The following is a 57671-nucleotide window of genomic DNA, read 5'->3' as shown; positions in this document are numbered from 1 at the left end:
CTGGGCATCCCGGAGGCCGAGAAGCAGCGCCTGGTCGCCGGTGTCGCCGCACAGTACGAGTCCGAGGTCGTGTACCACCAGATCCGCGAGGACCTCGAGGCGCAGGGCGTCATCTTCCTGGACACCGACTCGGGCCTGCGCGAGCACCCGGACCTGTTCAAGCAGTACTTCGGCACCGTGATCCCGGCCGGTGACAACAAGTTCTCCGCGCTGAACTCGGCCGTGTGGTCGGGTGGCTCGTTCATCTACGTGCCGCCGGGCGTGCACGTCGACATCCCGCTGCAGGCCTACTTCCGCATCAACACCGAGAACATGGGCCAGTTCGAGCGGACGCTGATCATCGCCGACGAAGGCTCCTACGTGCACTACGTGGAGGGTTGTACCGCGCCGATCTACAAGTCGGACTCGCTGCACTCGGCCGTCGTCGAGATCGTGGTGAAACCCGGTGCGCGCGTTCGGTACACGACCATCCAGAACTGGTCGAACAACGTCTACAACCTGGTCACCAAGCGGGCCCGCGCCGAGGCCGGCGCGACCATGGAGTGGATCGACGGCAACATCGGTTCCAAGGTCACCATGAAGTACCCGGCGGTCTGGATGACCGGCGAGCACGCCAAGGGCGAGGTGCTCTCGGTGGCGTTCGCGGGCGAAGGCCAGCACCAGGACACCGGCGCCAAGATGGTGCACCTGGCGCCGAACACGTCGAGCAACATCGTGTCCAAGTCGGTGGCCCGCGGTGGCGGCCGCTCGTCGTACCGTGGCCTGATCCAGGTCAACAAGGGCGCGCACGGCTCCAAGTCGAGCGTGAAATGCGATGCGCTGCTTGTCGACAACGTGAGCCGCTCGGACACCTACCCGTACGTCGACATCCGTGAGGACGACGTCACGATGGGTCACGAGGCCACGGTCTCGAAGGTCAGCGAGGACCAGATGTTCTATCTGATGAGCCGCGGCCTGACCGAGGACGAGGCCATGGCGATGGTGGTGCGCGGCTTCGTCGAGCCCATCGCCAAGGAACTGCCAATGGAATACGCGCTCGAGCTCAACCGGCTGATCGAGCTGCAGATGGAAGGTGCTGTCGGCTAGTGAGTTCGAATCTGACTGAGGCGACGGAAGGCATCGTCGCCAACAAGGGTGAGCTGTTCACGTCCTACGACGTCAACGCTTTCGAGGTCCCGGGCGGCCGTGACGAGCTGTGGCGGTTCACGCCGCTGAAGCGTCTGCACGGCCTGCACGACGGCTCCGCTGTCGCCACCGGCGCTGCGCGCGTCGAGGTTTCGGAGCGCGACGGTGTCACCGTCGAGACCGTCGGCCGCGACGACGAGCGCCTGGGCCAGGGCGGCGTGCCCGCGGACCGCGTTGCCGCGCAGGCATATTCGTCGTTCACCGAGGCGACCATCGTGTCGGTCGGTCGCGACGTCCAGGTCGCCGAGCCCATCGAGATCGCCATCGCCGGCCCCGGTGAGGGCAAGACCGCGTACGGCCACCTGCAGCTGCGGGTCGCCGAGCTCGGCGAGGCCGTCGTGGTCATCGACCAGAGCGGCAGCGGAACCTACGCCGACAACATCGAATTCGTCGTCGGTGACGCGGCGCGGCTGACCGTCGTGTCGATCGCCGACTGGGCCGACGACGCGGTGAACGTCAGCACCCACCACGCCACGCTGGGCAAGGACGCCGTGCTGCGGCACGTCGCCGTCACGCTCGGCGGTGACGTCGTGCGGCTGACCTCGCGGACCCGTTACCTGGGCCCCGGCGGTGACGCCGAGATGCTCGGCCTGTACTTCGCCGACGAGGGTCAGCACTTCGAGTCGCGCCTGCTGGTCGACCACGCGGTGCCCAACTGCCGCTCGAACGTGCTGTACAAGGGTGCGCTGCAAGGGGATCCGGACTCGAAGAAGGCCGACGCCCACACCGTGTGGATCGGCGACGTGCTGATCCGGGCCGCGGCCACCGGCACCGACACCTTCGAGGTGAACCGCAACCTGGTGCTCACCGACGGTGCCCGCGCCGACTCGGTGCCCAACCTCGAGATCGAGACCGGCGAGATCGTCGGCGCCGGACACGCCAGTGCCACCGGACGTTTCGACGACGAGCAGCTGTTCTACCTGCAGGCCCGCGGCATTCCCGAGGACCAGGCCCGCCGCCTGGTGGTCCGGGGCTTCTTCGGCGAGATCATCCAGAAGATCGCCGTGCCGGAAGTCCGCGAACGCCTCACCGCCGCCATCGAACACGAACTTGAACTGACTGAAGGACGCAACAACTCATGACCACACTGGAAATCAAGGACCTGCACGTCTCGGTCACCACGCCGGACGGCGCCGATGTGCCGATCCTCAAGGGCGTCAACCTGACGGTGAAGTCGGGCGAGACCCACGCGGTCATGGGCCCCAACGGTTCTGGCAAGTCGACGCTGTCGTACGCCATCGCCGGCCACCCCAAGTACACCGTCACCTCGGGCTCCATCACCCTGGACGGCGAGGACGTGCTGGAGATGAGCGTCGACGAGCGTGCGCGCGCCGGCCTCTTCCTGGCCATGCAGTACCCCGTCGAGGTGCCCGGCGTCTCGATGTCGAACTTCCTGCGCACCGCGGCGACCGCGGTCCGTGGCGAGGCCCCCAAGCTGCGCCACTGGGTCAAAGAGGTCAAGACCGCCATGTCGGAGCTGGACATCGACCCGGCGTTCGGCGAGCGCAGCGTCAACGAGGGCTTCTCCGGTGGTGAGAAGAAGCGCCACGAAATCCTGCAGCTGGGCCTGCTGAAGCCGAAGATCGCCATCCTCGACGAGACCGACTCGGGCCTGGACGTCGACGCACTGCGCGTCGTGTCCGAGGGCGTCAACCGGTACGCCGAGGCCGAGCACGGCGGCGTCCTGCTGATCACGCACTACACCCGCATCCTGCGCTACATCCGTCCGCAGTTCGTGCACGTCTTCTTCGACGGCCGCATCATCACCTCCGGTGGTCCGGAGCTGGCCGACGAGCTCGAAGAGAACGGCTACGAGCGCTACACGCAGGCCGCGGCCGCCGGAGCCTGATTCCCATGACAGCGTCAGTCGACCTCGACCTGACCAGGATCAGGGCCGACTTCCCGATCCTGAGTCGGGTGATGCGCGGCGGAAACACGTTGGCGTACCTGGATTCCGGGGCCACGTCGCAGAAGCCGCTGCAGGTGCTCGATGCCGAGCGGGAGTTCCTGACCACCTCCAACGGCGCGGTGCACCGCGGTGCGCACCAGCTGATGGAGGAGTCGACCGACGCCTACGAACAGGGCCGTGCCGACATCGCGGCGTTCGTCGGTGCCGACGACGACGAGCTCGTCTTCACCAAGAACGCCACCGAGGCCCTGAACCTGGTGTCGTATGCGGTGGGGGACAACCGGTTCGACCGCGTGGTCGGGCCGGGGGACGTCATCGTCACCACGGAGCTGGAGCACCACGCCAACCTGATCCCGTGGCAGGAGCTGGCCCGCCGGACCGGCGCGGAACTGCGCTGGTATTCGGTGACCGATGACGGCCGCATCGACCTCGATTCGCTGCAGCTCGATGACCGGGTGAAAGTGGTTGCCTTCACCCATCATTCGAACGTCACGGGTGCCGTCGCGCCGGTCGCGGAGATCGTGCGTCGGGCCAAGGCTGTCGGTGCGCTGACGGTGCTGGACGCCTGCCAGTCGGTGCCGCACCAGCCCGTCGACTTCCACGCGCTCGACGTCGACTTCGCGGCCTTCTCTGGTCACAAGATGTTGGGGCCCACCGGGATCGGTGTGCTGTACGGGCGCCGTGCGCTGCTCAACGCGCTGCCGCCGTTCCTCACGGGCGGATCCATGATCGAGACCGTCACGATGGAGTCGGCGACCTATGCGGCCGCGCCGCAGCGCTTCGAGGCCGGTACGCCGATGACGTCGCAGGTGGTCGGATTGGCCGCTGCCGCACGGTATCTCGATGCCATCGGGATGGCCGCTGTCGAGGCGCACGAAGCCGAGCTGGTGGCCGCCACGTTGGATGGGCTGACCCAGATTCCGCAGGTGCGGATCATCGGGCCGACCACCACCGAGCATCGCGGGTCTCCGGTGAGCTTCGTGCTCGACGGTGTACATGCCCACGACGTCGGCCAGATTCTGGATGACGAGGGCATCGCGGTCCGGGTTGGGCATCACTGCGCGGCGCCACTGCACCGGCGGTTCGGTATCGCCGCGACGGCCCGGGCGTCGTTCGCCGTCTACAACACGCTCGACGAGGTGGACCGGCTGGTCGCGGGCGTCAAACGCGCTGTGGAGTTCTTTGCATGAGAATGGAACAGATGTACCAGGAAGTGATCCTGGACCACTACAAGCACCCGCATCACCGCGGGCTGCGTGAGCCGTTCGGCGCGCAGGTGCACCACGTCAACCCGACGTGTGGTGACGAGGTGACGCTGCGGGTGACACTGTCCGACGACGGCGAGACCATCGCCGACATCTCGTACGACGGCCAGGGCTGCTCGATCAGCCAGGCGTCGACGTCGGTGCTCACCGATCAGGTGATCGGCCAGACCGTGGACGAAGCGCTCAAGACCGTCGGCGCGTTCACCGAGATGATTTCCTCCCGCGGCAACGTCGAGGGGGACGAAGATGTGTTGGGTGACGGCATCGCGTTCGCCGGTGTCGCCAAGTACCCGGCACGCGTGAAATGCGCGCTGCTGGGCTGGACCGCGTTCAAAGCCGCGCTCGCCGAGGCGAGCGCCAAAGACACGGCGCTGGCATCCGCCGGCGCAATTGCGGAGGACAAGCGATGACTGAAGGCACACCCGAAGCCGCCACCGCGGCCAACGTGGTCGACGACCCCGAACTGCTCGACGCCGTCGAGGAGGCCATGCGCGACGTCGTCGACCCTGAGCTCGGCATCAACGTCGTCGACCTCGGGCTCGTCTACGGCATGACCCTCGAAGAGGGCGACGAAGGCACCGTCGTGAAGCTGGACATGACGCTGACGTCGGCCGCCTGTCCGTTGACCGACGTGATCGAGGACCAGTCCCGGACCGCCCTGGTCGGCGCCGGCCTGGTCAGCGACCTCAAGCTGAACTGGGTGTGGAACCCGCCGTGGGGCCCGGACAAGATCACCGACGACGGTCGCGAACAGCTCCGGGCTCTGGGCTTCACCGTCTGATTCCGCGGCGCGCACTCACTGCCGCAGTTCGATGACGTTGGCGGACAACGTGCCGCCGAACGCCTCCAACGTGCCGGTGTTGCAGCCACCCTTGATGCCGGTGGCGCTGACACTCAGCTCGTGGCCACCGGCCGTCTTGGTGTAGGCCGGCGGAGCGGTGACCGTGCTGCCGGGCCGCGCGATGGCCGGGGCAGCGATCTGGCGACCATCGAGATAGAAGCGCACGACGATGTCCGAACAGCCGTTGGCGTCGTTGTTGAACGATGCCAGCACCTTCTCGGCGATGTGGGCGTCGAAATGGATCGACGGCCGGGCATTGCAGTCCTGACCGTTCGGCGGCGAACAGTAGCCCCTCACGTACTCCTCGACCACGTCGGCGGCGGCAGGTGGCGCCCACGCGACGCCCGCCGTGCCGAAGGCGCCGATCAACGTGAATGCCATGCTGCCGCAACGCCGGATGAATACACCGTCGAACATGTCGGCCCCTTCCAGTCGGCTCATGACATCGACGCTAGGGCCGCGAGACTGCCGGGCAAATAAGGGGATTCCCTACATATCCACGCTTGGGAAGTCGTCGGCCCTGTGGATAACTCCCGATTCCGACACCTGCACGCGGCGTTCTTGTCGGAGCCCTTCTCTAGCTTCCAGCGCAACAGGACCACACCGGTCCGTTGCGACAGGAGGCAACACGATGAACGCTGACATCGAACGACTGCGGGCCGCGTGCGAACGCGATCTCGGGGACCCGGCCGGCTGGCCGACGCCCGTCGGCTATCCGAATTCATTGGCGCTCTGCATCATTGACGCGATCTATGCACCGGGCGCCCGGCACCTCACCGTCGACACCATCGTCGAGCGGTACCGCAGTTACCGGGCCGGGCAAGGCGGTGACGCCGACACCGACGGCGCAGCCGAACTGCTCGCCAATGTCGAGGCACTGGGTGGTCCGGAGCAGTGGGCCGCCCAGATCGGTAACCGGCGGCCGACGTCCACGAGGAAAGACGCACCGCTGCGATCGGTGGCGCTGACACAAGTGGCGCAGGCCTTCGTCGCACTGGGGATCGGCACCACCGAGGACCTACGGGTCGTCGCCGCGGACCCGGAGCGGGCGAAGGCGGCCAAGCGGGCGTGGTGCGCGGTGCCCGGGCAACGGTCGGGCTTCACCTGGCGCTTCCTGCTGATGCTGGCGGAACTGCCGGGCACCGATCCGACGGTCGCGGGATACGTCGCGCGCGAGGTTGCTGATGGCGGCCCGGTCGACACGGCAGGGCTCCTCGCCGCAGTCGCGGACGCGGCCGGCTGGCACGCCGACGCGCTGCACCAGGCGATCTGGCGGTTCGAAGCCCGCCGCGCACAGGACTTGCCGTCGTCGGCCTGACGGCCGATGAGTGACCGCCAGCCGGGCGCCGCCGGAATCGGTTGAGCCGGCGCGGTGTTGCATAGGCTCATGACCGTCGATGCATCTGGACTCTTCGCCCCACTGGCCCTGCGGAACCTGACCGTGCCCAACCGGTTCGCGATGGCACCCATGACCAGGCAGGCGTCGCCCGGAGGTGTCCCGGGGCCCGACGTGGCGGAGTACTACGCGCGTCGGGCCGCCGGCGGCGTGGGCCTGATCATCACCGAAGGCGTGCGGGTGGGTGACCCGTCGGCAGCCGGCTCGCCGGACATCCCGACGCTCGTGGGCGCCGAGGCGCTCGACGGCTGGCGCAACGTCACGAGCGCGGTGCACCGCCACGGCGCGACCATCGCCGCCCAGCTGTGGCACCAGGGCGCCGAGCGTGGCGACCGCGACGGGGTGGCACCGGTCAGTCCGTCGGGCGTCAACGGCCACGGCGAGCAGATCGGGCGCGCGCTGGATGCCGACGAGCTCCCCGCCGTCGCGCAGTGGTTCGCCGAGGCGGCCCGCAACGCCAAGGAGGTCGGCTTCGACGCCGTCGAGCTGCATGGTGCCCACGGCTACCTGCTCGACCAATTCCTGTGGACCAGAACGAATCTGCGCACCGACGAGTACGGCGGTTCGGTCCAGAACCGCACGCGGTTCCCCGCCGAGGTGGTTGCCGCGGTGCGGGCCGCAGTCGGCCCGGACTACCCGATCATCTACCGCTTCTCGCAGTGGAAGGGCACCGACTACAACGCGACGCTCGTCGACGACCCGATTCAGTTGCAGGAACTGCTGGCGCCGTTGGTCGATGCCGGTGTCGATGCGCTGCATCCGTCGACGCGCCGCCACTATGTGCCGGCCTTCCCCGACGCCGACCCCGCGCTGACGCTGGCCGGCTGGACCAAGAAGGTCACCGGGACGCCCGTCATCACGGTCGGTTCGGTCGGCCTGCAGACCGCATTCCGGTCCGAGAAGCCGGGCCAGGTCATCGAGCCGGGGCCGGTGGATCAGCTGGTGGAGCAGTTCGACGCGGGTGAGTTCGACATGGTCGCGATCGGCCGGGCCCTGCTGGCCGACCCCGGTTGGGTCAACCGCCTGCGCAGCGGAACCCTGGACGGGTTCAATGGCTACGACGCGGCCACTGCGCTGGCGCGATTGAGCTGACCAGACCAGGATTGAGCCGACCAGATACCGGGAACAAGCAGGTACACCGCAATGTTGGGAGAAGCGTGAGCACCAAGGACATCACCGCCGCCGAATTCAACGGCATCATCAGCGACAACGACATCGTGCTGGTGGACTTCTGGGCGTCATGGTGCGGGCCGTGCCGGGCGTTCGCCCCGACGTTCACCGCATCGTCGGACAAGCACCCCGACGTCTTCCACGCCAAGGTCGACACCGAGGCCGAGCAGGCGCTGGCCTCCGCCGCCGAGATCCAGGCCATCCCGACCCTGATGGCGTTCAAGAAGGGCCAGCTCGTGTTCCGGCACTCGGGCATGCTGGCGGCCAACCAGCTCGACGAGGTCATCAGCCAGATCAAGGAATTCGACATCGACGCCGCGATGGCGGAAAAGGGTGACGCCACCGACGCCTAGCACTGCCGGCGGGTGTGACATTGCGCACCCGCTAGCGTGCAGGACGTGAGCGAACAGAACCCACTGGTAGTCGTCGACCGTCCGCGCCCCGGCGTCGCACTGGTCACCCTCAACCGCCCCGAGCGGATGAACTCCATGGCCTTCGACGTCATGGTCCCGCTCAAGGCGGCGCTCGACGAGATCACCAACGACAACGACGTGCGCGCTGTCGTCCTGACCGGGGCCGGCCGTGGGTTCTCCTCCGGCGCCGACCACAAGTCGGCGGGCGCGGTGCCGCACGTCGCGGGGCTGACCCGGCCGACGTTCGCGTTGCGCTCCATGGAAGTGCTCGACGACGTCATCCTCGCCCTGCGTAAGCTGCATCAACCCGTCATCGCGGCCGTCAACGGGGCAGCGATCGGCGGCGGCCTGTGCCTGGCGCTGGCGTGCGACATCCGTGTCGCCGGCGAAGGTGCCTACTTCCGGGCCGCGGGCATCAACAACGGTCTGACGGCCAGCGAACTGGGCCTGTCCTATCTGCTGCCGCGGGCCATCGGCACGTCGCGGGCGTTCGAGGTGATGCTCACCGGCCGGGATATCGACTCGGCGGAGGCCGAGCGGATCGGTCTGGTGTCGCGGACCGTCGCCGACGATCAGCTCCTGCAAACCTGCTTCGACATGGCCGAGCGCATCGGTTCGTTCTCCCGCCCGGGAATTGAATTGACCAAGCGGACTCTCTGGAGTGGACTGGACGCCGGTAGTCTGGAGAGCCATATGCAGGCCGAAGGCCTGGGTCAGCTCTTCATCCGACTGCTCACCGCCAACTTCGAAGAGGCGGTTGCCGCGCGCGCCGAGAAACGACCCGCGGTCTTCACAGACGACAAATAAGCCGGCCCGGAGCGCCCGGCACACCTAAGGAGGCAGCAGCGTGATCACCGCAACGGACCTGGAGGTCCGCGCCGGAGCGCGCACGCTGCTGTCCTTCGAAGGTTCCGTGCTGCGCATCCAGCCGGGCGACCGCATCGGTCTGGTCGGCCGCAACGGTGCCGGCAAGACCACGACGCTGCGCATCCTGGCCGGCGAAGGCCAGCCCTACGCGGGAACGGTCGAGCGGATCGGTGAAATCGGTTACCTGCCGCAAGATCCGAAGGAAGGCGATCTGGACGTCCTGGCCCGCGACCGGGTGCTCTCGGCCCGCGGCCTGGACACGCTGCTGGCCGACCTGGAGAAGCAGCAGGCCATCATGGCCGAGGTCGTCGACGACGCTGCCCGCGACAAGGCGGTGCGTCGCTACGGTGTTCTGGAGGAACGGTTTTCGGCCCTCGGTGGGTACGCCGCCGAGAGTGACGCCGGCCGCATCTGCGCCAGCCTGGGCCTGCCCGACCGGGTGCTGACGCAGCCGCTGCGCACCCTGTCCGGTGGACAGCGCCGCCGTATCGAACTGGCCCGCATCCTGTTCGCGGCGTCCGAGGGCTCCGGCTCCAACACCACGCTCCTGCTCGACGAGCCGACCAACCACCTCGACGCCGACTCCATCGGCTGGCTGCGCACGTTCCTGCAGAGCCACACCGGGGGCCTCGTGGTGATCAGCCACGACGTCGAACTGCTCGCCGACGTGGTGAACCGGGTGTGGTTCCTCGACGCCGTGCGCGGCGAGGCCGACGTCTACAACATGGGCTGGCAGAAGTACCTCGATGCCCGCGCGACCGACGAGCAGCGCCGCCGCCGCGAGCGCGCGAACGCCGAGAAGAAGGCCAGCGCGTTGCGCGCGCAGGCCGCCAAGATGGGCGCGAAGGCCACGAAAGCTGTTGCGGCACAGAACATGTTGCGCCGTGCCGAGCGCATGATCGCCGAGCTCGACGCCGAGCGGGTGGCCGACAAGGTCGCCAAGATCAAGTTCCCGACGCCGGCGCCGTGCGGCAAGACCCCGCTGATCGTCAAGGGCCTGACCAAGACCTACGGCTCGCTGGAGATCTTCACCGGCGTCGACCTCGCGATCGACCGGGGTTCGCGCGTCGTCGTCCTGGGCCTCAACGGTGCCGGTAAGACGACGCTGCTGCGCCTGCTGGCCGGTGTCGAGAAGCCCGACGCCGGCGGTATCGAACCCGGCTACGGCCTCAAGATCGGTTATTTCGCGCAGGAGCACGACACCCTCGACAACGCGGCGACGGTGTGGGAGAACATCCGGCACGCCGCCCCGGACACCGGCGAGCAGGATCTGCGTGGCCTGTTGGGCGCGTTCATGTTCACCGGCCCGCAGCTGGATCAGCCGGCCGGGACGCTGTCCGGCGGTGAGAAGACCCGACTGGCCCTGGCCGGTCTGGTCGCCTCGACCGCCAACGTGCTGCTGCTCGACGAGCCGACCAACAACCTCGACCCGGCGTCGCGCGAGCAGGTGCTCGACGCGCTGCGCAGTTACGCCGGTTCGGTGGTGCTCGTGACGCACGACCCGGGCGCGGCCGAGGCGCTCAACCCGCAGCGCGTGCTGCTGCTGCCGGACGCCACCGAGGACTTCTGGTCGGACACCTACCGCGATCTCATCGAATTGGCCTGACCTGATTCACCGAATCGCCCGCGCCGAGCGACTGCGGTTCTTACGCTGATTCCCGTCAGCCCGGTATACCGCCGGGGGAGAGTCAGGGGACCGGCGATGAGGCAATCCAAGGCATCTCGCGACCAGATGATGACCCAGCTGCGTAACGCCTACGAGAGCGGCGCCAGTATCAGGTCATTGGTGGCCACGTCCGGAAAATCCTATGGGTCGGTGCACAGCATGCTGGTGCAGTCCGGCGCGGTCATGCGCAGCCGCGGCGGCCCGAATCACCGCAGCCGCAAGATCGCCTGAACCCCGCTGCGGCCCAGCCGCTTTCGCAGCGCCCTAGATTTCGTCGGTCAGCCGGACCGGGGCGATCATGTCGAAGACGTCGCCCGGGCCGGGGTTCGTCGGCGACGTCGACCCGCCGAACTGGTCCATCACGGCCCACACCGCGTTGAGCGCCGTGGTGATCGCGCCTTCCGCCCAGCCCGCGGTCCACGAGATGTCGTCGCCCGCCAGGTAGATGCCGCGATGCCGCGGGTCGAGATCACGCTGCATGAAGTGCGTGTACAGCAGCTCCTGGTAGCGGTAGTGGCCCGGCAGGTTCGCCTTGAACGCACCCATGAAGTTGCGCTCGGTTTCCCATGACACGGTCTTGGGCGTCTCGATGATGTGGCTGCGGATGTCGACGTCGGGGTAGATGGCCTGTAGCGACTTGAGCATCAGGTCCATGCGCTCGGTTGCGCTCAGCGGCACGATCTTCCGGGAGTCGTCCTCCCACGTGTACGACAGGCAGATGACGCCGGGCTTCTCGTTGCCGTCGGCGTCGAGTCCCTGATCGAGCAGATAGGTGCCGCGGCTCATCCGGTCGGTCAGTGTCATCGACATGACGTCGCGGCCCTGGGCGTCCTTGTCCTTCCAGAACGGGCGGTCGACCAACACGAACACCTTCGACGAACCCATGTAGTGCGTCTGCTCGATGGCCGACCACACGTTGGACGGGAACAGGTCGTCGTCGCAGCGAATGTTGTTGAGCAGCATCCACGATTGGGCGGTGACGATGACGGCGTCGTAGGTGCGGGTCTCCCCGTCGGCGTCGGTGATGGTGTAGCGGTTGGGATACGTCCGCCGGATGTCGGTGACGGCGCCTCGGGTCCGGCCGCCGTGCAGCGATTCGAGCGTGGTGCCGGCCGGCCAGTGGGCGAGGCGCTGCGGGGAGCGCTTCCACAACCGCAGGGGCAGCTGCTGCGAACCGCCGACCACGCCGCGGTGGTTGTCGTCGGCCTCGGTGAGCACCACACGCAGGATTTCGAGCATCGAGCTCGGGTAGTCGGTGTCCCAGCCGCCCGTGCCGAAGCCGACCTTGCCGAAGATCTCGCGCAACTCGAACGACTTGAAGTGGTGTGACTTGGTCAGGAAGCCCCAGAACGTCTCGTCGTCGAGTTCGCGAACGAGCTTGCCCCACGCCGACTTCAGGGCCTGTGTGTCGCGCTCGCGGATGGCGTTCTGGATCGCGTGCAGGTCGGCGCCGTCCTCGAGCGTCTGGCGCCAGGCGTCGGCGACGTCGGTGAAGGCCTGCGGCAGGTCGGCGAGTTGCTCGGCGTAGTACGTCTTGCCCTTGAGGTCGACGACGGTGCTGGGCGCCGCCGCCGACAGCGGGTTGGGGAACTCGAACGTTTCGATGCCGACCTTGTCGAAGTACTGGTACAGCGTCGTGGACGTGGGTGGGAACCGCATCGATCCCATTTCGGCCACCGCGTCCGGGGCCTGCTCGAAGGGGATGGACCGCATGCGGCCGCCGATCTGATCCGCCTCGTAGACAACGGGTTTCAGGCCCATCTTCATGAGCTCGTAGGCGGCGGTGATGCCGGCGCAGCCGGCGCCGACGATCGCGACCTCGGTGCCGTGCCGGTCGGCCGGGATCTCACCGAGGCCGTCGGCGGAGGACACGTAGTCGTCGTAGGCGAACGGGAAGTCGGGACCGAACATGGTGATCGGCTTGTCGGACGACCGTGGTCCGGTCTCCGACAGCTGCGTCTCTTCGATGGGCTGGGGGACGGTCATCGGGTCTGGTTCTCCTGGTAGAGATCTCGGCGGCGATCGCCGAGATGGGTGTTGACGGCGCGGGACACGGCCACCGCGGCGGGATCGATGTGGGTGACGAGGAGTTCCTCGGTGCGGCCACCGCGACTCAGTTCGGTCGTGTCGGGCGCGATGGTGCAGCTCAGTCCGCAGTACTCGAGGCCGTTCTCGAACCCCGTGCGGTTGACGTACGACAGGAACAGCTGGCTCTCGTAGGCGCGGGCCGGAACGATGTGTGTCGCAACGAAACTCCACGGCTCCATGAGTCCGGTGGGCACGACGAGCCACTGGGTGCCGGCGTCGGCGTGGGCGCGCGCGTTCTCGGGGAATTCGATGTCGTAGCAGATCAGCAGTCCGCAGGTGACGCCGTCGAGTTCGAACTGTGTGACCCACTGCGAACCCGGGGTGAAGTGGTCGCGGTCGAAGCCGTACAGGTGCGTCTTGCGGTAGTTGGCGAGGGCTGCACCGTCCGGGCCGACGACCTGGACGCTGTTGTACGGCTTCTCCGGTCCCGCCTCGGGATACCCGTAGACGACGGCGATTCCGTTGTCGCGCGCGATCTTCCGGACTGCCTGGAAGATCGGGCCATCGGCGGGTTCGGCGCGGGCGGCGATCTCGGCGCCGATGTTGTAGCCGGTGGCCGACATCTCCGGTGTGACGATGATCTGGCAGCCGGCGGCGGCCTGCTGTGCCGCCGCCGCGATGGCGGCGAGGTTCTCGGCGACGGTCCCGGATTCCTGCGGACCTTGGAACATGCCGACGGTGATCATCTACGCAGCGTCCACTCGCAGCTTGGACCTGCGGATGCTGTAGCCGAAGTAGACCGCCAGGCCGAGGGCACCCCAGATGCCGAACGCGATCCACGTCGCGATGGGCAGCGCCCACATCAGGTAACAGCAGAACAGGAATCCCAGTACCGGTGCGACGGGGAAGAGCCGCAGCCGGAACGTGCGGTGCAGATCGGGGCGTGTGCGCCGCAGGATGATGACGGCGACGTTGACCAGCGCGAAGGCGAAGAGGCAGCCGATCGAGGTGGCGTTGGCCAGCTCACCCAGCGACACGAAACCGGCCAGCAGCGACACGACGACACCGCAGATGACGATGTTCCAGGTCGGCACGAAGGTCCGCGGGTTGATCTTGGCGAACAGCGCGGGCACGAGGCCGTCGACGGCCATGGTGTAGAGGATGCGGGTCTGCCCGTACTGGACGGCGAGGACGACGCTGGCGATCGCGATGACGGCACCGATCGACAGGATGATGGCCGGCACGTTGCTGGTGGTGATGCCGCTGAGTGCAACGGCCAGGGTGGCGCCTTCGTCGGCGCTGAACTTGGTCCAGCTCATCGCGCCGAGAGCGGCGAGCGCGACGGCGAGGTACAGCACCGTGACGATCAACAGTGAGGCCATGATGGCGCGCGGCAGGTCCCGCTTCGGATCCTTGGCCTCGTTGCCCGCGGTGGATGCCGCATCGAAGCCGATGTAGGAGAAGAAGACCTGCGAGGCGGCGGCGGAGACGCCGAGGAAACCCAGGGGCATGAACGGGGTGAGGTTGCCGGCCTTGAACGCGGTGAAGGCGACGGCGCAGAAGAACACCAGCACGACGCACTTGAGGACCACCATCGCGGTGTTGACGGCGGCCGACTCGGACGCGCCCTTGAGCAGCAGGATCGACGCGAGGACCACGATCGTGATGGCGGGCAGGTTGATGACACCGCCTTCGCCCGGCGCGCCGGTGATGGTGGCGGGAAGCTCGATGCCGAACAACTGGTGGAGCAGGGTGTTGATGTAGCCGCCCCAGCCGACGGCCACGGCAGCGACCGAGACGCCGTACTCGAGCATGAGACACCAGCCGCACACCCAGGCCCAGAATTCGCCGAGGGTGGCGTAGGCGTAGGAGTAGGAGCTGCCGGAGACGGGGATGGTGCCTGCCAGTTCGGCGTACGACAGCGCCGAGAACAGTGCGGTGACGGCGGCGAGGATGAACGAGATCAGGACGGCCGGGCCGGCTTTCGGGACGGCGGCGCCGAGAATGACGAAGATTCCGGTGCCGAGCGTCGCGCCGATGGACAGGGCGGTCAGATGGATGAAACCCATCGAGCGCTTGAGGTGCGGGCCGTCGGGTGTTTCGTTGGCGGCGACGATGTCGTCGACGGATTTTTGTGCGCTCATGGCGCGCAGAATGCCTGGCCGTGGGGCCTCGGTGATGGCCAAGGGGAGCTCCGTGGAGAGGAGTGCGCGCCACGAGATTTGTGACTCGCGTAACAGAGTGCGGTACGTCACTCCCATCTGTCAACATGTGGAGTGAGCTAGGAAACAATTGTTGCCTTTGGCGGTCGGAAATGCCTACCCTAGGGCCAGTGATCTGAGCCACATCAAAGGGGATGCCATGGCAGGCGCAATCGAGACCCGGTCCATCGACTGGATTCCGACCGGCGAACGCAGGGGCAAGGTGCACCACCAGGCGCCGTTCTGGTTCACCGGGAACTTCGTGTTGACCACGATGGTGACGGGCTTCCTCGGGCCGGCCAACGGCCTGTCCGCCGGGTGGTCGGTGCTCGCGGCGGTCGCAGGCGCCTGCTTCGGGACGCTCTTCATGTGCTTCCACGCCAACCAGGGCCCCACGATGGGCCTGCCGCAGATGATCCAGTCGCGCGCGCAGTTCGGCTCGCGGGGCGCGCTCGTCCCGTTCGTCGCCGTCGTCTTCGTGTACATCGGCTTCAACGTCTTCAACACGATCCTCGCCACGTCGGGCTTCAAGACGGTCTTCGCGGGCCCGAACTGGCTCTGGTATCTCGGGCTGATGGTCGCGGCGATCGTCATCGCCGTCGTCGGCTTCGACCTGATGATGGTCGTGCAGCGGTGGCTGACGTACCTGCTGATCGTGGTGTTCGGTGTCCTCACCGTCTACGCGTTGTCGACCCTGCACCTGAACGCCGCGGTTCCCGACGGCGGCAAGTTCTCGCTGACGGTGTTCCTGATGCAGTTCGCCGCCGCGGCCGGATATCAGATCTCGTATGCGGTGTACGTGTCCGACTACTCGCGGTACCTGCCGGAGAACACCTCGGCCAAGCACGTCATCTGGTGGACCTATCTGGGTGCCGCGGGTTCGTCGGTGTGGCTGATGTCGCTCGGCGCGGTGCTGGCATCGGCGCTGCCGACGCCGGACGCGATCGTCTCGATCCAGACCGTCGGCAACCAATTACTGCCCGGCTTCGGCACTTTCACCGTGGTGGTGGCGTCGATCGCCCTGGTGACCATCATGTCGGTCAACGCCTACGGCGCCAGCCTGACGAGCATGAGCGCCCTGGACGCCTTCCGGCCCATCACGCCGACCGTGCGCCTGCGGGTGATCGGCATCGCGCTCACGTCGTTCGTCGCGTTCATCGTCGCGCTGTCGCTGCCCGAGGGTTATCTCGAGTCGTTCAACACCTTCGTGCTGCTGATGCTGTACTTCCTGATCCCGTGGACGGCCGTCAACCTCGTCGACTTCTATTTCGTTCGGCGCGGGCACTATTCGATCGTCGACATCTTCCGGCCCGACGGCATCTACGGCCGGTGGTCATGGCGCGGACTGGCGGCGTACCTCGTCGGCATGGTGTCGATGGTGCCGTTCATCTCACTGCACTTCTATGAGGGGCCCGTCGCCAAGATGCTTGGGGGAGTGGATATCTCGTTCCTCGTCGGGCTGGCGGTGTCCGGCGTGGCGTACTACGTCCTGACCCGTGGTGTGGACCTGGCGCCCGAGCATGCCGCCGTCGAGCGCAGCCGCCAGGAGCTGACGACCGCGTAAGCGGCTTACTCGGTGGCCTCGGCCAGGCGCCGGTGCGCCAGGGCCGGCGTCAGCACCCACAACACCTTCGCGCCGGACTGTGCGTCGGCGTGGAAGGCGTGCGGGCGGTCGGCCTCGAACGTCAGAGCATCGCCGCGGTCGAGGGTGATGCGGCTGCCGTTGCCCTCGACGAAGTCGATGTGCAGCCGGCCCTCGATCACCATGGCGAACTCGACCTCGGCCGGCAGGGAGTAGGTGTCGGTTCCGCTGCCGCCGCCGGGCGCGATGTCGCTCATCAGGACCTGGAACCGTCGCTCGCCCGTCGGCGTGAGCTGGAATTCGGTCATGTGGGTGCCGCCGAACTCGATGCGCGGGTACTCGCCGGCGCGGACCACCTCGCCGACGGGCGTCTCGTCGAACAGGGATCCGACCTGGAGTTCGAGCGCTTCACAGATGCGGATGAGCGCGGCGACGGACGCGTTGGACTGGCCGCGTTCGACCTTCGAGAGGTAGCCCTTGGTCACGCCGCTGGCTGCGGCGAGCTCGTCGAGGGTCATGCGCTTGGCGCTGCGGGCGGCCTTCAGCCGTGCGGCGATCGTGAGTTGCGTTGCCGGCGAACCGCCCACGTTTTCCTCCTAGGAAACAAAGGTTGACAATAATTCTACTGCCGGAAACAATGAGACCCAAGCCACACGCCACGACTTTGGAGAACTGATGAGCTTCGACCGGTACATCACGACCACCGCGCCCGACGGCCGCGAGATCATCGGCCAGGTCGACGCCAGCCGGTTCCCGCGCTACGCCGAACCCGCCACCTTCGCCCGGGTACCGCGTCTGGACCAGGTCTCGTCGCCCGACGTCACGATCCTCGGCGTCCCGTTCGACTCCGGGGTGTCCTACCGCCCGGGCGCACGGTTCGGCCCCGGGCACATCCGTGCCGCGTCCAAGCTGCTGCGGCCGTACAACCAGGCCCTCGACGTGTCGCCGTTCGCCAATCAGCAGGTCGCCGACGCCGGTGACATCGGCGTCAACCCGTTCAACATCAACGAGGCCATCGAGACCATCGACACCGAGGTGACGGCGCTGCGCAAGGACGGCAGCGCCGTGCTCACGCTCGGCGGCGACCACACCATCGCGCTGCCGATCCTGCGGTCGCTGCACCGTGACCACGGCCCCATCGCCGTGCTGCATTTCGACGCCCACCTGGACACCTGGGACACCTACTTCGGCGCCGCCTACACGCACGGCACCCCGTTCCGGCGGGCCAGCGAAGAGGGCCTCATCGACATGGAGCGTTCACTGCACATGGGTATCCGCGGTCCGCTGTACAGCAAGAAGGACCTCGAGGACGACGCGATCCTCGGCTTCCAGGTGATCCGCTCCGACGATTACCAGGTCGACGGTCTGGCCAGCGTGCGCGAGCGCATGGTCAAGCGGCTGGCCGGTGGTCCGGTCTACGTGTCGGTCGACATCGACGTGCTCGACCCGGCGCACGCGCCCGGGACCGGCACCCCGGAGGCCGGCGGACTGACGTCGCGTGAACTGCTGCATTCGCTGCGCTCGCTGACCGGGCTGAACGTCGTCGGCGCCGACATCGTCGAGGTGTCACCGGCCTACGACCATGCCGAGCTGACGGGCATCGCCGCCGCGCACGTCGGTTACGAGCTGCTGTCGGTGATGAGCGCGAACCGCTAGCTAGGGCTTGCGCCGCACGGACGCCTCGACGATGTCGAGCACGGCGCTCAGATCCTCGCCGGTCTGACCCGACGCGAGCCGCGCGATGAGGCCGTCGAGCACCAGGTCGAGATAGATGTGCAGTACTTCGGTGGGCACGTCGTCACGCAGGGTGCCGGCGGCCTTCTTGCGTTCCAGGCGCGCGATGGTGGCCTGGTTGAGTTCCTCGTAGCGCTGCTGCCACTCGGCGCGGAACTCGGCGTCGGTGCGCAGCCGCCGGGCGATCTCCAGCCGGGTGCCCAGCCACTGGTAGTTCTCCGGCTTGGCCAGCATGTTCCGCATGACCTGCACGAGGCCGTCCTTCTCGACGGTCTCGGCCATCCGCTCGCCGTCCTCCTCGGCGAGCGCGAAGAACAGCGCGTCCTTGTCGCGGAAGTGATGGAAGATCGCGCCGCGCGACATCGCGGTGGCTTCTTCGAGAAGCCGGACGGTCGCACCTTCGTACCCGAACTCGGAAAAACAGCGTCGGGCACCGTCGAGGATCTGCGCTCGACGGGCGGCGAGATGGTCGTCGCTAACTTTGGGCACCAGGACTCCTACTGGCGTTCGGTTGGGCAGCGCCCTCGTATGTCCAGGGGCTGCCCAACCGAATCAGCCAGCTATCAGGCCTCGCTACCCGACCGCAGCATGTTGCGCAGCACGTACTGCAGGATGCCGCCGTTGCGGTAGTAGTCGGCCTCACCGGGGGTGTCGATGCGGACCACGGCCTCGAACTCGACCTTGGTGCCGTCCTCCTTGGTGGCGGTCACGTGCACCGTCTTCGGCGTCTTGCCGGCGTTGAGCTCCTCGATACTGGTGATGTCGAAGGTCTCGGTGCCGTCCAGGCCCAGCGACTTGGCGCTCTCGCCCGCCGGGAACTGCAGCGGGATGACGCCCATGCCGATCAGGTTGGAGCGGTGGATGCGCTCGAACGACTCGGTGATGACGGCCTTGACGCCCAGCAGCGTGGTGCCCTTGGCGGCCCAGTCACGCGAGCTGCCCGAGCCGTATTCCTTGCCGCCCAGCACGACCAGCGGGATACCGGCCTTCTGGTAGTTCATGCACGCGTTGTAGATGAACTCCTTCGGGCCACCGTCCTGGGTGAAGTCGCGGGTGTAGCCACCCTGCGTGCCCTCCAGGCCGATGGTGTCGAGGATGCGGTTCTGCAGGCGGATGTTGGCGAAGGTGCCGCGGACCATGACCTCGTGGTTGCCACGACGGCTGCCCAGCGAGTTGTAGTCCTTGCGGGCCACACCGTGCGCGTCCAGGTAGTCGGCGGCCGGGGTACCCGGCTTGATCGGACCGGCCGGGCTGATGTGGTCGGTGGTCACCGAGTCACCCAGCAGCGCCATGACGCGGGCGCCCTTGATGTCCGAGACCGGTGCCGGCTCGAGCTCCATACCGTCGAAGTACGGCGCCTTGCGGACGTAGGTCGAGGCGTCGTCCCACGCGAAGGTGTCGCCGTCCGGGGTCGGCAGGTTGCGCCAGTTGTCGTCGCCCTTGAACACGTCGGCGTAGGACTTGCGGAACATGTCCTGGCTGATCGCGCTCTTGATGGTGTCGTCGATCTCCTGGGCCGACGGCCAGATGTCGCGCAGGAAGACGTCGTTGCCTTCGGTGTCCTTGCCGAGGGAGTCCGTCTCGAAGTCGAAGTCCATGGTGCCGGCGAGGGCGTAGGCGATGACCAGCGGCGGCGAGGCCAGGTAGTTCATCTTGACGTCGGGGGAGATGCGGCCCTCGAAGTTGCGGTTACCGGAAAGCACCGCGGTGACGGTCAGGTCCTCTTCGTTGACGGCCTTGGAGATCTCCTCCGGCAGCGGGCCGGTGTTACCGATGCACGTGGTGCAGCCGTAGCCACCCAGGTAGAAGCCCAGCTTCTCCAGGTACGGCCACAGGCCGGCCTTCTCGTAGTAGTCGGTGACGACCTGGCTGCCCGGGGCCATGTTGGTCTTGACCCACGGCTTGCTGGACAGGCCCTTCTCGACGGCGTTGCGGGCCAGCAGGGCGGCACCGATCATGACCGACGGGTTGGAGGTGTTGGTGCAGGAGGTGATACCCGCGACCGCGACGGCGCCGTGGTCGAGGATGAACTCGCCGCGCTCGCCCTTGACGCGCACCGGCTTGCTCGGGCGGCCCTCGGCGCCGTTGGCGGCGGACTGGACGTTGACGGCACCGTCGTCGGCGAACGACAGGGCGGCCGGGTCGGAGGCCGGGAACGACTCCGCGACGGCCTCGTCGAGCTTGGTCTCGGGCGCCGGGTGCTGCTCCTCGACGTAGTTGTGGATGTCCTTGCGGAACGCGATCTTGCTCTCCGACAACAGGATTCGGTCCTGCGGGCGCTTCGGGCCGGCGATCGACGGCACGACCGTCGACAGGTCCAGCTCGAGGTACTCCGAGAAGGCCGGCTCGCGGTCGGCGTCGTGCCACATGCCCTGGGTCTTGGCGTAGGCCTCGACCAGCGCCAGCTGCTCGTCGGTGCGGCCGGTCAGGCGCAGGTAGTTGATGGTCTCTTCGTCGATCGGGAAGATCGCACAGGTCGAGCCGAACTCGGGGCTCATGTTGCCCAGGGTGGCGCGGTTGGCCAGCGGCACCTCGGCGACGCCCTTGCCGTAGAACTCGACGAACTTGCCGACGACGCCGTGCTTGCGCAGCATGTCGGTGACGGTCAGCACCACGTCGGTGGCGGTGACGCCCGGCTGGATCTCGCCGGTCAGCTTGAAGCCCACGACGCGAGGGATCAGCATCGAGACAGGCTGGCCCAGCATGGCGGCCTCGGCCTCGATACCGCCGACGCCCCAGCCCAGCACGCCCAGGCCGTTCTCCATGGTGGTGTGGCTGTCGGTACCCACACAGGTGTCGGGGTAGGCCTGGCCGTTACGGACCATGACGGTGCGGGCCAGGTACTCGATGTTGACCTGGTGGACGATGCCGGTGCCCGGCGGGACGACCTTGAAGTCGTCGAAGGCGCCCTGGCCCCAGCGCAGGAACTGGTAACGCTCGGCGTTGCGCTCGTACTCGAGGGCGACGTTCTTCTCGTAGGCGTCGGCGGTGCCGAACACGTCGAGGATGACGGAGTGGTCGATGACCATCTCGGCGGGCGAGAGCGGGTTGACCTTGTTGGGGTCGCCGCCGAGGGCGGTGACGGCCTCACGCATGGTGGCCAGGTCGACGACGCAGGGCACGCCGGTGAAGTCCTGCATGATCACACGGGCCGGGGTGAACTGGATTTCGATGCTCGGCTCGGCCGACGGATCCCAGTTGGCCAGGGCCAGGATGTGATCCTTGGTGATGTTGGCGCCGTCTTCGGTGCGCAGCAGGTTCTCCGCAAGCACCTTGAGGCTGTAGGGAAGCTTCTCGGTACCCGGAACCGCGTCGAGGCGGAAAATCTCGTAGCTGTTTTCCCCGACAACGAGCGTGTCACGGGCTCCAAATGAATTGCTGCTCACATCAACTCCCGGCTAGATCTCGCCGCGACGGGCTGTGTCAGCGGCGCGTTGCTACCCTAACAGTACGCTTGTCCTATGAGCGCCCAGGGGGTGGCTACAGTCTTGTCGGGTTCCGGGTGCGCCGTCAGGGAGTTCGAGGAAATTCCAGTACCGTTTGCCGCGTGACAACTTTCGCGGCATTCATTCCGCCGGACGTCTGTGCCACGGTCGGGCAGGACCCGGCCAAGACCCCTGTCGACGTGTGTATGGCGACGGTGATCACGCAGGTGCGTGACGGTGGGGTCAGTGCGCCGGGCATCGCGCCCGCCAAGACGCCGGCCACGCCGCAGGAGGCGAAGCAGGCGGCCGAGGCCGCGCAGGAGGCCGCCGCCCTGCGTCAGGTCGTCGCCGACGCCCATGCCAAGGGCATCGACCTCAAGATCGTGGTGCTGCCGACGAGTCCGGGCATCGACACCCCGCTGCGCGACATCGCCGCGGACGTCGGCCGGGTGTACCCCGAGTCGACGGTGCTGACCCTCAGTCCCGGCTTCGCCGGTTCGGTCAGCCCGACCTATGACAGGTCGCTGTTGGAGGCCGGTCAGGACCTCGCGAAGACACCGAGCGTTGTGCAGAACTCGAAGAATTTTGTGAGCCAGCTGGAAACGCCGATATTTCCCTGGACGTCGTTCACTGTGGTGGTCATCCTCGGTGTGGTGGCGGCTGCCGTGGGCACCCGGTTTCTGCAGGTCCGGGCCCGGAAAGCGGCCGCCGCGGCGGCGCCGCAGGACGCCGCCGCGCCCGCATCTCGGTAGCTGCGCGCGGGGCGCCGCGAATTCGAATATCACTATTCGGTCACACCTTTTTCAATTACAACGGTGTGGTTTGTTACTAACGTTTCATTTGTGCAACCTGTGACGTACGGTGCAGTTGGTACCGCTTGTTGCAGTTGTGATGATTTGTGATTTCTGCGACTTACGGGACCAACGGATCGAGCCCGCTTTTGCCTTAGGCGGGCACCAGCGCGCTGGAGCCTTAGGAGACCTGAGTCAATGGGACGCAGCATTCGGCCCTTCACCGGTGGGCTGGCCACCCGGCTGGGCAGTCGCGTCGGCACCGGGTCGCTCGTATTCGGTGTCATGACCGCGTCTGTCTTCGCCTCCGGTATCGCGTCGGCCCAACCCGGCAGCAGCGAGATCGCCGCCCTGGTCACCGAACTCGCCAATGCCAACCAGAAACTGCAGGACCTCGGCGCGGCCATCCAGACCCGGCAGGAATCGGTCAACAAGGCGATCGCCGACGTGCAGACCGCCCGGGACGACGCCGCGACCGCCCAGCAGGACATCGACACCAGCCAGACCGGTCTGAAGGACGCCAACGCGGCCATCGCCGCCGCCCAGGCGCACTTCGACAAGTACGCCGAGGCGGCGTACATCAACGGGCCGTCCGCGTCCTACCTGACCGCGACCGATCCCGGCGAGATGATCAACACCGCCGCCACCGGCCAGGCGCTGACCATCAGCTCGCAGGAGGCCATCGCCGATCTGCAGCGCAGCCGGACCGAACTGGCCAACCGCGAATCCGCCGCCCGACTGGCCAAGCAGAAGGCCGACCAGGCCGTCAAAGATGCCCAGGCCAGGCAGGACGACGCCGTCAAGGCCCTGACCGACGCCCGGACCACGTTCGCCGACCAGCAGACCCAGTTGGACCAGTTGGTCAGCCAGCGCGACGCGGCGCAGGCCAAGCTCAACGCCGCGCGCACGCAGTGGGCCGCGAGCGCCCCGGCGTCCGGAACTCCGGCGGCCGACCCCGGCCGGTACGCCGACAACTGGGACGGCGCGCCCGCCGCGGCCGGCCCCCGCAAGTGGGACGACGGCGGCTGGGACCCGACCCTGCCCAAGATTCCGAGCGCCAACATCCCCGGTGACCCGATCGCCGTCATCAACAACGTGCTCGGTATGACCGCGACCTCGGCTCAGGTCACCCAGCAGATGGGCCACAGCTTCCTGCAGAAGCTCGGCCTGGTGCCCGCCACCGTCACCAAGTCGGGATACACCAACGGCGCCATCCCGCGCGTGTACGGAAAGCAGGCCTCGGAATACGTGATCAAGCGCGCCATGTCGCAGATCGGCGTGCCGTACTCATGGGGCGGCGGCACCGCCGCCGGTCCCAGCACGGGCATCGACTCGGGTGCCGGCACCGTCGGCTTCGACTGCTCGGGTCTGATCCTCTACGCCTTCGCCGGCGTCGGCATCAAACTGCCGCACTACTCCGGCAACCAATATGAGGCGGGCCGCAAGATCCCGACATCGCAGGCCCGCCGCGGGGACGTCATCTTCTACGGCCCGGGTGGCAGCCAGCACGTGACCCTGTACCTCGGCAACGGGCAGATGCTCGAAGCGCCCTACACCGGTTCCAACGTCAAGGTGTCGCCGGTACGAACCAGCGGCATGACGCCGTACGTGATCCGTTACATCGAATACTGATACAGGGGTTATTGCATTGCAGGGCAAGGAATTTCACCGGAGAGACCTCCTCGCGGGCGTGGGCGCGCTGGCGCTGGCGCTCGCGTTCGGGCCTGCGCCGAGTGCGGTTGCCGACCCCGACGGCGGCTGGGATCCCACCTTGCCCGCGAAACCCAGCTCCGGCGCGCCCGGTGACCCGGTGGCCATCGCCAACGCGACGTTCCAGGCCAGCCAGCTGGCCCTGCAGACCACCCAGAACCTCGGCCAGAGCTTCCTGTCGAGCCTGGGCCTGGGCGGCAAGCCCAGCGGCGGTGGCGGCGGCAGCGCCACGATGATGCCGGGCGGCCGCGTCGGCGGTAAGCAGGCCATCGAATACGTCATCCGGCGCGGCGGCTCCCAGATGGGCGTCCCGTACTCGTGGGGCGGCGGCACCCTGACCGGTCCCGGCCCCGGCGTGGACTACGACGCCGGCAAGATCGGCTACGACTGTTCGGGTTTCACCCGCTACGCCTACGCCGGTGTCGGCGTGCAGATCCCCAAGTACTCGGGCGACCAGTACAACACCGGGCGAGCCATCCCGCCGTCGCAGGCCAAGCGCGGCGACCTGATCTTCTACGGCCCCGGCGGCAGCCAGCACGTCACGATCTACCTCGGCAACGGGAAGATGCTGGAGGCCTCGGGCAGCGCGGGCAAGGTGACGGTCAGTCCGGTCCGGACGGCCGGCATGTCGCCGCACCTGTCCCGCATCATCGAGACCTGATAATCACCTAAGTCCGTCGTGGCAACGTCGACGGATCCCGGGCCGCCTGGAATAGTTGACTCCGGGCGCGCCGCTATATTGGCGGCTACCCGCTAGACCAGCGATTTTGCGCCGGACACCCGGCCGAAACAATTGTGGGAGGAAGCTAGATGACGTCACCGAGTGGGCCGCCCGACGGCGCCGGAGGCTACCCAGGCCCGGCACCCACACAGGGTTACCCGCCCGGGGCGCACGCCGCCCCCGCCGCGCAGCAGCCCGTCAGCGGCTCGTTGCAGTCCGAGGTGCACACCCTCGAGCGCGCCATCTTCGAGGTCAAGCGCATCATCGTCGGCCAGGACCAGCTGGTCGAGCGCATGCTGGTCGGCCTGCTGGCCAAGGGCCACGTCCTCCTCGAAGGTGTCCCGGGCGTCGCCAAGACCCTCGCCGTGGAGACGTTCGCCAAGGTGGTCGGCGGCTCGTTCGCCCGCATCCAGTTCACCCCCGACCTGGTGCCCACCGACATCGTCGGTACCCGCATCTACCGCGTCGGCAAGGAAGAGTTCGACATCGAGCTCGGCCCCGTGATGGTCAACTTCCTGCTCGCCGACGAGATCAACCGCGCACCGGCCAAGGTGCAGTCGGCGCTGCTGGAGGTCATGGCCGAGCGCAAGATCTCCATCGGCGGCAAGACGTTCCCGCTGCCCAGCCCGTTCCTGGTCATGGCGACCCAGAACCCCATCGAGCAGGAGGGCGTCTACCAGCTGCCCGAGGCGCAGCGCGACCGCTTCCTGTTCAAGCTCAACGTCGGCTACCCGTCGCCCGAGGAAGAGCGCGAGATCATCTACCGGATGGGCGTCAAGCCGCCGGAGCCCAAGCAGATCCTCACCACCGAGGACCTGCTGCGCCTGCAGGACGTGGCCGCCAACACCTTCGTGCACCACGCGCTCGTCGACTACGTGGTGCGCATCGTGACCGCCACCCGCGAGCCCGAGAAGTTCGGCATGCCCGACGCCAAGGCGTGGATCGCCTACGGCGCCTCGCCGCGCGCCTCGCTGGGCATCATCAGTGCCTCCCGGGCGCTGGCGCTGGTGCGTGGCCGTGACTACGTCATCCCGCAGGACGTCGTCGAGGTCATCCCCGATGTGCTGCGGCACCGCCTCGTGCTCACCTACGACGCGCTCGCCGACGAGATCTCCGCCGAGACCGTCGTCAACCGCATCCTGCAGACGGTCGCGCTGCCGCAGGTGAATGCCATTCCGCAGCAAGGACATTCGGTTCCGCCCGTGATGGCCGGCGCAGCTGGGGCCTCTGGTCGGTGACCGCCCCCGGGTCTGATCGTTCGGCTTCGCCGCAGACCGGCCGGTCCGTCGATCTGCCGTCACTGCAGCGCGGCCAGATTCGCGATCCCGAACTGTCGGCCGCCCTGCGCAAGCTGGAGCTCACCGTCCGGCGCAAGCTGGACGGTGTCCTCCACGGCGACCACCAGGGTCTGATCCCCGGGCCGGGTTCCGAGCCGGGGGAGTCCCGGCTCTACCAGCCCGGCGACGACGTCCGCCGGATGGACTGGTCCGTCACGGCCCGTACGACGCATCCGCACGTGCGGCAGATGATCGCCGACCGGGAGCTGGAGACCTGGCTGGTCGTCGACATGTCGGCGAGCCTGGACTTCGGCACCGCCGGCTGCGAGAAGCGTGATCTGGCGGTCGCCGCGGCGGCCTCCATCGCGTTCCTCAACAGCGGTGGTGGCAACCGGCTCGGCGCGATCATCTCGAACGGCGACACCGTCCGCCGGGTGCCCGCACTGTCCGGCCGGTTGCACGAGCAGGAGCTGCTGCGCGCCATCGCCACCACACCCAAGGCCCCGGCCGGGGTCCGTGGTGACCTGGCCGCCGCCATCGACGCGCTGCGCCGGCCGGAGCGCCGCCGCGGCATGGCCGTGATCATCAGTGACTTCCTCGGCCCGATCAACTGGATGCGCCCACTGCGGGCCATCTCCGGGCGCCACGAGGTGCTGGGCATCGAGATCATCGACCCGCGCGACGTGGAGCTGCCGGCCGTCGGGGACGTGGTGCTGCAGGACGCCGAGTCCGGCATCACCAAGGAATTCACCATCGACGAGCAACTTCGGGACGACTTCGCCCGCGCCGCCCAGGCGCACCGCGACGAAGTGGCCCGCACGCTGCGCCGATGCGACGCCCCGCTGCTGACGCTGCGCACCGACCGGGACTGGATCGCCGACGTCGTCCGGTTCGTGGCGAACCGTCGCCGCGGCGCCATGGCGGCGCGCTGAGCGGACAACGCGTGCACAGACCGTTGTGCGGCTCGCCGCAGCGTGCCGATTTAGGCGTGCACCGGCCGAGACGATAAGTTGACCAGCATGAGTGACACTGTTGCCACCGAGGGTGCCGCCACGCCCGCAGCCGGTCGTCCGGCCTTCGTTTCCCGTTCCGTGCTGGTCACCGGTGGTAACCGGGGTATCGGCCTGGCCATCGCGCAGCGTCTGGCCGCCGACGGCCACAAGGTCGCGGTGACCCACCGCGGTTCCGGTGCGCCCGAGGGCCTGTTCGGCGTCGTGTGTGACGTGACCGACGCCGAGGCCGTCGACCGGGCGTTCAAAGAGGTCGAAGAGCACCAGGGCCCGGTCGAGGTGCTGGTGTCCAACGCCGGTATCTCCAAGGACGCGTTCCTGATGCGCATGACCGAGGAGCGGTTCACCGAGGTCATCGACGCCAACCTCACCGGCGCGTTCCGCGTGACCCAGCGCGCGTCGCGCAGCATGCAGCGCAAGCGTTTCGGCCGCATCATCTACATCGGCTCGGTCTCGGGCATGTGGGGCATCGGCAACCAGGCCAACTACGCCGCCGCCAAGGCCGGCCTGATCGGTATGGCGCGCTCCATCTCGCGCGAGCTCTCCAAGGCCGGCGTGACCGCGAACGTCGTCGCCCCCGGCTACATCGACACCGAGATGACGCGTGCCCTCGACGAGCGCATCCAGGAAGGTGCGCTGGAGTTCATCCCGGCCAAGCGCGTCGGCACGGCCGAAGAGGTCGCCGGTGCCGTCAGCTTCCTGGCGTCCGAGGACGCCGGCTACATCGCCGGTGCGGTCATCCCGGTCGACGGCGGCATGGGCATGGGTCACTGACCCGAATTCTTTGGCTTAGCAGAACTTTCGTTTAAAGGAGTCAGCACAATGGCAGGTTTGCTCGAAGGCAAGCGGATCCTCGTCACCGGGATCATCACCGACTCGTCCATCGCGTTCCACATCGCGAAGGTCGCCCAGGAGCAGGGCGCCGAGCTGGTGCTCACCGGCTTCGACCGGATGAAGCTCATCCAGCGCATCGCCGACCGGCTGCCGAACCCGGCGCCGCTGCTGGAGCTCGACGTGCAGAACGAGGAGCACCTGGCCTCGCTCGGTGAGCGCGTCACCGAGGTGATCGGCGCGGGCAACAAGCTCGACGGCGTCGTGCACTCCATCGGCTTCATGCCGCAGAGCGGCATGGGCATCAACCCGTTCTTCGACGCACCCTACGAGGACGTCGCCAAGGGCATCCACATCTCGGCCTACTCGTACGCCTCGCTGGCCAAGGCCCTGCTGCCGATCATGAACGAAGGCGGCGGCATCGTCGGCATGGACTTCGACCCGACCCGCGCCATGCCCGCCTACAACTGGATGACGGTCGCCAAGAGCGCCCTCGAGTCGGTCAACCGGTTCGTCGCGCGCGAGGCCGGCAAGTACGGCGTGCGCTCCAATCTCGTTGCGGCAGGCCCCATCCGGACCCTGGCCATGAGCGCCATCGTCGGCGGTGCCCTCGGCGACGAGGCCGGCCAGCAGATGCAGCTGCTCGAAGAGGGCTGGGACCAGCGCGCGCCGATCGGCTGGAACATGAAGGACCCGACGCCGGTCGCCAAGACCGTCTGTGCGCTGCTGTCCGAATGGCTGCCCGCGACCACCGGCTCGATCATCTACGCCGACGGTGGCGCCAGCACCCAGCTGCTGTGATGAGCGCTGGCGCGAAGAACCAACAGCGCTGATGGATTTCGACGCACTGCTGCTGCTCTCGTTCGGCGGGCCCGACGGCCCCGACGACGTGCGTCCGTTCCTGGAGAACGTGACGCGCGGACGTGGGGTGCCGCCGGAGCGCCTCGACGCCGTCGCCGAGCACTACATGCACTTCGGGGGCGCGTCGCCGATCAACGCCATCAACCGGGCGCTGATGTCCGAGCTCGAGGCGGCGATGCCGCAGCTGCCGGTGTACTTCGGGAACCGGAACTGGGACCCGTACATCGAAGACACGGTTGCCGCCATGCGGGACAACGGGATTCGTCGCGCGGCGGTGTTCACGACGTCCGCCTGGGGCGGGTACTCCAGCTGCCGGCAGTACGTCGAGGACATCGCGCGCGGCCGGGCCGCGGCAGGCCCGGAGGCGCCCGAGCTGGTGAAGCTGCGCCAGTACTTCGACCACCCGCTGTTCGTCGAGATGTTCGCCGAGGCCATCGGCGAAGCCGCCGCGCAGCTGCCCGCCGACCTGCGTGACGAGGCCCGGCTCGTGTTCACCGCGCATTCCATTCCGGTCCGCGCCGACGAGCGCGACGGGCCGCGGCTCTACAGCCGCCAGGTCAACTACGCCAGCCGGCTGGTCGCCGCGGCCGCCGGTTACGACGACTACGACCAGGTCTGGCAGTCACGGTCGGGGCCGCCCCAAATCCCTTGGCTGGAGCCGGATATCGGTGATCACCTGGCGGCGCTCGCAGCCGCCGGTACCAAGGCCGTCATCGTGTGCCCCATCGGGTTCGTCGCCGACCACATCGAGGTGGTGTGGGACCTCGACAACGAGCTCGCCGAGCAGGCGGCCGAGGCCGGAATCACGTTGGTGCGCACCACAACTCCCAATGCCGACCCGCGGTACGCGCGGCTGGCCGCGTCGCTGGTCGACGAACTGCGCACGGGTGCGGAGCCGGCGCGGGTGGAGGGCCCGGAGCCGGTGCCCGGGCACGGCTGCAGCATCAACGGCGCGTCGTGCCTGCCGGGCTGCTGCGGCGACTGACCGGTTCTACCGCTCCCAGGCCGAGTGCAGGATGGCCGTCACGGCGGCCAGCCGGGCCGAGCGCACGATGTCGGTCAAAGGCCGCATGGCCTCGGTGGCGATCTGCATCTCCGATGCGCTCTGCAGCCCGATGGGCGCCAGCCCGGCGCTGACGGTGATGATCGCGTCGATGTGGGCCGCGGTCTCCAGCACCCGCACCGCGCGGGTGGGGGCGTGGTCCGGCAGCTTGTGCAGGTGCCCGGCCTCGAGCAGCTGCTCGACCATCTCGCGCGGATCCTCGATGTCCGAACCGGGTTCGGCCCGCAGGCGGCCGAGGGCGTCGGCCGCGGACCGGACCGCGTCGCGCAGGCGGTACTCCTCTTCGCCGAGGTCGAAGTGGCCCGCGACGGGTGCGCTTGGCAGCGAGTACACCGTCCAGGACAGGGCCTTGACCTCGGCGTCGTCGGTGTCGTCCTCGTATTCGAAATCGGGGACCAGCCCGACGGCCTCGCCGTAGTTGGAGGTGACGACGACGGCCTCGCCCATGTCGACGGCGTCCTGCTGGAACTGGGTGCCGAGCGTCAGACCGCGGACATCCCCGGGTACGGGCAGTACCAGGTTCAGGGCCGGCTCAGAGCGGGCGGCGCCGGCCGCGTGCCGCAGCGTCTGCAGCAACGTGACGCCGCCGTAGTTGGTCAGGTCGGGCCACGGCAGGCCCGTCCGGCTGGCCGCCACGGCGTCGTAAGCGGCAATGGAATGCCTTGGTGCCCACGGCGATAGCGCATCGAGGACATCGTCGGGTGCGGCCAGGCCGGCATGCCAGGCATTGGCCCACACCGTCAGCGAAACACTTGGACACCACATGATGCACGCAGTGTAAAACGCTCCAGCCGATTAAGCCTGCAAGGCGCTACTCTGGTCGCATGCCGGTGCCGTTGCTGTGGCTCATCGTGGCGATCGGGCTCGCCGGTGCCGAAGCGCTGACCGGTGACATGTTCCTGCTCATGCTGTCCGGCGGTGCCCTCGCGACGGCAGGTCTGAGCTGGGCCACCGACTGGCCCATCTGGGCCGACGGCCTCTCCTTCCTCATCGTGTCGGTGCTGTTGCTGGTCCTGGTGCGGCCGGCGCTGCGCAAGCGGCTGGGTGCCGCGGGCCTGCCCGAACCGGTGAAGGCCTTGGAAGGCAAGTCGGCGCTGGTGCTGGAACGGGTGACCCGCCATGAAGGGCAGGTAAAACTCGACGGCGAAATCTGGACGGCGCGCCCGATGGCCGACGACGATGTCTTCGAGCCCGGCGATCACGTCACCGTGATGCGGATCGACGGCGCGACCGCGGTGGTCTTCCGGGCCATCTGAACGCAAGGGGAGCTGAAATTGACTGGTGCACTTGTCCTTCTGCTGATCCTGGTGGCGTTCGCCATCGTGGTGGTGGTCAAATCGGTGGCGCTCATCCCGCAGGCCGAGGCAGCGGTCATCGAGCGGCTGGGCCGCTACAGCAAGACCGTCTCGGGCCAGCTGACGCTGCTGCTGCCGTTCATCGACAAGATCCGGGCCCGGGTGGATCTGCGTGAGCGGGTGGTGTCGTTCCCGCCGCAGCCGGTGATCACCGAGGACAACCTGACGGTCAACATCGACACCGTCGTCTACTTCCAGGTGACCAGCCCGCAGGCCGCGGTGTACCAGATCAGCAACTACATCGTCGGCGTCGAGCAGCTGACCACCACGACGCTGCGCAACGTCGTCGGCGGCATGACGCTGGAGCAGACCCTGACCTCGCGTGACCAGATCAACGCCCAGCTGCGCGGCGTGCTCGACGAGGCCACCGGCCGGTGGGGTCTGCGCGTCGCGCGCGTCGAACTGCGCAGCATCGACCCGCCGCCGTCGATCCAGGACTCGATGGAGAAGCAGATGCGCGCCGACCGCGAGAAGCGCGCCATGATCCTGACCGCCGAGGGCGCCCGGGAAGCGTCCATCAAGCAGGCGGAAGGCCAGAAGCAGTCGCAGATTCTGGCGGCCGAGGGTGCCAAGCAGGCGGCGATCCTGGCCGCCGAGGCAGACCGGCAGTCGCGCATCCTGCGCGCGCAGGGTGAGCGGGCCGCCCAGTACCTGAACGCGCAGGGCCAGGCCAAGGCCATCGAGAAGACGTTCGCGGCCATCAAGGCCGGCCGGCCGACGCCCGAGCTGCTGGCCTACCAGTACCTGCAGACGCTGCCGCAGATGGCCAAGGGCGAGGCCAACAAGGTGTGGGTGGTGCCCAGCGACTTCGGTTCCGCGCTACAGGGTTTCACCAAACTGCTCGGCGCCCCGGGGGAGGACGGCGTGTTCCGCTACACGCCCTCTCCGGTCGACGAGGCCCCCGCCAAGGATGACGACGACGAGGTCGCCGACTGGTTCTCCACCCAGACCGATCCGGCCATCGCGCAGGCGGTGGCGAAGGCGGAAGCCGAGGCCCGCACGCCGGTGCAGCAGCCCGGCTACGGCGTCCCGTCGGTGCCGGTGCCCCCGGCCCCGCCGACGCAGCCGCTCGAGGCGCGTCCGTTCCCCGAAATCGACCCGCCCGCCGGGCAGCACTCGAGGTGACCATGAGCCTGTTGACGTCCCGCCGCACCTACACCGCGCTGGCGCTTCTGATGGCCGGCGACGCGGCGGCGTGTGCCGTGCCCGTCGCACCCATCGAGAAGGCCCTGAACGGCGTGCACTTCCCGCTGGAGTACCGGTGGATCCTCGTCGGCTCCAAGGCGGCGGCTGCCGTGGGCCTGCTTGCCGGGCAACGTAATTCGGCCCTGGCCCGGCTGACCACCGCGATGCTGGCGCTGTACTTCACGCTGGCCGTCGGCGCACACGTCAGGGCCCACGACAAGCCGGTGAACGCGGCGCCGGCCGTGCTGTTCCTGGCGCTGTTCACCGCGATGACGGCGAAGGGTCTGCCCGAGCGCGAGTCGTAGGTCAGCTGTGCGCGTCGACCGGGTGCGGCGCGGCATGCGCCCGGCGGTGCAGCCGGATCTCGTAGATCAGTCCGCAGATCCCGACGGTCGCGGTGCAGGCCGACACGACCAGCAGCGACGGCCGGATCTGTCCGGTGAGGGCGTCGCCCAGGATGACGACGGCCGCGGTGCCGGGCAGCAGCCCGAAGAACGTCGCGAACGCGTACGGCACCACCCGGACCGATGAGGCCCCGGCGGCGTAGTTGAGCACCGAGAACGGCACCGCCGGGATCATGCGCATCGACAGGATCGCCGCCCAGCCGCGTTCCTTGAGTCGGGCGTCGAGGCTGTCGATGTGCTTGTGCGACAGCTTGCTCAACTGCCAGCCGAGCACCCGCACCAGCCAGAGCGCGATCAACGCGCTCAGCGTGCTGGCGATGACGGCCAGTGTGACGCCGAGGGCGGATCCGAACAGGAGGCCCGCGGCGAGGGTGAACGCGGTGCGCGGGAACGGCAGCACCGTGACGACGGTGTGCGCGAGCAGGAACGCCAGGGGGAACCACGGCCCGGCGGCGGCCGCCCAGTCGCGCATCTGCACCGCGTTGGGCAACGGCACCCACATGGCGATTGCGACAAGAATCACAATTGCCGCCCCGATGCCCACGGCCCGTCGCAGCGGCATCTGCGCCGCAGTGGCCTGCACGGCGGACAGGACCGTGCGCAGCGCGCTGACAACGGAGTTCACGTGTTCCAAGGGTACGGGTTGACCGCCCGATCATCGCTGTCAGGAGCGGGCCCATGCGACGTTCGAGCGCCCTGACCCGTCGCTGTCCGGGGTATGCGCAACCGGTGTGCGGTGGAGCTACTGGGTAGTAGCGACCTGCGTGATTTAGCCTGAAAATCAAGTGTGATAGGCATTTCTGCATGCAGTGCCAGATGTCTGATGGCCGAAAGATTGGGAGTCGCCGGTGACTGTCGACGCGTCCACCGTTCGGGACCGCTACGCGCGGTGGCAAGAGAACGTCGCCGGCGTGCTCGCCAAGAGCACGCGCAAGGCTGTCGAGGATCTGCCTGCCGAACCCGAGCGTTTGCTCGATTCACCCACGTACGACGGTTTCCCGGTCCGTCCGCTCTACACCAGCCTGGACGGCCTGGCCGAGCCTGCGCTGCCCGGACACTGGCCGTTCACCCGCGGCGGTGACGCCCACCGCGACGTGCTCGCCGGCTGGAAGGTGGCCGAATCGTTCCCGATCGCCAGCGATGCCGACGTCGCGACGGTCAACGGTGCCATCCTGCTCGCCCTGACCGACGGCACGAGCGCCCTCGAGGTCCGCGTCGGTTCGGGGGGCGTGCCCGTCGACCAGCTCGACCGCGTATTCGAGGGCGTCTTCCTGGATCTGGTTCCGGTGCTCCTGGATGCCGGTGCCGACCTGGCGGCCGCCGCTGACCAGCTGCTGACGCTGGTCAAGCCGTTCGACGCCGACCAGCGTGCCCGGCAGTCGATCGACCTGGGTGCCGACCCGCTGACCGCGCCGCTGTCCGGCCGCGCCGCCGCGACCGACGCCGACGTCGTCGCCACCGCCGCGAAACTGACCGAGTACGACGGGGGAGTGCGCGCCGTCACGGTCGACGCCGCCGCGCTGCACAACCTCGGCGCGAGTGCCTCGCTGGAGCTGGCGGGCGCCATCGCCGCCGGTGTGGCGTACCTGCGCCTGCTCACCGAGAGCGGACTGTCGGCCGCCGACGCGCTGCGGCAGCTCAGCTTCCGCTTCGCCGTCGACGACGACCAGTTCGCCACCATCGCCAAACTTCGTGCGGCGCGCCGGCTTTGGGCACGTGTGGCGGAGGTCGTCGGCGCACCGGACGCCGGCGCCGCGACCATCCACGCCGTCACCTCGAAGGCCATGATGTCGCAGCGTGACCCGTGGGTGAACATGCTGCGCACCACCCTCGCCGCGTTCGCCGCCGGCGTCGGTGGCGCCGACACCGTGCTGGTCGAGACGTTCGACGCCGCCATCGACGGTGGATTGCCCGGCACCGCAGTCACTTTCAGCCGCCGCATGGCGCGCAACACCCAGTTGCTGCTGCTCGAGGAGTCGCACCTGGGCCGCGTCGTCGACCCGTCGGGCGGCTCATGGTTCGTCGAGGACCTCACCGACCAGCTGGCACAGCAGGCCTGGGCGAAGTTCCAGGAGCTGGAGTCGCTGGGCGGCTTCGTCGCGGCCCGTGATCACCTGAGCGCCCAGATCGCCGAGGTCGCGGCCCGTCGCGCCGACGACATCGCGCACCGGCGCACGGCGCTCACCGGAGTCAACGAATTCCCCAACCTCGCGGAAACCCCGCTCGCACAGACGGATTCGTTCCCCGGCGTGGTGCGCTACGCCGCGGCTTTCGAGGCGCTGCGCAACCGCTCCGACGCGTACCTGGCCAAGACCGGCAAGCGCCCGCAGGCCGTGCTGCTGCCCGTCGGCCCGCTCGCCGAGCACAACATCCGCACCACGTTCGCCGCGAACCTGCTGGCTTCCGGCGGCATCGAGGCCGTCAACCCCGGCACCGTCGACGCCGCGGGTGTCGCGGCCGCCGCCGCGGGCCAGGTGGCCGCGGTGGTCTGCGGCACCGACGCCCGGTACGCCGACGAGGCGAGCGATGTCGTCAAGGCCGCCCGCGCGGCCGGCGTCGCGCACGTGTACCTGGCCGGGCCGGAGAAGGCCGTCGCGGACGCGACAGACAAGCCCGACGAATACCTGACCATGAAAATCGATGCCGTCGAAGCGCTTTCGACCCTGCTCACCCGATTGGGGGCATGACAATGACCGCTTCTGACGTGACCACCATCGGCAGTTTCGCCGACGTCCCGCTGCACGGAGAAAGCCCGGTAGCGCCGTCCTCCAGCGCCGTTGACGCCCACGTCGCCGACGCCGCGCAGGCGCACGGCTACACCGCGGAGCAGCTCACCTGGTCGACGCCCGAGGGCATCGACGTCAAGCCGGTGTACATTGCCGAAGACCGTGACGCCGTCGCCGCGGCCGGTTATCCGCTGGACAGCTTCCCGGGCACCCCGCCGTTCATCCGCGGGCCGTACCCGACCATGTACGTGAACCAGCCGTGGACCATCCGTCAGTACGCCGGGTTCTCCACCGCCGCCGAGTCCAACGCGTTCTACCGCCGCAACCTGGCCGCCGGCCAGAAGGGCCTGTCGGTCGCGTTCGACCTCGCCACCCACCGTGGCTACGACTCTGACCACCCGCGCGTCCAGGGTGACGTCGGAATGGCCGGTGTGGCAATCGATTCCATCCTCGACATGCGCCAGCTGTTCGACGGCATCGACCTGGGCAGCGTCAGCGTCTCGATGACGATGAACGGTGCCGTGCTGCCGATCCTCGCGCTCTACGTCGTGGCCGCCGAGGAACAGGGTGTGCCGCCGGAGAAGCTGGCCGGGACCATCCAGAACGACATCCTCAAAGAGTTCATGGTCCGCAACACCTACATCTATCCGCCGAAGGCGTCGATGCGGATCATCTCGGACATCTTCGGCTACACCAGTACCAAGATGCCGAAGTTCAACTCGATCTCCATCTCGGGCTACCACATCCAAGAGGCCGGGGCCACAGCGGATTTGGAGCTGGCGTACACGCTGGCCGACGGTGTCGAGTACATCAAGGCCGGCCTCGACGCGGGCCTGGACATCGACAAGTTCGCGCCGCGCCTGTCCTTCTTCTGGGGCATCGGCATGAACTTCTTCATGGAGGTGGCCAAGCTGCGCGCCGGCCGTCTGCTGTGGAGCGAGCTGGTCGCCGAGTTCAGCCCCAAGAGCGAGAAGTCGCTGTCGCTGCGCACGCACTCGCAGACCTCGGGCTGGTCGCTGACGGCGCAGGACCCGTTCAACAACGTCGCGCGCACGTGTATCGAGGCCATGGCCGCCACGCAGGGCCACACGCAGTCGCTGCACACCAACGCCCTCGACGAGGCGCTGGCGCTGCCCACCGACTTCTCGGCCCGCATCGCGCGCAACACCCAGCTGCTGCTGCAGCAGGAGTCGGGCACCACGCGGCCCATCGACCCGTGGGGCGGCTCGTACTACGTCGAGTGGCTCACCCACCAGCTCGCCGAGAAGGCCCGTGCGCACATCAAGGAGGTCGCCGAGCACGGCGGCATGGCGCAGGCCATCGGCGAGGGCATCCCGAAGCTGCGCATCGAAGAGGCCGCCGCACGTACCCAGGCCCGCATCGACTCCGGCGCCCAGACGGTGATCGGCGTCAACAAGTACCAGGTGGACGAGGACCAGGAGATCGAGGTCCTCAAGGTCGAGAACAGCCGGGTGCGGGCCGAGCAGCTCGCCAAGCTCGAGCAGCTGCGGGCCGACCGCGACGAGGCCGCGACGCAGGCGGCGCTGGCCGAATTGACCCGCGCCGCAGGCGAATCCGGTTCGGCAGGCGAGGACGGACTGGGCAACAACCTGATGGCGCTGGCCATCAACGCGGCCCGCGCCAAGGCCACCGTCGGCGAGATCTCCGACGCGCTGGAGAAGGTGTACGGCCGGCACCAGGCCGAGATCCGCACCATCGCCGGCGTCTACCGCGACGAGGTGGGGAAGACCGGAAACGTGAGCACCGCAACCGAATTGGTCGAGAAGTTCGCCGAGGCCGACGGCCGCCGCCCCCGCATCCTGGTGGCCAAGATGGGCCAGGACGGCCACGACCGCGGCCAGAAGGTCATCGCCACCGCGTTCGCCGACATCGGCTTCGACGTGGACGTCGGCTCGCTGTTCTCCACGCCCGACGAGGTGGCGCGGCAGGCGGCGGACAACGACGTGCACGTGGTCGGGGTGTCGTCGCTGGCGGCGGGTCACCTCACGCTGGTGCCCGCGCTGCGCGACGCACTGGCCGAGGTGGGGCGTCCGGACATCATGGTCGTGGTCGGCGGCGTGATCCCGCCGGGCGACTTCGACGAGCTGTACGAGGCGGGCGCCGCGGCGATCTTCCCGCCCGGGACGGTGATCGCCGACGCCGCGATCGGCCTGTTGGGCAAGCTCGCCGAGCGGCTGGGTTACAAGCTCTGAGGTGGCGGGCATGACGACCCCGGTGCCCGAACTCGCTGCCAGGATCCGGGCGGGCGATCGGGCGGCGCTGTCGCGTGCCATCACGCTGGTCGAGTCCACCCGGGCCGACCATCGTGATGCCGCGCAGCAGTTGCTGCTCGAACTGACCCCGGAGGCCGGCAGTGCGCTGCACGTCGGCATCACCGGCGTCCCCGGCGTCGGCAAGTCGACGACGATCGAAGCGCTCGGCATGCACCTCATCGAGCGGGGCCACCGCGTCGCGGTGCTGGCCGTCGACCCGTCGTCGACCCGCACGGGCGGTTCGATCCTCGGCGACAAGACCCGGATGGCGCAGCTGGCCGTGCAGCCGGAGGCCTACATCCGGCCGTCGCCGACGTCGGGCACGCTCGGCGGGGTGGCCAAGGCCACCCGCGAGACCATCGTGCTGCTGGAGGCGGCCGGCTACGACGTGGTCCTGGTCGAGACCGTCGGCGTCGGCCAGTCGGAGGTGACGGTGGCCAACATGGTCGACACCTTCGTCTTCCTGACGCTGGCCCGCACCGGTGACCAGTTGCAGGGCATCAAGAAGGGCGTGTTGGAGCTCGCCGACGTCATCGTGGTCAACAAGGCCGACGGCGAGCACGCAGTCGAGGCCAAGGCCGCGGCGCGGGAACTGTCCGGGGCGATCCGGTTGATCTATCCGCGCGACACGTTGTGGCGGCCGCCGGTGCTGACCATGAGCGCACTGACCGGCGACGGTCTGGCGGCGATGTGGGACACCGTGCTCAAGCATCGTGAAACCTTGAGTGCGGCAGGCGAATTCGAGGCCCGGCGCCGTGCCCAGCAGGTCGACTGGACGTGGACCATGGTGCGTGACACGGTGCTGGACCGGGTGCTGTCGAATCCCGCCGTCAAGGCCAATCGCGACGAGGTGGAACGCCAGGTGCGCGAGGGTGAGCTGACGCCGGCGCTGGCGGCACAGCGCATCATCGACCTCGCGAATTGACTCCGTCCGCGCCCGGCCCGGGATTGCCGAACGGTTTGCCGGCGCAATAGGGGAATCGGCCCCACGGGTATTCGGGCCGATCGCTGGCGAAACCAATTTCGGCGCGGTGCCGTGGCCGGCCCGACATGCGGACAAAAATGCGATCCGGTGTTTCCGGCTACCTGACTTTTCTCCAGCCAGGCACTTTGACCACAGAGTTCGCCATCAGAACGCTTGCTCGGCAAGCGGTTACGCCGGCGTAAGTGCGATCTTGAAGTGGGTATACCCGACACGCCGAACCTGTGTATCCAGACTATTTAGCTAACAGATTGATAACGTCGGAGATGATCTGCGGCAGGCGCACGTCATCATTTGGTAATGACCAACGCAATTCGCCGGGAGCGCAACGTCGCGCCTCTCCGGTCCGCCGGCGGACCTCTTCCGCAGGGTGTTCACGGTGCCGCTGACCCGAACTTCGCAACTGTGGTGCGCGCCTTTTCCGCCATGTTCCCCAGCCGCTTCCTGGGCGGCGGCGCCCTCTCGGTGTACCTCGACGGCGTTCCCGTCGTCGACGTGTGGACGGGATGGGCCGACCGGTGGGGCACCCGGCGGTGGGACGCGGACACCGGCGCCATGGTGTTCTCGGCGACCAAGGGGTTGGCCTCGACCGTCATCCACCGCCTGGCCGATCGGGGTCTGATCGGCTACGACGTGCCCGTCGCCGACTACTGGCCGGCCTTCGCGGCCAACGGCAAGGCCGGCGTGACGGTGCGCGAGCTCATGCGGCACCGCGCCGGGCTGTCGCAGCTGAACGGCGCCACCCGCGACGAGCTGATGGACCACCGCCTCATGGAGCAGCGGCTGGCGGCGGCGCCGATGAGCTGGATGAAGGGGCGACCGGCGTACCACGCCATCACCTACGGCTGGCTGTTGTCCGGGCTGGCCCGCGCGGTGACCGGGCAGAGCATGCGCGAGCTGTTCCGTACCGAACTTGCCGAGCCCCTCGGCATCGACGGCCTGCACCTGGGCCGGCCGGCCGCCGATGCGCCCACCCAGCCCGCGCAGATCATCGGGCCGCAGTTCCGCATCCGCAACCCACTGTTCGACGCGGTGGCGCCGCACGTGGCCAAGCTGCCGTTCTCGGGTGGATTCGGCTCGATGTACTTCACCGGCATGCGATCGATGGCGCAGGGCGACACGCCACTGCTGGATTCCGAGATGCCGGGCGCCAACGGCGTGGCCACTGCGCGTGCGCTGGGCCGCGTGTACGGCGCGCTGGCCAACGGCGGCCAGATGGACGGCCTGCGGTTCCTGTCGGCCGGTACCGTCGCGCAACTGCGGGGGACCGGCAGCCTCTTCCCGGATCTGGGCCTCGGCCTGCCGATGGACTTCAACCTCGGGTATCACGGCACACCGATCCCCGGTGTCATGCCGGGGTTCGGACACGTCGGACTGGGCGGATCGCTGGGCTGGGCGGACCCCGATCGGGGCCTGGCTTTCGGATTCGTGCACAACCGCCTGTTGACGCCGCTGATGGTTGCGGATCAGGCTGGTTTCGTCGCACTTGGGGCAATGGTGCGACACGGTGCTGCGCAGGCGCGCAGCAACGGTTTCTGCCGGGTCGCGGAGTTCGGTGCACCGTACGCCGATCCGGCCCCGGTTGCGGGCTGACGGAGTTTGCGCGCGCGAGATATGCGGCCGCATCGGAAGCGATGCGGACCGCCCTCAGCACCGGACTTTCGAATACGCGCAGATGTCGGGCATGTTGATTTTTTGCCCGTATCGAGCGGAGTTCGTCACACCAGATATTTCGTACCATGCGTATCGATCATTGCCAACAATACGATTTTATGGCCGCAGCCTGTAGTTCTGCGATTTTCGTTGTGTTGCTCGAATTTCAATAACGATATCCACGCAAACATTTGCCCTGTCGCAGTGTCCGCGTTCGCACGGTGCTGGGGTGAACGATGTTCGCTACGGACCGCTATGCTTCCGGCCCGTGGCTGGTTCGAAAAGGCTCCGAACCAAACCCCTGCGCAACGGCGCGCCGGGCGGGTTGGGTCTTCCACAGCGAGTGTGCTGCGGATATCCGCTGCTGACGGTCGCCTGATAGCGATTCGACCGAAACGGGTAGCCCCGAATCGGCGGATCAGTTAATTTGACCCGGTAGGATTTCGAGCCAGTTTGTTTAACGCGGCAAAGACGATTTCGCAGAGATTTTTGAGCGCGGTCTGCAAAGCCACCCGGCACTGCGTGTCGGGGTCGGGCCGGACTGCACGGAGAGGCGGTAGCTAAGTGGGTGGGTCACCGACGACACCCGTCGCGATCATCGGCATGGCATGCCGGCTTCCTGGCGGCATCAGTTCGCCGGACGAGCTGTGGGAAGCCCTGCTGCGCGGTGACGACCTGGTTACCAAAGTTCCCCTGGAACGCTGGGACGCCGAGGAGTACTACGACCCGGAGCCCGGCGTGCCCGGCCGGTCGGTGTCCAAGTGGGGCGGCTTCCTCGACGACGTGGCCGGCTTCGACGCCGACTTCTTCAACATCAGCGACCGTGAAGCCACCGCGATCGACCCGCAGCACCGCCTGATCCTCGAAACCTCTTGGGAGGCTGTGGAACACGCGGGCATCGATCCCGCCACGCTGGCCGGCTCACTCACCGGTGTCTTCGTGGGCATGACCCACGGCGACTACCAGCTGCTGGCCGCCGACGCCCACGCCATCGAGGGCCCGTACGGCTTCACCGGTAACAACTTCAGCCTGGCCTCGGGACGCGTCTCGTACCACCTCGGTGCGCACGGCCCGTCGTACACGGTCGACTCGGCCTGTTCGTCCAGCCTGCTCGCCATCCACAACGCGTGCCGCAGCCTGCACGACGGGGAGAGCGACGCCGCCCTCGCCGGCGGTGTGTCGATCATGCTGGAGCCGCGCAAGATGTCGTCGGGTTCGGCCCAGGGCATGCTGTCGCCGACCGGCCACTGCCACGCCTTCGACGTCGCCGCCGACGGCTTCGTCTCCGCCGAGGCGTCGGTCATGTTCATGATGAAGCGCCTGGACGACGCTCAGCGCGACGGCGATCGCATCCTCGCGGTCATCCGTGGCACGGCGAGCAACCAGGACGGCCACACGGTGAACATCGCGACCCCGGGCGCGGACGCCCAGGTCGCCGTCTACCGCCGCGCCCTGGACCTCGCCGCCATCGATCCCGCCACCGTCGGCTACATCGAGGCGCACGGCACCGGCACGCCCGTCGGTGACCCGATCGAATACTCAAGTCTGGCAACGGTTTACGGCAAGCAAGGGCCGGTCGTGCTGGGTTCGGTCAAGACCAACGTCGGCCATGCCCAGTCGGCGTCGGGTGCCGTCGGCCTGATGAAGACCGTCCTGGCGCTGCAGCACGGCGTCGTGCCGAAGAACCTCTACTTCAACGAGATGCCCGCCGAGATGGCGGCCATCAGCACCGGGCTGTTCGTGCCGACCGACCTCGTGCCGTGGCCCGCGACCGCCGACCACCCGCGCCGCGCCGCCGTGTCCGCCTACGGTCTGTCCGGCACCAACGTGCACGCCGTCGTCGAGCAGGCCCCGGCCGAGTCGTCGCCGCGCGTCGTCGGGTCCGACGGGCAAGGCATCGGCGGCAAACTGCTGTTCCCCGTGTCATCCACCTCGGCCGACGAGCTGCGCCGCACCGCCGGCAAGCTGGCCGACTGGGCCGCCGCGCAGGGCGAGGCCCTCGACCTGGCCGACACCGCCTACACGCTCGCGCGTCGCCGCGCACACCGACCGGTTCGCGCCGCCGTCCTCGCCGAGGACGCCGCCGGCCTGATCCAGGAGCTCCGCGGCGTCGCCGACGGCGAGGCGCCGTTCCAGCCCGCGGCCGGCAAGGGCGACCGCGGCCCGGTCTGGGTGTTCTCGGGCCAGGGCTCGCAGTGGGCGGCCATGGGCGCCGGCCTGCTGGCCGCCGAGCCCGCGTTCGCCGCGGCCATCGCCGAGATCGAACCGCTCATCGAAGCGGAGTCGGGCTTCTCGATCACCGAGGCCATCACCGCCGGTGAGACGGTGACCGGTATCGACCGCATCCAGCCCGCCGTGTTCGCGATCCAGGTGGCGCTCGCCGCCACCCTGCGGTCCTACGGTGTGCAGCCCGGCGCGGTCATCGGCCACTCGATGGGTGAGTCGGCCGCCGCCGTCGTCTCCGGTGCGCTGTCGCTGGCCGACGGTGTGAAGGTGATCTGCCGCCGCTCGAACCTGATGCTCAAGGTGTCCGGCTCGGGCGCCATGGCATCGGTGGAGCTGCCCGCCCAGCAGGTGCTTTCCGAGCTCGGTGCCAAGGGCGTCAGCGACGTCGTGCTGGCGGTCGTCGCCTCGCCGCAGTCCACCGTCGTCGGTGGTGACAAGGACGCTATCCGCGCGCTGGTCAAGGAATGGGACGAGCGCGGCGTCATGGCACGTGAGGTCGCCGTCGACGTCGCGTCGCACACCCCGCAGGTCGACCCGATCCTGGACGAGCTGGCCGACGCACTCGAGGACCTCGAGCCCGACGAGCCGGCGGTGCCGTACTACTCGGCGACGCAGTACGACCCGCGCGACCCCGCGGACTACGACGCGGACTACTGGGTGGACAACCTCCGCCACACCGTGCGCTTCGGTGCCGCCGTGCAGGCCGCCCTCGACGACGGCTTCCGGGTGTTCATCGAGCTGGCCCCGCACCCGCTGCTGGTGCACGCCGTCAACCAGAACGCCGCAAGCCAGGACATCGGCATCGCCGCGCTGGCCGCGATGCGTCGCGAGCAGGACGTGCCGAATGGTCTGCGCGACGTCGTCGCCGACCTGCACACGGCCGGCGCCGCCATCGACTTCTCGGTGATCTACCCGGACGGCGTGCTGGTCGACGTGCCGCTGCCGACCTGGACCCGCAACCACCTGATCCTGACGCGGGACCCGCACGAGCAGGCGCCCGGCGGGGCATCGCTGGCGGTGCACCCGCTGCTGGGTGCGCACGTGCGGCTCCCGGAGGAGCCCGAGCGGCACGTCTGGCAGTCCGACGTGGGCACCGGCATGCAGCCGTGGCTGGGTGACCACCAGGTCCACAACGTCGCGGCGCTGCCGGGTGCGGCGTACTGCGAGATGGCGCTCGGCGCCGCTCGCGAGGTGCTGGGCGAGGCCTCCGAGGTACGCAACGTCACCTTCGAGGCGATGCTGCTGCTCGAGGAGGAGACCGCCGTATCGGCGGTCGCCACGGCGGTCCCGTCGGGCGACATCGACTTCCTCGTCGAGACCTACCAGGACGGCGAGCAGGTGCGCCGTGCCGCTGCGACGCTGCACGCCATCGACGATGATGCGGCCCGGCCGGCCTACAACCTGGCCAAGCTGGTCGCCGCCCACACCGAGGACGTCGACGGTGGCGACCTGCGGGCCTGGTTCGCCGATCGCGGCATCCAGTACGGCCCGGCGTTCTCGGGCCTGACGGCGGCCCACACGACCGCGGGCACCACGGTGCTCGCCGCGGTCGCGCTGCCCGGTGCCATCCGGTCGCAGCAGAGCGCCTACACCGTGCACCCGGCGCTGCTCGACGCCTGCTTCCAGGCGGTGGCCGCGCATCCCGATCTGCACGGCGACACCACCGGCGCGCTGATGCTGCCGCTGGGCGTCGGCAAGCTGCGGGCCTACGAGTCGACCCGCAACGCGCACTACTGCTACGTCAAGCTCGTCAGCCTCTCGCCGACCGCGGTCGAAGCCGACATCGACGTGCTCGACGAAAACGGTGCGGTGCTGCTCGCGGTGAGCGGCCTGCGGCTCGGCACCGGAGTGTCGGAGGAGGGCCAGCGCGAGCGGCTCCTCAACGAGCGCCTGCTGAACATCGAATGGCGCAGCCAGGACGCCCCGGTGGCCAACGTGGTCGATCCGGGCCGCTGGCTGCTGATCTCGGCCGCCGCCGACGCGGACAGCCTGACCGAGAAGCTGTCCGAGGTGCTGCAGTCCGACGAGGCCGACGTCTCCACCATGGCGTGGCCGGCCGACGCCGACCACGCCTCGAACCTCGAGTCGCTGCAGGCGACGCTGACGGCCAAGCCGTTCAAGGGCGTCGTCATCGTCACGGGTGCGCCCGAGGGCTCGGCGGCTTCGGCTTCCGTGGCCACCGCGCAGCGCGGTGTGGCCCAGGTCGAGCAGCTCGTCCACATCGTGCGGGGTCTGCCGGACGTGCCGGGTCAGCCGGCGCGGCTGTACGTGCTCACCCGGGGTGCTCGCACCGTGGCGCCGGGCGACGTGGCCAACCTGGAGCAGGGCGGCATCCGCGGCTTCATGCGGGCCATCGGCATGGAGTACCCGGCGATGCGGCCGACCCAGATCGACCTGGACGTGCAGGCCGACGTGGCGCACGTCGCCGCGGAGCTGCTGTCGGGTTCCGAAGAGGACGAGACCGCATGGCGGTCGGGCGAGTGGTTCACCGCGCGCCTGAACCTGAGCCAGCTGCAGCCCGAGGAACGCCGCACCGCCGTCGTGCGGCCTGAAACCGACGGTGTGCAGCTGCAGATCCGGACCCCCGGTGACCTGTCGTCGGCGGAACTGGCCGCGTACGAGCGGGTCGCGCCGGGACCGGGCCAGATCGAGGTGTCGGTCGCGGCGTCGAACCTCAACTTCGCCGACGTGCTGGTCGCCTACGGCCGGTACCCGAGCTTCGAGGGCCGGCTGCCACAGCCGGGTGCGGACTTCGCCGGTGTCGTCACCGCCGTCGGTCCGGGGGTCGGTGACCACCAGATCGGTGACCGGGTGGCGGGCATCTCGCTGACCGGCGCCTGGAAGACGTTCGTCACCTGTGACGCGAACCTGGCCGTGAAGATTCCGGACGACCTGCCCGGGGGCAGCGCGGCGGCGGTGCCCAGTGCGCACGCCACCGCCTGGTACGGCCTGCACAACCTGGCCCGGATTCAGGCCGGCGACAAGGTGCTGATCCACTCCGCCACCGGTGGTGTGGGCCAGGCCGCCATCGCCATCGCGCGGGCCGCGGGCGCCGACATCTACGCCACCGCGGGTAGTGACGACCGTCGAAACCTGTTGCGCAGCTGGGGAATTCAGCACGTCTACGATTCCCGCAGCACGGCGTTCGCCGAGGAGATCCGGCGCGACACCGACGGCTACGGCGTCGACGTCGTGCTCAACTCGCTGCCGGGTGCGGCGCAGAAGGCCGGCGTCGAGCTGCTGACCTTCGGTGGCCGGTTCGTCGAGATCGGCAAGCGCGACATCTACGGCGACACCCGGATGGGCCTGTTCCCGTTCCGCCGGAACCTGTCGTTCTACGCGCTCGACCTGGCGCTGCTGACGTTGACCAACCCCGATGTCACGCGCGGCATGCTGGAGACGATCTTCGGACAGATCGCCGACGGCGTGCTGCCGGTGCCGGACACCACGCACTACCCGCTGAGCGACGCCGCCACCGCCATCCGCGTGATGGGCGCGGCCGGCCACACCGGCAAGCTCGTGCTCGACATCCCGCACACCGGGGAGTTCGAGGCGGTGCTGTCGCCGGAGCAGGCGCCGGTGTACCGGGCCGACGGCTCCTACATCGTCACCGGTGGTCTGAGTGGCCTGGGCCTGTTCCTGGCCGCGAAGCTGGCCGCCGGTGGTTGCGGACGCATCGTGCTCAACGCGCGTTCGGAGCCGAGTGCGGCGACCGCGAAGGCCATCGAGGCCGTCCGCAGTAAGGGCGCCGAGGTCGAGGTGGTGCTGGGCGACATCGCTGCCGCCGACACCGCCGCGCGCCTGGTGGCCGCTGCCGAGTCGACCGGCAAGCCGCTGCGCGGCGTGCTGCACGGCGCCGCGGTGGTCGAGGACGCGACGCTGCCGAACATCACCGACGAGCTGATCGAGCGCGACTGGGCTCCCAAGGTGTACGGCGCGTGGCACCTGCACGAGGCGACGGCAGGGTCCGAACTGGACTGGTTCTGCTCGTTCTCGTCGGCCGCCGCCATGGTGGGCTCGCCCGGACAGGGCGCGTACGCAGCGGCGAACAGCTGGCTGGACGCGTTCACCCAGTGGCGCCGCGCACAGGGGCTGCCGGCGACGGTCATCGCCTGGGGTGCCTGGGCCAAGATCGGCGCCGGGCAGGGCATGGCCGCCGACGAGGCCATGGCGATCGATCCGGAGGACGGCGCGTTCGCGTTCGACGCGATCATCCGCCATGACCGCGCCTACACCGGCTACGCACCGGTGGCCGGGGCCGACTGGCTGGTGGCTTTCGCTCAGACCAGCAAGTTTGCCGAGTCGTTCGCCAACATCGGGCGCGGCGGCGCGGGCACCAGCGAATTCCTCGCCGAGTTCCACGCGCTGTCGGAGGAGGAGCGGCCCGCTCGTCTGAGGCGCCTGATCACCGACGCTATGTCTATGATACTTAGGCGATCTGTCGATCCCGACCGTCCGTTGGCCGAGTACGGCCTCGATTCGCTCGGGGCGCTGGAACTGCGGACCCGTATCGAAGCCGAGACGGGAGTCCGGATCGGTTCGTCGGACATCACGAATGTCCGAGCACTGGCAGAACGCCTGGGGGAGGCGATTTCGACGGCGATTTCGACATGACGGGTCAGAGTAGGGCGTCACAGAAGCCGCGCGCTGAATTCACCGAAGCACAGGAGAGTGAGCATGGTTGCGATTAGGACCATCCATGACTGGATGGGTTCCTCGGGTGTTCTGACTTCCTGGAACCCTTCGTCTGCGTCGCTTGCCAAGTTGCGCAACGCACCGGTCAGCTCGATACCGGTCAGCTACCAGCAGAGCCAGCACATCCGCGCGTTCCGTTCGCACGAGCGCAACGGCACGGACATGGCCCGGTTGAACATCGCCGCATGGGACATGCCGGGTAAGTGCGACGTCCGGGCCATGACGCACGTCATCAACGCCTACGTGCGCCGGCACGACACGTTCCACAGCTGGTTCGAGCTGACGGAAGACGACGTCGTCGTCCGCCGGACGGCCAAGAGCCCGCGCGACATCAAGCTGGTGGCCACCGAGCACGGCGAGATGAACGCGCAGCAGTGGCGTGACCACGTGCTGGCGACGCCCGATCCGCTGCAGTGGGACTGCTTCCACTTCGGCATCATCCAGCGCGACGACCACTTCACCTTCTACTTCAGCATCGACCACGTGCACACCGATGCACTGCTGATGGGGCTGGTGCTCGTCGAGATTCACCTGATGTACGCGGCCCTGGTCAGTGGCGCCCCGCCGATCCCGCTGGCCGACGCCGGCAGCTACGACGACTACTGCGTCAAGCAGGCGGAGTTCACCTCGTCGCTGACGCTGGAGTCGCCGGAGGTCAAGGACTGGATCAAGTTCGCCCAGGCCAACGACGGCACGCTGCCGTGCTTCCCGCTGCCGCTCGGCGACCCGTCGGTGCCGTGCGGGGGCGAGATGCTGACCGTCCGGCTGATGGACAAGCACCAGTCCGAGCGGTTCGAGTCGGCCTGCCTGTCCGCGGGTGCCCGCGTGATCGGTGGCGTCATCGCGTGCGCGGCGCTCGCCGAGCACGAGCTGACCGGCCGGCCGATCTACAACGTCATCACCCCGACCACGACGCGCCGCACCCCGGCCGAGTTCATGACGACGGGCTGGTTCACCGGCGTCGTGCCGATCAGCGTCCCGGTGGTGCCGGAGTCGTTCGGCGACACCGCCCGCGCCATGCAGAAGGCGTTCGACGCCGGCATGGACCTGGCACACGTCCCGTTCGAGCGCGTGCTCGAACTGGCCGAGGGCAAGGTGCCGGGCATTCGCAAGGCCGACCCGGGCGTGCCGATGGTGTCGTACCTCGACACCAACCTGCCGCCGCTGTCGCCGGCGATCATGAACGAGTGGGAACGGCTCAACGGCCGCGTCTACAGCGACGCCCGCTCGGCGTACCAGATCGGCATCTGGGTGAACCGTTCCGAGAAGGAAACCTCGGTCACCATCGCCTACCCGGACAACCCCATCGCCCGTGAATCGGTGGACAAGTACCTGCACGCGATGCGCGCGGTGTACCTGCGGGTCGCCGACGGCGGTTCTGGTGCGGGACGTTCGGAAGCCTTGCGCCACAACGGTTGCCGCAGCGAACTGATTCGAGCTGTGAAGGGCTGAGTTGTGACGACCTCCACGCGCCCGCCGCGCGTGCCTTTGTTGCGCCGCTGGTTGGCAGACAACAACGACGGTGATGAGAGCCGCGTGCTCGACTACGTCGACCAGGCGATGTTCCTCGGCCTGCGGGCCACCGGCCAGGCCGCTGTCATGCAGTGCGTCTGGGTGTACGAGCATCCCGTCGACATGGAGGGCCTGCGCCGGTTCCACTACAACTTCGGTCACGGCCTGGCCGGTCGGCGCATCGAGCCGTCGATCCTGCCGTTCGGCCGGCACCGGTGGGTGTCATCGCTGGGGCCGCCGGCGCCGCTGCGGGTGTACGAGACCGTGCGTCCGCGGGCCGAGCTCGGCGACTTCCTCGACGAGCATGCGCAGATCCCCGTCGACCCGGAGTTCGGCCCGGCCTGGCACATGGGTGTGCAGCCGCTCGACGACGGCGCCACGGTCGTCAGCCTCCTCGGTTCACACTGCATCGGCGACGGCGGCGGTGCCATGCTGACGGTGTTCGAGTCGGTGACGGGCCAGCTGCGCGACCTCGGTCTGCCGCAGCCGCGGACCAGGTCGTCATGGCAGGCGTTGCGTGCCGATTTCCGCCAGACCTTCCGTGACCTGCCCGAACTCGGGCGCTCGATCAAGTCGGCGGCCAAACAGGCTTACCAGAAGCGCAGCGAGCTGCGGCGTTCCGGAAAGTCGGCGGCAGCCCATCTTGATGAGGCCAGCGCCAAGGAAAACCTGCTGGTGCCGGCGATCTGGGCGTTCATCGACGCCGCGGAGTTCGACGCGCGCGCCAAGGCGCTCGGCGGGAACAGCTACGCGCTGATCGCCGGGTTCGCGGCGCGGTTGTCCGAGCGGATGGGCCGGTTCAGCGAGGCCGAGGGCGTGGTGCCGCTGGTGGTGCCGATCAACGACCGCACGCTCGAGGACACCCGTGCCAATGCGGTGCTGATCGGTGATGCCCGCGTCAACCCGAAGGGCGTCGCCGAGGATCTGACGGAGACGCGGGCGGTCATCAAGGAAGCCCTGCGCAAGATGCGCGAGGAGCCCGACGAGAAGTTGGAGCTGCTGCCGCTGACGCCGTTCATCCCGAAGCGGGCCGTCATCCAGGCCGCGGACATCGCGGTCGGGTTCGGTGAGCTCCCGGTGTTCTGCTCGAACCTCGGTGTGCTGCCGGACGATCTGGCGCGTGTCGACGGGACGCCCGCCGAGTACGTCATGGCCCGCGGGGTCGACGGTCAGGTGCCGCGTGCGGTCATGGAGCACCGCAAGGGCATCCTCACCGTCATCTCGATGCAGCTGATCGGCCGGGTGTCGATGGCGGTCATCGGCTATCAGCCGGGCGCCGAGAACACCAAGGCGACGTTGCGTGCGCACGTGGAAGCGACGCTGGCCGAGTTCGGCCTCTCCGCGGTCTACGAATAGTCCGCGTAATCCCAAGTTCGACAACCGAATAACCGAAGTGAAGGGCCAGGTCTATTTTGTCCACTGATACCCGGTCGAACGGAACCGGCCGCGGCCGGTTCGCCAAGCTGCCCCCGGAACTGGACCGTCCGCAGGACCGTCTGGACTACATGGACGAGGCGACCTTCCTGTCGTACCGGGCCAGCGGTCGGGTCCAGGTCATGCTGGCGCTGTGGTTCTACGAAGGACCCGTCGACCTCGATGGCCTGCGCCGCTTCCACGATAACTTCGGCCGGAGCCTGGCGGCCCGGCGCATCGAGCGCTCGCCGCTGCCGTTCGGCCGGGCCCGCTGGGTGGCCGCGCCGGCCGTCGAGCGCCCGCTGGACATCGTCGAAACCGCCCGCCCGCGTTCGGAACTGACCGACTGGCTGGAGGAGCGGTCGCAGGTCCCGATCGACCCGGAGCACGGTCCCGGCTGGCACCTGGGCGTCCAGAAGTTCAGCGACGGTTCGACGGGTGTCGCGCTGGCGCTGTCGCACTGCCTGATCGACGGCACCGGTGCGGTGGCCGCGATCATGGAGTCGGTGCTCGGGCAGGGCCGCGATCTGGGTTACGCGCAGCCGGGCTCCCGTACGCGCTGGCAGGGTCTGCGCGCCGACCTGCGTCAGGCGCGGCGGGACTGGCCGGAGGTCCGGCGCACGGTGGTGGCCGCCGCCAAGATGTTGCACCGCCGGCGTCACGAAATCTCCAAGTCCGGTGACACCCGGCCCGCGGTGACGGCAGGCAACCCCGACGAGTACGTGCTGCTGCCGTTCGCCGGCACCCACATCGACGTCGAGCAGTGGGACGCCAAGTGCGCCACGCTCGGCGGCAACACCTACTCCCTGGCGGCGGCATTCGCCGCCCGGCTCGGTGTGCGGATGGAACGGCATCGCAAGCACGACAACAACATTGCGCTCATGGTGGCCGTCAACGACCGGACCTCGATGGAGGACACCCGGGCCAACGCCATGGCGTTCGCCAATCTCACCGTCGATCCGACGCACGTCGCCAAGGACCTGACGGATCTGCGGGGCGCGCTGCGTACGTCCCTGTCGACGGCCAAGGAGCAGCCGGACGAGTCGTTCATCCTGCTGCCGCTGACGCCGTTCATCCCGCTGCGCGCGGTGAACAAGACGGCCGACCTGGTGCTCGGCGACATGCCGGTGACGTGCTCCAACTTCGCCGAGCTGCCGGACCTGATGTGCCGCCCGGACGGCGTCAACCAGGCGACGTTCCTGAACTGCTGGGGCGTCGAGCAGAAGGTCAAGCGGGCCGACATCGAGCGGCCCGGTGGCCTGCTGGTGGTCGCGTCCGGCCGCTACAACGGCCGGGTGAACCTCGGCATCGTCGGCTACCAGGTGGGGGCCGAGAACAGCCGGGCCATGCTGCGTGAACTCGTCCGCGAGACGCTCGAGGAATTCGACCTCACGCCGCTGACCATCTACTGACGGGCGGTCCCGCCCAGGCCCCTAACGGGCCTGGGCGGCCTTTTCCAGCAGATCCGCGGTGCGTGCGACGCTGTCCGCGGGCTTCGTCATGCGCGCGGCAGCGGCCCGCACCCGCTCGGCGCACTCCGGCTGCAGCGCGGTGCGCAGCGCGGACTTCAGCGACGCCGGCGTGGTCTTCGAGAACCGGCGTGATGCGCCCAGCCGCAGCTTCTTGACCTGCCCGGCCCACACCGGCTGGTCGGCACTGACCCACAGCACCACCGTCGGCACGCCGGCACGCAGCCCGGCCGCGGTGGTACCGGCGCCGCCGTGGTGGACCAGGGCCCGGCACAGCGGGAACACCGCGGCGTGGTTGACGGCACCGACCAGCTTCACGTGGTCGCCCAGTGTGGTGGTGTCCGGCAGATCCCAGACGCCCGAGCTGATCAGCGCCCGCTCGCCGAGCTCGGCACACACCGCGTCGATCATCGCGATGGCCTCGGCGGGGGATTCCACCGGCATACTGCCGAAGCCGAAATAGATGGGCGGCTTGCCATTTGCGATCCACGCCATCACGTCGGCGTCGGTGTCGGTCTGCAGCTCCATCGACATGGACCCGACGAGGGGCTTGGCGTCGCCGTATTCGGCCGCCAGGCCGGGGAACAGCACCTCGTCGTAGGCCTGGATTTCCAGGGCCCCACGGTCCTCGATGCGCCGGACCGCCCGCACGGTGGCCGGCGGCAGGCCCAGGGTGCGCCGCTGGATGTCCTCGGCCTCCTTGAGCATGCGCCAGTGGAACCACTCGCCGACGGCGAAGCCGCGGCGGATCAGCGGCAGCGGCAGCGGTACCGGCAGCACCTGGCTGTTGGGGCGGAACGGGAAGTAGTGCAGCGCGGCCAGCGGGATGTCGAAATGCTCGGCGACGTTGGCGGCCACCTCCTGATAGGTGGTCCCCGCGAGCAGCAGATCCGCGTCCGCGGCGACCTCCGTGAGAGTGGCACTCATGTCCTGCCAGCCCTGCGTCATGTAGTCCCGGAGTTCGCGGACGACACTCACGGGGTTCTTGATGCTCAAGTGGTCACGAAAGATGTCGGCATCCAGTTGCTGCTGAGAATCCACGCCGTAGCTGGCAGGCTCGGGAAGGCCCGCCGAGGCGACGAACGAAACCAGATTCGGCGGCACCGCCATGCGAACTTCGTGGCCGCGGCGCAGCAATTCTCTGGCCACGGCGCCGCTGGGCTCGATGTCTCCACGCGTGCCATGAATGGCGATAGCAAACTTCACAGGACGCCAAGCATAACGGTCTGCCGCTGATCTCCGCATTGCTGGGGCATGAATGGCAACGAGGGCGCCGGATGCCCGTAGGCACGGCGGGGGGTGGGTGACTTCATCAGTGGCACACCCGATTACAGCATGGCGACAGCAATGCGGCTCTTTGGCGGCGTCGATATTGGGGTGCCGGTCGGTGCATCAGATCCGTTTGCGGCGTGTAGCCTGTCGGGGATGCTGAAACGTGCCAGGCCAAGCGGTGCTTTGGCACATGCGGGTTTCGCCGCACTCGGCAAGTTCGTGGTGCGGCGTCCCGTCGTGGTTTTGGCGTCCTGGGTCGGCATCGCAATCGTTCTTTTTCTCGCTCTTCCGACGTTGGTCGACGTGGCCAGCCGCCGCCCGCCGCCGTTCCTGCCGCCCGATTCGTCGACGCTGATCGCCAGCAACGCGATGAAGAACGCGTTCCGCGAGGCGGACGCCGGCAACATCGCGGTGGTCCTGCTGACCAACGACAAGGGCTTCAGCAAGGAAGACGAAGAGGTCTACCGGCGCCTGGTCGACAAGCTGAACGCCGACAAGACCAACGTCCGGTCCACGCAGGACTTCATCCACATCCCCGAGCTGCGCCAGGTGATGGCCAGCAAGGACGGCAAAGCGGTGCAGCTGCCCGTCAGCCTCGTCGGCAGCATGGGCACCGGTCCCGGCCAGCTGGCGTACCGCAATGCCAAGAAGACCATCGAAGAGGTGGTCAAGGGCAGCGACCTGACGCTGAACATCGTGGGTGCGTCGGCCACCTTCCAGGACATCAACGACATCGGTGCCCGCGATCAGCACATGATCGAGACGGCCACCGGCATCCTCGTCTTCTCGATCCTGATCATCGTGTACCGCAGCGTGGTCGCGATGTTGCTGCCGCTCGTCACCATCGGTGTCTCGCTCATCGTGGCGCAACAATTGGTGGCGGGACTGGGACTATTGGGTCTCGCGGTGGGACCGCAGACCCTGGTGCTGATGACCGGCATGATGATGGGTGCCGGGACCGACTACGCCATATTCCTGTTCAGTCGATATCAGGAGTTCATCAGACAAGGCGTCGCCACCGATCAGGCGCTGGTATCGGCGCTCACCTCGATCGGTGAAGTCATCGCCGGCTCGGCCGGCACCGTCGCGATCACGTTCCTGGCGCTCTCGTTCGCCACGCTCGGGGTGTTCGCCACCATCGGCCCGGCGCTGGCCGTGACCGTGCTGGTCGGCTTCCTCGCGTCCGTGACGATGCTGCCGGCGCTGATCGTCCTGGTCGGCCGCCGTGGCTGGATCAAGCCGCGCAAGGACATGACGGGCAAGTTCTGGCGTCGGTCCGGCGTCAACATCGTGCGCCGCCCGGTGACCCACCTGGCCGGCAGCCTCGCGGTGCTGCTGGCACTCGCCGGCTGCGCGACGATGGTCCGCTACAACTACGACAACCGCAAAGACCTCGACCCGGACGCGGCGAGCAACGTCGCCTACACGGCGCTGAACAAGCACTTCCCGATCAGTACGACGATGCAGCAGTTCATCCTGATCCAGTCGCCGCGTGACCTTCGTGCCCCGAAGTCGCTCGCCGACATGGAGCAGATGGCGCAGCGCGTCGCGCAGCTGCCGCACATCGACGCCGTCCGCGGTATCACGCGTCCCACCGGTGACGTCCTGGAGCAGGCCAAGGCGACCTACCAGGCCGGTGAGGTCGGCAGCAAGCTCAAGGACGCCTCGAACCTCATCAACGGCAATGACGCGCTGCTGCAGAAGCTGGTCGACGGCGAGTACCAGCTCGCCGATGCGCTCAACCAGATCCGTACGCAGGTGCTCGGCGGCATCGGCCCGGTGCGGCAGATGCTGACCCAGATGTCGGCGCTGCAGAAGCAGTACGGCGGCTCGAAGACGCTGGACGATCTCGACAAGTCGGCCAAGATGGTGTCCCAGATGACGTCGCTGGGCGACGCCGTCGGTGGGCAGCTGGTCCGCGTCGGCGATGTCTACAAGTGGTCCGGGAAAGCGCTCGAGACACTGAACGCGACGCCGTTCTGCAACTACTACCCGGCGTGCAACGACCTGAAGATCGGTCTGCAGAACGTCAACGAGGGCAACGACCCCGAGACCGTGCAGAAGGTCATCAACCTCGGCCACATGCTGCAGCAGTACAAGAGCGACCCCGGGATGGACGACAAGGTCCGCGGGATGGGCACCAACATCGAGAGCATCACCAGCCTGCTCAAGCAGCTGCGCCTGTACGACACCGCGGACCTGGAGCGGCGGCTGCAGCAGGCGGTCGACGGCGTCAACCTGCTGGCCGACTCGAGCAAGCAGCTCGCCGACGGTGTGAAGCTGCTGGTCGACCAGGTCCGCGGCATGGGCGGTGGCCTGAACCAGGCCTCGTCGTTCCTGCTCGGTATGCGCCGCGACGCCAACACCCCGCAGATGGCCGGTTTCTACGTGCCACCGGAGATCCTGAGCCGCAACGAGTTCGAGAAGGCCGCGACGCTGTTCGTGTCCCCGGACGGCCACACGGTGCGCTACCTGGTGCAGACGGCGCTGAACCCGTTCGGCACGGAAGCCATGGACCAGACCAACGCGATCGTGAAGGCGGCACAGACAGCACTGCCCAACACGACGCTGTCCGACGCCAAGGTGTCGATGGTCGGTCTGTCCGCGGTGAACCGCGACATCCGCGACTACTACAACAGCGACATCCAGTACATCGTCATCGTGACGCTGATCGTGGTGTTCCTGATCCTGGTGCAGCTGCTGCGGTCCGTCGTGGCACCGCTCTACCTGGTGCTGTCGGTGGTGCTGTCGTACGGTTCGGCGCTGGGCATCGGCGTGGTGTTCTTCCAGTTCATATTGGGCTACGACATCTCGTGGAGTGTGCCGGGTATCGCCTTCCTGGTGCTGGTGGCGGTCGGCGCCGACTACAACCTGCTGCTGATATCCCGAATACGTGACGAAGCGAAATGGGGCGTGCGCTCGGCGATCGTGAAAACGGTCGCCGCGACCGGCGGCGTCATCACCTCTGCCGGCCTGATCTTCGCGGCGTCGATGCTCGCGATGACCGTCAGTAGCATCCTGGGCGCCGTACAGCTCGGCTTCATCATCGGTGTCGGCCTGCTGCTGGACACGTTCATCGTCCGTACGGTGACCGTGCCGGCGACCGCGGCGCTGCTCGGTGACGCCAACTGGTGGCCGTCCAAGTCGCCGCGGCGCAAGCGGGAAGAGGCCGAGGAAGCAGAGGCCGCGGCTGCCACCGAACGGCTGCTGGCCGAGCGCAAGGCCCGCCGGGAGTCCGACGAGGTCGAACCGTGCCCGGAGTGCGGTTACGCGGCCACCTGTGACGCCTGCCAGATGACGACGGCCTTCGAGGCCGCCGGAGCGGTACAGCACCGCGGCTTCTTCGGCTGAGCCGCTGTCGAATTTCCGAGAAATTGAACTTTCTCGTCAATAAACCTGATTGAATTCCTGACGTCCGGCGGGGGAGTTCGGGGTCGATGTTCTGTGCGGCGACCAGATTCGCCCGCACCGCGACTCTGAAGAACAGGACATTCGATCGCCATGGAGCTCCGGAAATTCGCTGACGCATTGCGGCCACTCCCGGGATGGATCGGGGGTGGCATTCTCGACTGGTACCAGCTCGGGCTCAGAAAACCACGCGACGCGACCACCTATTACGGGGCGACCATTCATTGCGACCCCGTCGATTCAATTCAGCGGAGCATCATCAACTACGGCGTGTGGGAACCCGCCATTTCGCGCATCATCGAAAGCAGCCTAACGCCGGGAGATCTGTTCGTCGACATCGGCGCGAACATCGGCTACGACTCCCTGCTCGCGGCGACGCGGGCCGACGTCGTCGCCATCGAGGCGGCACCCCACATCTACCGAAAGATGTTGCGCAATCTGGAAAGTAACCCCGATCTCGCCGACCACGTCCGGCCCGTGAATGTTGCGGTTTCCGACCATGTGGGCGAACTGGACCTGTACGACTTCGGACCCCGCAACATCGGGGCCACCACGACGTTGCCGTCCCGGAAGGGAAAGAAATGCGGCTCTTCACAGATGAGGGTGTAGAGGTGGTTGGCGCGTCGTTGCCGGGATAGAGGTCGAGGTCTCTCGAAAATGAGGGTTCCTACACTCCTCATCCGAAAGACCTCGACGTGCCTGACGCTACCGGTCGGGCGGGCTTCGCCTGCGCTGACCTGACGACTTTCTGCCGCCTCGACGAACTTGGGCTGCAGGTGACCGGACAACGCCTTGAGCCCGGCCGTGCTGTGCTGGCGTGCCGGGTGACCGACGAGGACCGGTGGTGTCGTCGCTGCGGCGAAGAAGGCATCCCACGCGACAGCCTCACCCGTACTCTGGCCCATGAGCCGTTCGGGTGGCGCCCCACCACACTGCTGGTGACCATCCGTCGCTACCGGTGCGCCGGCTGCGCCCACGTGTGGCGACAAGACACCACCAGGATGGCCGAACCACGTGCCAAGCTGTCGCGGCGTGCTCTGCGGTGGGCGCTGGAAGCCATTGTCTGCCAGCATCTATCCGTGGCTCGCATCGCCGAAGCGCTCGCGGTGTCGTGGAACACCGCCAACAACGCGGTGCTGGCAGAAGGCCGAC

At 68.1% G+C, this 57671-nt stretch carries 45 protein-coding genes and 1 pseudogene (1 of these 46 running past the window's edge); 36 read left to right on the top strand and 10 right to left on the bottom strand.

Annotation, left to right across the window (positions count from 1 at the left end):
* The 6 genes in view from sufB to ACJH6H_RS08660 are tightly spaced (at most 5 nt apart) and all read left to right on the top strand, a layout consistent with a single transcriptional unit that may run on beyond the window.
* Positions 1-1086: the 3' portion of a Fe-S cluster assembly protein SufB gene (gene sufB, locus ACJH6H_RS08685; protein ID WP_318984578.1), read on the top strand. The gene continues 342 nt to the left of window position 1, outside the view; the window shows 1086 of its 1428 coding nt (coding positions 343-1428); the start codon falls outside the window, past its left edge; its stop codon occupies positions 1084-1086.
* Positions 1086-2267, top strand: coding sequence for a Fe-S cluster assembly protein SufD (gene sufD, locus ACJH6H_RS08680; RefSeq protein ID WP_406774674.1), 1182 nt, complete (start codon positions 1086-1088; stop codon positions 2265-2267). The genes sufB and sufD overlap by 1 nt, the downstream gene beginning before the upstream one ends.
* On the top strand, positions 2264-3034 hold the full coding sequence (sufC, locus tag ACJH6H_RS08675) for a Fe-S cluster assembly ATPase SufC (RefSeq protein WP_406774673.1): 771 nt from the start codon (positions 2264-2266) through the stop codon (positions 3032-3034). The genes sufD and sufC overlap by 4 nt, the downstream gene beginning before the upstream one ends.
* 5 nt (positions 3035-3039) lie before the next feature.
* The gene (locus ACJH6H_RS08670; RefSeq protein ID WP_406774672.1) at positions 3040-4284 is read left to right on the top strand and encodes a cysteine desulfurase; all 1245 of its coding nucleotides are present in this window, start codon (positions 3040-3042) and stop codon (positions 4282-4284) included.
* Entirely contained in the window at positions 4281-4769 is a 489-nt protein-coding gene (gene sufU / locus ACJH6H_RS08665; protein ID WP_318984581.1) for a Fe-S cluster assembly sulfur transfer protein SufU, read from the top strand. Before ACJH6H_RS08670 ends, sufU begins: the two co-directional genes overlap by 4 nt.
* A complete protein-coding gene (locus ACJH6H_RS08660) occupies positions 4766-5140 on the top strand; it encodes a metal-sulfur cluster assembly factor (RefSeq protein ID WP_406774671.1) in 375 nt (124 codons plus the stop codon). The genes sufU and ACJH6H_RS08660 overlap by 4 nt, the downstream gene beginning before the upstream one ends.
* Before the next feature lie 15 nt (positions 5141-5155).
* Here ACJH6H_RS08660 and ACJH6H_RS08655 read toward each other — a convergent pair whose 3' ends face one another.
* On the bottom strand, positions 5156-5641 hold the full coding sequence (locus tag ACJH6H_RS08655; RefSeq protein ID WP_406774670.1) for a hypothetical protein: 486 nt from the start codon (positions 5639-5641) through the stop codon (positions 5156-5158).
* A gap of 190 nt (positions 5642-5831) precedes the next feature.
* On the opposite strand from ACJH6H_RS08655, the gene ACJH6H_RS08650 reads away from it, so the two are divergent.
* The 6 genes from ACJH6H_RS08650 to ACJH6H_RS08625 all read left to right on the top strand — a co-directional run bounded on the left by ACJH6H_RS08650 (position 5832) and on the right by ACJH6H_RS08625 (position 10943).
* Complete coding sequence (locus ACJH6H_RS08650; RefSeq protein WP_406774669.1) at positions 5832-6518, top strand: heme peroxidase; 687 nt, start codon at positions 5832-5834, stop codon at positions 6516-6518.
* Between the two features lie 69 nt (positions 6519-6587).
* A complete protein-coding gene (locus tag ACJH6H_RS08645) occupies positions 6588-7688 on the top strand; it encodes an NADH:flavin oxidoreductase (protein WP_406774668.1) in 1101 nt (366 codons plus the stop codon).
* A gap of 65 nt (positions 7689-7753) precedes the next feature.
* Positions 7754-8119: a thioredoxin gene (gene trxA / locus ACJH6H_RS08640; protein ID WP_318984587.1), complete on the top strand. Its 366-nt coding sequence runs from the start codon at positions 7754-7756 to the stop codon at positions 8117-8119.
* 36 nt (positions 8120-8155) lie between these two features.
* Positions 8156-8986, top strand: a complete 831-nt coding sequence (locus ACJH6H_RS08635) for an enoyl-CoA hydratase (RefSeq protein ID WP_406774667.1) — start codon at positions 8156-8158, stop codon at positions 8984-8986.
* Positions 8987-9026: 40 nt separating this feature from the next.
* On the top strand, positions 9027-10652 hold the full coding sequence (locus ACJH6H_RS08630; protein ID WP_406774666.1) for an ABC-F family ATP-binding cassette domain-containing protein: 1626 nt from the start codon (positions 9027-9029) through the stop codon (positions 10650-10652).
* A 96-nt stretch (positions 10653-10748) separates the two neighbouring features.
* Positions 10749-10943, top strand: coding sequence for a helix-turn-helix domain-containing protein (locus tag ACJH6H_RS08625; protein WP_029105025.1), 195 nt, complete (start codon positions 10749-10751; stop codon positions 10941-10943).
* A 33-nt stretch (positions 10944-10976) separates the two neighbouring features.
* Here ACJH6H_RS08625 and ACJH6H_RS08620 read toward each other — a convergent pair whose 3' ends face one another.
* Genes ACJH6H_RS08620 through ACJH6H_RS08610 form a run of 3 tightly spaced genes read right to left on the bottom strand, consistent with a single transcriptional unit; the run spans position 10977 to position 14884 of the window.
* Positions 10977-12698 carry a flavin monoamine oxidase family protein gene (locus ACJH6H_RS08620; protein ID WP_406774665.1) on the bottom strand — a complete coding sequence of 574 codons (1722 nt, stop codon included), beginning with the start codon at positions 12696-12698 and terminating at the stop codon, positions 10977-10979.
* The gene (locus ACJH6H_RS08615; protein WP_406774664.1) at positions 12695-13486 is read right to left on the bottom strand and encodes a carbon-nitrogen hydrolase family protein; all 792 of its coding nucleotides are present in this window, start codon (positions 13484-13486) and stop codon (positions 12695-12697) included. Before ACJH6H_RS08615 ends, ACJH6H_RS08620 begins: the two co-directional genes overlap by 4 nt.
* Complete coding sequence (locus tag ACJH6H_RS08610; RefSeq protein WP_318984591.1) at positions 13487-14884, bottom strand: amino acid permease; 1398 nt, start codon at positions 14882-14884, stop codon at positions 13487-13489.
* Between the two features lie 217 nt (positions 14885-15101).
* Here ACJH6H_RS08610 and ACJH6H_RS08605 point away from each other — a divergent pair, with 217 nt between their 5' ends.
* Positions 15102-16505, top strand: coding sequence for a purine-cytosine permease family protein (locus tag ACJH6H_RS08605; RefSeq protein ID WP_406774663.1), 1404 nt, complete (start codon positions 15102-15104; stop codon positions 16503-16505).
* Between the two features lie 5 nt (positions 16506-16510).
* Here the strand turns inward: ACJH6H_RS08605 and ACJH6H_RS08600 are convergent, their stop codons facing one another.
* Entirely contained in the window at positions 16511-17110 is a 600-nt protein-coding gene (locus tag ACJH6H_RS08600; protein WP_406774662.1) for a helix-turn-helix domain-containing protein, read from the bottom strand.
* Positions 17111-17198: 88 nt separating this feature from the next.
* Between ACJH6H_RS08600 and speB the strand changes: the two genes are divergently transcribed.
* Positions 17199-18179 (top strand): agmatinase, encoded by a 981-nt coding sequence (gene speB, locus ACJH6H_RS08595; protein ID WP_318984593.1) that lies wholly within the window; start codon positions 17199-17201, stop codon positions 18177-18179.
* Here the strand turns inward: speB and ACJH6H_RS08590 are convergent, their stop codons facing one another.
* Positions 18180-18746, bottom strand: coding sequence for a helix-turn-helix domain-containing protein (locus tag ACJH6H_RS08590; RefSeq protein WP_318984594.1), 567 nt, complete (start codon positions 18744-18746; stop codon positions 18180-18182). It abuts the gene before it with no gap.
* 74 nt (positions 18747-18820) lie between these two features.
* Positions 18821-21643 (bottom strand): aconitate hydratase AcnA, encoded by a 2823-nt coding sequence (acnA, locus tag ACJH6H_RS08585; protein ID WP_406774661.1) that lies wholly within the window; start codon positions 21641-21643, stop codon positions 18821-18823.
* Positions 21644-21804: 161 nt separating this feature from the next.
* Here acnA and ACJH6H_RS08580 point away from each other — a divergent pair, with 161 nt between their 5' ends.
* From ACJH6H_RS08580 to ACJH6H_RS08545, 8 genes are all read left to right on the top strand, one after another.
* Positions 21805-22434, top strand: coding sequence for a DUF6676 family protein (locus ACJH6H_RS08580; protein ID WP_135355955.1), 630 nt, complete (start codon positions 21805-21807; stop codon positions 22432-22434).
* A 237-nt stretch (positions 22435-22671) separates the two neighbouring features.
* Positions 22672-24105, top strand: coding sequence for an NlpC/P60 family peptidoglycan endopeptidase RipA (gene ripA, locus ACJH6H_RS08575; RefSeq protein ID WP_135355956.1), 1434 nt, complete (start codon positions 22672-22674; stop codon positions 24103-24105).
* A gap of 58 nt (positions 24106-24163) precedes the next feature.
* Complete coding sequence (ripB, locus tag ACJH6H_RS08570) at positions 24164-24844, top strand: NlpC/P60 family peptidoglycan endopeptidase RipB (protein WP_209841001.1); 681 nt, start codon at positions 24164-24166, stop codon at positions 24842-24844.
* Positions 24845-24993: 149 nt separating this feature from the next.
* Positions 24994-26142 (top strand): MoxR family ATPase, encoded by a 1149-nt coding sequence (locus ACJH6H_RS08565; protein ID WP_020100548.1) that lies wholly within the window; start codon positions 24994-24996, stop codon positions 26140-26142.
* Positions 26143-26195: 53 nt separating this feature from the next.
* Positions 26196-27113, top strand: a complete 918-nt coding sequence (locus ACJH6H_RS08560) for a DUF58 domain-containing protein (RefSeq protein ID WP_346414904.1) — start codon at positions 26196-26198, stop codon at positions 27111-27113.
* Positions 27114-27200: 87 nt separating this feature from the next.
* Positions 27201-27965, top strand: a complete 765-nt coding sequence (gene fabG1, locus ACJH6H_RS08555; RefSeq protein WP_135355959.1) for a 3-oxoacyl-ACP reductase FabG1 — start codon at positions 27201-27203, stop codon at positions 27963-27965.
* 48 nt (positions 27966-28013) lie between these two features.
* Positions 28014-28823: an NADH-dependent enoyl-ACP reductase InhA gene (inhA, locus tag ACJH6H_RS08550; RefSeq protein ID WP_061000853.1), complete on the top strand. Its 810-nt coding sequence runs from the start codon at positions 28014-28016 to the stop codon at positions 28821-28823.
* A gap of 31 nt (positions 28824-28854) precedes the next feature.
* Positions 28855-29868 (top strand): ferrochelatase, encoded by a 1014-nt coding sequence (locus ACJH6H_RS08545; RefSeq protein WP_406774660.1) that lies wholly within the window; start codon positions 28855-28857, stop codon positions 29866-29868.
* Between the two features lie 6 nt (positions 29869-29874).
* On the opposite strand, the gene ACJH6H_RS08540 is transcribed toward ACJH6H_RS08545, so the two are convergent.
* Entirely contained in the window at positions 29875-30711 is an 837-nt protein-coding gene (locus ACJH6H_RS08540; protein ID WP_406774659.1) for a hypothetical protein, read from the bottom strand.
* A gap of 59 nt (positions 30712-30770) precedes the next feature.
* Between ACJH6H_RS08540 and ACJH6H_RS08535 the strand changes: the two genes are divergently transcribed.
* The 3 genes from ACJH6H_RS08535 to ACJH6H_RS08525 are packed head-to-tail and all read left to right on the top strand — an operon-like array spanning position 30771 to position 32791.
* Positions 30771-31202: an NfeD family protein gene (locus ACJH6H_RS08535; protein ID WP_020100542.1), complete on the top strand. Its 432-nt coding sequence runs from the start codon at positions 30771-30773 to the stop codon at positions 31200-31202.
* 18 nt (positions 31203-31220) lie between these two features.
* Positions 31221-32426 carry an SPFH domain-containing protein gene (locus ACJH6H_RS08530; RefSeq protein WP_244872557.1) on the top strand — a complete coding sequence of 402 codons (1206 nt, stop codon included), beginning with the start codon at positions 31221-31223 and terminating at the stop codon, positions 32424-32426.
* 2 nt (positions 32427-32428) lie between these two features.
* Positions 32429-32791 carry a DoxX family protein gene (locus ACJH6H_RS08525; RefSeq protein WP_212811506.1) on the top strand — a complete coding sequence of 121 codons (363 nt, stop codon included), beginning with the start codon at positions 32429-32431 and terminating at the stop codon, positions 32789-32791.
* Position 32792: 1 nt separating this feature from the next.
* Here ACJH6H_RS08525 and ACJH6H_RS08520 read toward each other — a convergent pair whose 3' ends face one another.
* On the bottom strand, positions 32793-33515 hold the full coding sequence (locus ACJH6H_RS08520; RefSeq protein ID WP_406774658.1) for a TVP38/TMEM64 family protein: 723 nt from the start codon (positions 33513-33515) through the stop codon (positions 32793-32795).
* A gap of 223 nt (positions 33516-33738) precedes the next feature.
* On the opposite strand from ACJH6H_RS08520, the gene mutA reads away from it, so the two are divergent.
* From mutA to ACJH6H_RS08480, 8 genes are all read left to right on the top strand, one after another.
* A complete protein-coding gene (gene mutA, locus ACJH6H_RS08515) occupies positions 33739-35577 on the top strand; it encodes a methylmalonyl-CoA mutase small subunit (protein WP_406774657.1) in 1839 nt (612 codons plus the stop codon).
* Positions 35578-35579: 2 nt separating this feature from the next.
* Complete coding sequence (scpA, locus tag ACJH6H_RS08510) at positions 35580-37829, top strand: methylmalonyl-CoA mutase (protein WP_406774656.1); 2250 nt, start codon at positions 35580-35582, stop codon at positions 37827-37829.
* 10 nt (positions 37830-37839) lie between these two features.
* A complete protein-coding gene (gene meaB / locus ACJH6H_RS08505) occupies positions 37840-38814 on the top strand; it encodes a methylmalonyl Co-A mutase-associated GTPase MeaB (RefSeq protein ID WP_135355964.1) in 975 nt (324 codons plus the stop codon).
* A gap of 357 nt (positions 38815-39171) precedes the next feature.
* A complete protein-coding gene (locus ACJH6H_RS08500) occupies positions 39172-40464 on the top strand; it encodes a serine hydrolase domain-containing protein (protein WP_138249204.1) in 1293 nt (430 codons plus the stop codon).
* A 624-nt stretch (positions 40465-41088) separates the two neighbouring features.
* Positions 41089-47364: a sulfolipid-1 biosynthesis phthioceranic/hydroxyphthioceranic acid synthase gene (gene pks2, locus ACJH6H_RS08495; protein ID WP_406774655.1), complete on the top strand. Its 6276-nt coding sequence runs from the start codon at positions 41089-41091 to the stop codon at positions 47362-47364.
* Positions 47365-47427: 63 nt separating this feature from the next.
* The gene (locus ACJH6H_RS08490) at positions 47428-48897 is read left to right on the top strand and encodes a condensation domain-containing protein (protein ID WP_406774654.1); all 1470 of its coding nucleotides are present in this window, start codon (positions 47428-47430) and stop codon (positions 48895-48897) included.
* A gap of 3 nt (positions 48898-48900) precedes the next feature.
* Positions 48901-50313: a hypothetical protein gene (locus tag ACJH6H_RS08485; protein WP_406774653.1), complete on the top strand. Its 1413-nt coding sequence runs from the start codon at positions 48901-48903 to the stop codon at positions 50311-50313.
* A 56-nt stretch (positions 50314-50369) separates the two neighbouring features.
* On the top strand, positions 50370-51782 hold the full coding sequence (locus ACJH6H_RS08480; protein WP_406774652.1) for a hypothetical protein: 1413 nt from the start codon (positions 50370-50372) through the stop codon (positions 51780-51782).
* A 21-nt stretch (positions 51783-51803) separates the two neighbouring features.
* Here the strand turns inward: ACJH6H_RS08480 and ACJH6H_RS08475 are convergent, their stop codons facing one another.
* On the bottom strand, positions 51804-53045 hold the full coding sequence (locus ACJH6H_RS08475; protein ID WP_406774651.1) for a glycosyltransferase: 1242 nt from the start codon (positions 53043-53045) through the stop codon (positions 51804-51806).
* A gap of 219 nt (positions 53046-53264) precedes the next feature.
* Here ACJH6H_RS08475 and ACJH6H_RS08470 point away from each other — a divergent pair, with 219 nt between their 5' ends.
* From ACJH6H_RS08470 to ACJH6H_RS08460, 3 genes and pseudogenes are all read left to right on the top strand, one after another.
* Positions 53265-56462, top strand: coding sequence for an RND family transporter (locus ACJH6H_RS08470; RefSeq protein WP_406774650.1), 3198 nt, complete (start codon positions 53265-53267; stop codon positions 56460-56462).
* A 150-nt stretch (positions 56463-56612) separates the two neighbouring features.
* A complete protein-coding gene (locus ACJH6H_RS08465) occupies positions 56613-57128 on the top strand; it encodes an FkbM family methyltransferase (protein WP_406774649.1) in 516 nt (171 codons plus the stop codon).
* An 86-nt stretch (positions 57129-57214) separates the two neighbouring features.
* Positions 57215-57671 (top strand): annotated as a pseudogene (locus ACJH6H_RS08460) (ISL3 family transposase); the annotation flags it as partial.

Source organism: Mycobacterium sp. SMC-21, from assembly GCF_045310825.1.
In the GTDB taxonomy this organism is placed as follows: domain Bacteria; phylum Actinomycetota; class Actinomycetes; order Mycobacteriales; family Mycobacteriaceae; genus Mycobacterium.
The sequence above is the reverse complement of the archived record's forward strand: the minus strand, read 5'-3'. Positions and strand labels throughout refer to the sequence as shown.

Bases quoted from the DNA above. Each gene is read 5' to 3' on its own strand.
- sufC (WP_406774673.1), top strand. From the start codon at position 2,264: ATGACCACACTGGAAATCAAGGACCTGCACGTCTCGGTCACCACGCCG.
- ACJH6H_RS08670 (WP_406774672.1), top strand. From the start codon at position 3,040: ATGACAGCGTCAGTCGACCTCGACCTGACCAGGATCAGGGCCGACTTC.
- sufU (WP_318984581.1), top strand. From the start codon at position 4,281: ATGAGAATGGAACAGATGTACCAGGAAGTGATCCTGGACCACTACAAG.
- ACJH6H_RS08660 (WP_406774671.1), top strand. From the start codon at position 4,766: ATGACTGAAGGCACACCCGAAGCCGCCACCGCGGCCAACGTGGTCGAC.
- ACJH6H_RS08655 (WP_406774670.1), bottom strand. From the start codon at position 5,641: ATGAGCCGACTGGAAGGGGCCGACATGTTCGACGGTGTATTCATCCGG.
- ACJH6H_RS08650 (WP_406774669.1), top strand. From the start codon at position 5,832: ATGAACGCTGACATCGAACGACTGCGGGCCGCGTGCGAACGCGATCTC.
- ACJH6H_RS08645 (WP_406774668.1), top strand. From the start codon at position 6,588: ATGACCGTCGATGCATCTGGACTCTTCGCCCCACTGGCCCTGCGGAAC.
- ACJH6H_RS08625 (WP_029105025.1), top strand. From the start codon at position 10,749: ATGAGGCAATCCAAGGCATCTCGCGACCAGATGATGACCCAGCTGCGT.
- ACJH6H_RS08620 (WP_406774665.1), bottom strand. From the start codon at position 12,698: ATGACCGTCCCCCAGCCCATCGAAGAGACGCAGCTGTCGGAGACCGGA.
- ACJH6H_RS08615 (WP_406774664.1), bottom strand. From the start codon at position 13,486: ATGATCACCGTCGGCATGTTCCAAGGTCCGCAGGAATCCGGGACCGTC.
- ACJH6H_RS08610 (WP_318984591.1), bottom strand. From the start codon at position 14,884: ATGAGCGCACAAAAATCCGTCGACGACATCGTCGCCGCCAACGAAACA.
- ACJH6H_RS08605 (WP_406774663.1), top strand. From the start codon at position 15,102: ATGGCAGGCGCAATCGAGACCCGGTCCATCGACTGGATTCCGACCGGC.
- speB (WP_318984593.1), top strand. From the start codon at position 17,199: ATGAGCTTCGACCGGTACATCACGACCACCGCGCCCGACGGCCGCGAG.
- ripA (WP_135355956.1), top strand. From the start codon at position 22,672: ATGGGACGCAGCATTCGGCCCTTCACCGGTGGGCTGGCCACCCGGCTG.
- ACJH6H_RS08565 (WP_020100548.1), top strand. From the start codon at position 24,994: ATGACGTCACCGAGTGGGCCGCCCGACGGCGCCGGAGGCTACCCAGGC.
- fabG1 (WP_135355959.1), top strand. From the start codon at position 27,201: ATGAGTGACACTGTTGCCACCGAGGGTGCCGCCACGCCCGCAGCCGGT.
- inhA (WP_061000853.1), top strand. From the start codon at position 28,014: ATGGCAGGTTTGCTCGAAGGCAAGCGGATCCTCGTCACCGGGATCATC.
- ACJH6H_RS08545 (WP_406774660.1), top strand. From the start codon at position 28,855: ATGGATTTCGACGCACTGCTGCTGCTCTCGTTCGGCGGGCCCGACGGC.
- ACJH6H_RS08540 (WP_406774659.1), bottom strand. From the start codon at position 30,711: ATGTGGTGTCCAAGTGTTTCGCTGACGGTGTGGGCCAATGCCTGGCAT.
- ACJH6H_RS08535 (WP_020100542.1), top strand. From the start codon at position 30,771: ATGCCGGTGCCGTTGCTGTGGCTCATCGTGGCGATCGGGCTCGCCGGT.
- ACJH6H_RS08525 (WP_212811506.1), top strand. From the start codon at position 32,429: ATGAGCCTGTTGACGTCCCGCCGCACCTACACCGCGCTGGCGCTTCTG.
- scpA (WP_406774656.1), top strand. From the start codon at position 35,580: ATGACCGCTTCTGACGTGACCACCATCGGCAGTTTCGCCGACGTCCCG.
- meaB (WP_135355964.1), top strand. From the start codon at position 37,840: ATGACGACCCCGGTGCCCGAACTCGCTGCCAGGATCCGGGCGGGCGAT.
- ACJH6H_RS08500 (WP_138249204.1), top strand. From the start codon at position 39,172: ATGACCAACGCAATTCGCCGGGAGCGCAACGTCGCGCCTCTCCGGTCC.
- ACJH6H_RS08490 (WP_406774654.1), top strand. From the start codon at position 47,428: ATGGTTGCGATTAGGACCATCCATGACTGGATGGGTTCCTCGGGTGTT.
- ACJH6H_RS08470 (WP_406774650.1), top strand. From the start codon at position 53,265: ATGCTGAAACGTGCCAGGCCAAGCGGTGCTTTGGCACATGCGGGTTTC.
- ACJH6H_RS08465 (WP_406774649.1), top strand. From the start codon at position 56,613: ATGGAGCTCCGGAAATTCGCTGACGCATTGCGGCCACTCCCGGGATGG.